The organism is Paraburkholderia sp. MM6662-R1 (genome assembly GCF_050436245.1).
Taxonomy (GTDB): domain Bacteria; phylum Pseudomonadota; class Gammaproteobacteria; order Burkholderiales; family Burkholderiaceae; genus Paraburkholderia; species Paraburkholderia tuberum.
Map to the genome: position 1 here is coordinate 1,373,741 of NZ_JBNDLV010000003.1, position 57,671 is coordinate 1,431,411.

The following is a 57,671-nucleotide window of genomic DNA, read 5'->3' on the forward strand; positions in this document are numbered from 1 at the left end:
CCCTTGCCCGAGCCGAAGTTATGAAACGACATCCTGTAGGTGCCGCCGACGCGCGCATCCATCTGATGCACGTCGCAGGTGAAGCCATACGGCGGTAGCCATCTCGCCATCGCGGCGGGTTCGAGGAACGCGCGATAGATACGCTCGGGCGTCGTGCGCAAAACACGGTGGAATTTGACGGTTCCGGTAGCCATGATGAGTGTGCCTTTCACTGGAGGGGTTGGACATACTGTCACGACGCGCCCGCGTTGCGGGAATCGACACGCATGAGACCAGGCAAAACCCGTAAACGGTTGACACTCGTTTAACAGGTATATCGCCCCATACGGACTGCGTTGCGGTCGAAGCGTCCCCGGTCGCCATAGCGTCCCCGTCCTTTTTTAGATGATCGATGATTGCAACGCATCAGGGACCGCCGGCCTACGCCGGCCATTGAAGTCCGGATGCGTGGCTGCAATCGTTACCTCAATCCGTTGCAAACGAGAACTTGGCAAGCCGGGGGCGTCCATGCATGGTGTATAGGCAACTTGATGAGCAGGGACTTCAGGCGGCGAGTTTCTGCTGAACCGGTTGATCGTCTTTCACCGGTTCGCCATCCCTGAAGGCAATGCCTTCCAGCAACAGCTTGATCTTTTCGGGCCCTTGACGCGGCGCCAGGCTTTCTCGGCTTCCTCGATCAGCTTGAATGCCAGACCAAGGAAGGTGGGTCGCGACACACAGTTGCGCGTGCGCGTCGTACGGTGTCGCACCGTCGCGAACGTCGACTCAATCGCATTCGTGGTCCGCAAATGCTGCCAGTGCTCAGCCGGGAAGTCGTAAAACGCCAGCAGGCTTTCCCGGTCCTTCTTCAACGTTTCCGTTGCCTTCGATATTTCGACGCGTAGACCGTCACGAAACGATCAAACGCGCCTTCCATTCGCCATTCGAGGTCTTTGCCCCAACACTTGCTTCAGCAGCTCAACCTCAAGGCTCTAAACATTAAACCCGCCGTTGCGCTTCGACCTTGAAACCGCCGTTTACGTACGGCCATAAAACATAATTCGTATTACATATAGGCGATACCCGCTGAATGATGGCCGAAACTGACGGTGTGATGCGCCCCCGAGAGCACCCGTGTCCCACTATCCTCATAGCAGCGTTGTGCAGCACAGCATTCGAAGACCTCCACATCTCGAATCGGGGAAAAAGATGCAAACGTTCGATGTGTTGACTTATGTTGCTCATACCTTGCGTGCGGGAGAGCGCGTAGCTGTTGCCTCTATTCTCTGCGTCGCCGTCGAGATAATGCTGCCGTATGGCAAGGTGTCGTTTGCATCACGCGCACGCGGCATTCTGTTTCACATTTGTTATTTGTTTATAGGTGGGCTTTTCTTCGAAATTTATCATTCTGTGATCGTCGCACTGCATATCCGACCGCTTTTCTCGATAGCGCTTGACGGCGTATTGGATTCGCCGCGGCCAGTCTGGCGCGCCACCGGCATCGCACTTGCTATCGCTGGGGCGTTACTGATTGGTGATTTGCTGTACTACTGGTTCCATCGCGCGCAGCATACGTTCGGTTTCTTGTGGCGGTTCCACCAGGTCCACCATTCGATTCGCGAGATGAATGTGTGGAACTGCAATATGCATGTATCGGAGGAGTTGCTCCGTCCCCTGGTTGTCACGCTTCCAATGGCACTACTGATCGACTTCCATCCTCCTTTCCTATGGTCGTTGATTGGCATGGTGATACTCATTCAGGGCACCTTCGAGCACGCCGATACACGCATCAGCTTTGGCCCGATTTCCTATCTGTTCCCAGACAATCGATTTCATCGAATTCATCATTCAGTCGAGTTGCGCCATTACAACCGAAATTTCGCTGCAGTCGTGACCGTATGGGACGTATTGTTTGGGACCGCACACTTCCCGAAGAAAGGCGAATGGCCCGATGTCGGTCTTGACTACACTGATGAACCTGACGGTCTGGTTGATTATCTGCTGATGCCATTCACCGTCAGGCTACCCGCCACCGCTGTACAAGACCCATCCCCACGGAGTACGGAGTGATGTCCCCACTCGCAACGACACTCGGATCGCGGCTTGCCGATGCGAAAAACAGGCCATCGGGTTTCGACTACATGCGTCTCGTGCTCGCCGTCCTCGTGGTCGCGAGCCACACCATTAACGTCTGTTATGGTCACAAGTTCACTCAAGCAGTATGGTCCGGGCCTGCACGAGCACCGCTCGCGCTAATTTTGCCAATGTTCTTCGCTCTGAGCGGTTTCCTGGTTGCTGGCAGCTTCGAACGTTGCCGCACGATCGTTTCCTTCTGCGGGCTGCGGGTACTGCGGCTGCTACCCGCATTGGCGGTCGACACGCTGATCGCCGCATTGCTGATCGGGCCGTTCTTTACCACGCTTCCACTTCATCAATATTTCACTGATCCCGAGTTCCGGGCGTACTTCCTGAACATTCTCGGAGACGTCCATTTCGCGCTGCCAGGTATGTTCGCCAACAATCCTTGGCCGGATGCAATCAATCAGCAATTGTGGACGTTACCGTTCGAACTAGCCTGTTACGTCGCATTGACTATTGCGTCGTATGCCGGCATGGCACAACGACCGCATCTTTTACTCGCCGCATCGATTGGTGCGAACGTCTTACTCGTTGCGCTTGCGCACCGTTCCGGTTCGGCTGGTATAACCGTACACGGACCGATGCTCGTTCTCTGTTTCTTCTATGGCGTTTGCGCGTACCAGTTCCGCAACCGGATCGTCTGGAGTTCATGGCTCTGTGTGCTATCTGGCCTCGTCGCAGTGATTTGCCTATCCGTTCGCGGCGCGGATTACTTCGCGGCGCTGCCCGCCACCTATCTGACCGTCTTTCTCGGACTCACGCAACCAAGACGCCACCGCTTTGTCGCAAGCGGTGACTACTCATACGGCATCTTTCTTTACGGTTTCCCGATACAGCAAACTGTGGCCGCGATGCTTGCCCCGGCCGCCCTCACCTGGTACGTTCATTTTCCGATTTCCCTCGCCCTCACACTTCTCTTTGCAATGATGTCTTGGCATGGCGTCGAAAAGCGTGCCCTGAAACTGCGCGGCTTGCTGGACCGTATCGAAACCGGTGCGTTGCATATCGCCGCCGCCGTGCCGGGGGGGCGATATCTCGTACCGGCGCCCGCGGTCCGAATCACGAAGTCGCCGACCCTCGAATGATCGTCAGAAGGCGGGGAGAGGCAGCCGCAGAGATTCAATCTCGCGCAATTCGTAGCGGCGCTGCGGGGCGTCTTTGCTCATCAAGGTCAGATACGGAGCAGCGAAATACCACTCTTCATCCAATACATCCGTTGGGTAGGGCCTGCGTTTTTTCATGCCGCCAGGATACCAGGTCTGGCGCGAAGTTCCTAACACGCATCTAAGATGGGTGGTTCCCGTCAGAGCCACAAAGGAAGGTCATGGGCATCGACTCGACACATCAAACCGCCATCAAAGCTTTCGTGTTCGATGTCTTCGGAACCGTGGTTGACTGGCGAAGCGGCGTCGCGCGCGAAGCGCAACCGTTTCTGCAGTGGCACGCGCCGAATCTCGACGCATCCGACTTCGCGGACGCATGGCGACGCGAGTATTCGCCCGCGATGGAAGAAGTGCGTAGCGGACGCAGAGCGTATGTGCGTCTCGACGTGCTGCACCGGGAAAACCTCGTCAAAGTGCTGGCGCGTTTCGGCATCGCCAACGTTCCCGAACCGGAGATCGATGAGTTGAACCTGGCCTGGCATCGGCTGGACCCCTGGCCCGATGCCGTCGACGCATTGCGGCGCCTGAAGGCGCGCTTCATCATCGCACCGCTATCCAACGGCAACATTCGCCTGATGGTGGACATCGCAAAGCGTGCCGGTCTGCCTTGGGATGCCATTCTCGGTGCCGAAGTCGTCCGCGCTTATAAACCCTCGCCGCTGGTCTATAGCGAAACGGCGGAAATTCTCGGCATTGCGCCACGCGAATTATGCCTCGTGGCCGCACATAACAACGATCTCGCCGCTGCCCGGCGCGTCGGCTTGCGCACCGCGTTCGTCGTGCGGCCCACCGAGCATGGCCCTCAACAGACTAGCGATCTGAAGGCGGACGAGGCGTGGGACTTCATCGTCGACGATCTGCACGAACTCGCGACGCAACTAGGCTGCGCGCGCTGACGCAAACCCACGCAAGGCGACGTACTGCAACAGCATGATTGTCTTGCCGTCGACGATTTCCCCTGCGTCGACCGCTCGCAACGCGGCGTGCAACGGCATTTCGATCACCTCGAGATCTTCCCCTTCATCCTCGACGCCACCGCCGTCGTTGACCCGCATCGACGCGTCGTACTCGCCGACATAAAAGTAGAGCTTTTCGGTTACGGATCCCGGGCTCATGTAGGCCTCGAAAATCTTGTGGACCTGACCCACGCGATACCCCGTTTCCTCCTCGACTTCGAGCCGGATGCGTTCTTCCGGCGAAGCGTTGTCGAGCAACCCGCCCGGCGCTTCGATCATCATGCCGTCGTGACCGTTCACGAACGCGGGCATGCGGAATTGTCGCGTGAGTATCACGTTGCCGGTGCGCGGACTGTGCAGCAGGATCGTCGCGCCGTTGCCGCGATCGTAGGTCTCGCGGTTCTGCCGCTGCCATGTGCCATCGCGACGCAGAAAGTCGAACGTCACCTTCTTCAGCGTGTACCAGTCGTCGGATAGCAAGGTCGTTCCGACGATGCGAACCCGGTCTTTCGTTGCGGTCATGGCGCCTCCTGTCGACCATGGACAATGATTCATGGTATCGTGCAACTTCGTGCACTTTCAAGATATTTCGTGCAATGCAATGTTGACGACCCAACGCAAGAAAGCGATCCTCGACGAACTCGCGCGCAACGGGCAGGTCCTGGCAGGCGAGCTGAGCGCGGCGTTTGGCGTGTCGGAAGACACGATCCGCCGCGATCTACGCGAACTGGCCGCGCAGGGGCGCTTGCAGCGGGTCCACGGCGGCGCGTTGCCCGCGTCGGCGGCGCTCGCGTCATTCGAGCAGCGTCAGGACATCGAGACGCTCGCCAAGCGGCGCATCGCTCGGCGAGCGGTCGAACTGATCGCGCCGGGGCAAACCGTGATCGTCGACGGCGGCACCACGTCGGCGCTATTGGTCCAGGCGCTGCCGTCCGATTTGCACGCGACCATCGTCACGCATAGTCCGAGCGTCGCCACGGCGCTTGCCGCGCATCCTTGTGTCGAGGTGATCCTGATTGGCGGCCGGCTTTACAAACATTCGATCGTGGCCGTCGGCGCCGCGGCGATGGAAGGCATTTCGCGCATCCATGCCGACCTGTACTTCATGGGGGTGACCGGCGTGCATCCCAGCGCTGGGCTGAGCACCGGTGACTTCGAGGAAGCCGCGATCAAGCGCGCGCTCGCCGCGCGGGCGGCGGAAACGGTCGTGCTCGCGTCATCGTCGAAACTGAACGCCGCATCGCGGTTCGTGATCGGCGAGATCAAACTCGCGCAGACCATCGTGGTCGAGAAGAAGACCCGCGCGGAATTGACGAAGCCGATCGAAGCGGCTGGGGTGACTGTGGTGAGAGCGTAGGGGTGGCGCGCCCTGGATCACGCCGACGTCCTGGCTTTCGAGCAGGTACATGACGAAATCGCTGTCGTTGGCGATCACGCGTCCGTCGGGCGTACGCCGCCCGATCACTCCCGCGCCTGACGGATAGACATAGAAGGCGCCGGTCGGACGAGGACAATAGAGCCCATCGATCGCATTCAGTCTATCCACCACGAGATCGCGCCGCTGCGATTTTTCGAAGCCGGAGTTTCATCCGCGCGCGCCCGCTTCCGAACAAAGATAAAACAGGCGACTTCTGGAGTGCTAGGATGACGCGCGCAACCCGGCTTGTTCCACGAAGCGACACTGCCGGGTTGCCGACGCGATGGTGAAATCGTTGCGTTGCGCAGCCTGATACTCAAGTACAGAGGAGACACTCAATGAAACTTTCGAAGCTGCTTATAAACGCGTTGGCGCTCTCGGCTCTCAGCTTTACCGCGGTCGCGGCTCATGCCGAAGATCTGCTCGACTCGGTAAAACAGGCCGGAGTCCTGAAGATCGGTCTCGAAGGCACCTATCCGCCCTTCGACTCGCGCAACAAGGACGGCGAGCTCGAAGGCTTCGACGTCGATGTCGCGAAAGCCGTGGCGGCGAAACTCGGCGTAAAGCCGGTATTCATTCCGACCGAGTGGAGCGGCATTATCGCGGCGCTGCAGAGCGGCAAATTCGACGTGATCATCAATCAGGTCACCATTACCCCGCAACGCAAACAGGTTCTTGATTTCAGCCAGCCGTACACGTACTCGGCCGCGCAGCTGATCCAACGGGCGGACGACAAGCGTGAGTTCAAATCGCTCGACGAATTCAAGGGCGACAAGAAGATCGGCGTGACGCTCGGCACCAACTACGACCAGATGGCCCGCGCGGTACCTGGCATCAACGTGCAAACTTATCCGGGTGCACCCGAGAAACTGCGCGATCTCGCCGCCAGGCGTATCGATGCGACGATCGACGACCGGCTGATGCTGCCGTACATCATCAAGAACTCGCAGTTGCCGTTGCGTACGGGCGCGGTGCTAAAAGGCGCCGAGCAGGAAATGGGCATCCCGTTCCGCAAGGACAATCCGAAGTTCGCGAAAGCACTCGACGACGCGCTGACCCAAATGAAGCAGGACGGCACGCTCAAGAAGATCTCGATGCACTGGTTCGGCACGGACGTGACTCAGCCTATCGCGCAGTAATTTTCTCGTTGTTCTCGCGTACCCGCGCCGAGCTGCCGAATGGTCGACGCGGGTACGCCGCTTGCTCGCTGAGCGGTTTCTGCCGCGCAATCGCTCGCGATCAACGCTTCCATTGCTTCGAATCACGAAGCAAGCGCGGATACGCCATTACGCGCACCTTCTCCCTCGTTCATCACGTTTCATTCTTCGTGCTGAATGCATGCACGCTCTGCTGCGCCGCAGTTGCCTGATGCTTCGAAAGCGTGCGATGCTTTCGGAGCCATTGATCCGGCCACCTCGTGTCGGACTCGCATGTCGCCGGGAGACGACCTCGAATGGCACGCGATGAGACCAGTGAAATGCCCACAACCTTGGAGGCATCATGAGCATTCAATCACTGTCTCGCAGCCGCAACGCATCAACCGCCCATCTCTTCCCCAGCTCAAGTAAGTACTTCGTGCCGCGGCGTTCGCCGATCACGCTCGGCGTCGCCTGCATCGCCTCGCTCGTCTTCGCATCCGCGAGCTGTCTGGCCGATATCCAGGTGGGCGCTACGCTGCCGCCGGCGCCCGACATTCTGTACGGCGATCTGTTCGTCGCCGTGCAAACCGCGCAGATCTTCGCCGACCAGAAGACGTTCGTCGACGCGACGCCGAATGGCAATCCCGCCGCGATCGTCCAGCTATACGAAACGCAGAAGAACCAGCCCGGCTTTTCGCTGCAGAAATTCGTCAGCCAGTACTTCACGCCGCCGCCCGATCAGAGCATCACGCCGCCGCCGAACCAGAGTCTGCGCGAGCACATCGACTGGCTCTGGGACGGCCTCACGCGCACGACGACGAGCGCGCCCGACTACAGCTCGCTGATCCCGCTGCCCAAACCATACGTCGTGCCGGGCGGCCGCTTTCGCGAAGGCTACTACTGGGATACCTATTTCACGATGCTGGGGCTGCAGGAGTCCGGACGTGAAGATCTCGTCGACGATATGCTCGACAACTTCGCGTACATGATCGACACGTTCGGCCACATACCGAACGGCAATCGCACGTACTATCTGAGCCGCTCGCAGCCGCCGTTCTACTCGTATATGGTGGAGCTCGCGGCGCAAAAGGAAGGCAACAAGGTTTATCAGAAGTACCTGCCTGTGCTGCGCAAGGAGTACGCGTACTGGATGCAAGGCTCGTCCAGCACGCCGCCCGGCGGCGCTACGCACAATGTGGTCGTGCTCAACGATGGCACCGTGCTGAACCGCTACTGGGACGATCTGGACACGCCGCGCGACGAGTCGTACCTCGAGGACGTGCAGACCGCGCAGGCGAGCGGCCGGCCGGCCAACCAGGTCTACCGCGATCTGCGCGCGACCGCCGAAAGCGGCTGGGATTTCAGCTCACGCTGGTTCGGCGACAACCAGACGCTCGCAACGGTGCGCACGACATCGATCATCCCGGTCGATCTGAACAGCCTGTTGTTCCATCTGGAGACGACGATCGCGCGCGGCTGCTCGGAGACACGCGACTTCCGTTGCGTCGCGCAGTTCATCGGCTACGCGGCGCGGCGCGCGCAAGGCATCAACCGCTATCTGTGGAATAGCAACGGCTACTACGGCGACTATGACTGGCAACTCGGCAAGTCGCGCGACAACCAGACACCGGCGATGCTGTATCCGCTGATGGCCGGCGTGGCGTGGCCCGATCGCGCGTGGAAGACCGCCCAGACCCTGCAGAATGTGCTGCTCAAGCAGGGCGGCCTCACGACGTCGACCTATAACACCACGCAGCAATGGGACGCGCCGAACGGCTGGGCGCCGTTGCACTGGATCGCGATTCAGGGCCTCAAGCGCTACGGACGCGCCGACCTCGCGCAGCCGATCGGCACGCGCTTTCTCGCGGACGTCGAGAACGTCTACAACACGCAGCACAAGCTCGTCGAGAAATACGTCGTGGAAGGCGCGGGCGAAGGCGGCGGCGGGGGTGGCGAGTATCCGCTGCAGGACGGCTTCGGGTGGACCAATGGCGTAACCTTGATGCTGCTCGATCTGTATGGCAATGGGCAGTGAGTCCCCGCGGCATCGTCAAGCGAGTGTCGTGCGGCTAGTCCCAATGGAAGCAGAATGATCTGGCTCGCCAATATTGTTCTCGTGCTGCACGCGCTGATCGTGGTGTTTATCGTCGGCGGACTATTCGCCATCTGGATCGCCCACGGTTTGGGACTCCCGTGGGCGCGCAATCGCACATTCCGGACGGTACATGTTCTCGCCATCGGTATCGTGGCGACCCTTGCGGTGCTCAATGTGCCGTGCCCGTTAACCGTTCTGGAGGATCGTCTGCGCACGGGAACGGTCGGTCCGCAAGGCTTCATACAGCGCTGGGTCAGCGCCTGGCTGTATTACGACTTTCCGGGCTGGGTGTTCGTAGTCGCCTATGTCGCGTTCTTGCTGGCAGTGATTGTTACGTGGTTCCGAATTCGGCCACGAGCGTGACGGGCGTACCGCCGCCCCGCTCGCCGAAGCGATCGACGCCGCCCGGACGGAAATTCCCCAGCCTGCTATTTTTTTTAATTCTATTGAGGACGCGTTTTCACCGGTTAAATTTACCATTCAGTTATATTTATCAAATGCAATTAATTCCGACGACATAGCCACGAAAATCCGCAGTTCGTCGTCGCCATTCAATGCAATTCGGATAAATCCGCCAGCGTTTTTCTGCCCCCATGCGGCGGCGACCGCGCCAGCGCTCGATCTCAAAGCGCTACTCCTCCACAAAATCCGACTTTATTCTGAATCGCATAATTGCCGCTTGATCCTTGACAAGACCGCATTTCGCATCCTATTTTCACTCTTGCTGTAAGCAACGGAAAGATTCAATTTTAAATTTCTCTTGAAATGTCGAGATAAATCGACAGGGAATCCATTTATCCATTCAATTAGTAATTTCAGAAAGCGAATGGAAATATTGATGCAAGTATTTTGAATTAATGCATTGCGAAAAGCGGCCTTTGTGTAGCGGTATCACTCACCAGGGAACGAGATGAATCCAGACAGAAGGAGTACCGACGATGGTCGCGTCCGTCGTCATGGCCGGCTCGCCGCGCTAAGCGCGCTGACACTCGGAATCGTTATGCTCGCCGGATGCGGCGGCAGCGACGGAGGTTCGTCGGCGTCGGCGGTACCGAGCGGCATGGCGCAGGTCGCCAATCAGGCGCAAGCGGCGTCGGCGCCGCAGACGCCATCCGCCAATCAGCCCTACACCGATCTCACCACCTATTCGACGAGTGCGACGTCCGGGATAGCCGCGTCGCTGGTCGCGGAGAAAGCGGCGATCATGCATTACCAATGGACGTCCGGCAGCACCACCGTCAATTACACGACGACCACCGGCCACCTGAGCGCAATGGATCTGACGAGCGGCGCACCCGAAGCGACGATGTCCTACGTGGCCTACACGGCGCCGAGCACGAATGGCAAACCGCGCCCCGTTACGTTCGTCTATAACGGCGGGCCGGGTTCTTCGTCGATCTGGCTGCGTCTCGGATCGTTCGCGCCGACGCGCGTCGCGACCACCGATCCGCTGCTGAACGGCACCAGCTGGCCGAACTATCCGCTTGTGAACAACACCGAGAGCCTGATCGACACGACCGATCTCGTGTTCATCGATCCGCCGGGCACGGGCCTCTCCGAAGCGATCCTGCCGAACACGAACCAGACCTACTGGAGCACCGATGCCGACGCGAACATCATGCGCGACTTCATCATCCGCTACCTGACGGTCAATTCACGCAGCAGCTCGCCGATCTATCTGTACGGCGAATCGTACGGCACGCCTCGCACCGACATCCTCGCGCTCGCGCTCGAATCGGCCGGCGTGCAACTGACGGGGATCACGCTGCAGTCTTCGATCCTGAACTACTTCGCGGATGCGATCGAGGCGGTGGCAATCACGGGTTCGCCCGACCAGCTCGCGCTCGAAACCGATACATTGAGCGGCTACATGCCTGGCTACGCCGAGGTCGCGGCGTACTACAACCAGGTATCGCCAGCGCCAGTGAGTCAGGCGACCTACGCGCTTCGCAGCGAGGCGTTCGTGACCGCCAACTACAACCTGTTCAAGAATTATTCGCTGTACTGGACCTTGAGCCAGCTCGGCGCGCCCACCTACGCGGGACCGCCGAACTTCCCGCCCACGTGGCTGGAGAAGTTCTGGGACGCCGAATCCGGTCTCACGTTGCAGGCGATGCAGGGCTACTTCAACGTCAATCCGTTCAACCTCACGCTGGTGCCAGGCTCGACGATAGGCCGCTACGATGGTCGGGTGTCGTTGCCCAACTCGGACTCGCGTCTGCAGAGCGACGGCGACCCGTCGGACATCCTGATCTCGCTGCCATTCACCAATGCGTTGGCGACACAGATGCCGGATTACCTCGGCTACACGGCGCCGAACGCGGCGTACATGCCGCTGAACGACGCGATCATCGAGGTGTGGGATTTCTCGCACGGCGGCCAGCCGCTGCCCGACACGATCCCCGATCTGCTCGGCGCGCTAAAGCTGAATCCGCAACTGAAGGTGCTGGCGGAAAACGGCTTCCACGATCTCGCCACGCCGTTCTTCAATACCGAGAAGCAGCTCGCGCGGCTCAAGACGGTCCAGGGTCTCAACCCGAATCTGCAGGTCAACTTCTTCCAGGGCGGACATATGATTTATCTGGATGACGAGGCGCGCCCGCAGATGAAGGCGGATCTCGCGGCCTTCTATGGCGGCACGCCGATAGCGGGCGCGCTGACGCTCGCGACGCTGCCTCAGCCGTGGGCCGACGAAGCGTCAGCCGCTACGCCGACGAGCGAGGCACTCGCCGCGGCCGCGCCCTGATCGGTGGTGGTTTCGCTTCGCGCGAAACCCTCTGACTACTTTTTATGGCGAAAGATCATGTCTTCACTCGATATCTTGCGACGTACTCTGGCATTGATTGTCCTCGGTGTGATCGTCGGCAGTGCGCATGCGTTGCCGCCCCAGCCGGTGGCGCCCGTGACGCTACCCAACGGCGAACACGGCGTGGACGGTCCGTTCTTTCCTCATAACCGTGCCAACGCGGTCGCGCCGACCACCGGCTCGACGCTGCAGCAGCAGGCTCAGCAGCGCGTGGAGAGCAGACTGGGCGCGAAATCGGTGCTCAGCAACGGCTCGTCGATCACCAAGGCCCAGGCGCAAAGCAATGGGCTTGGCTATATCGCCAGGCATTTTGACGAGATCGATACCGCGCATTCGGGCCGCGTGACGTTGAACGACGTTCGGCAGTATCTGCAGCAGCATCAGCAGTGAGAGTCCGGTAGTCCAGTGATCCGGGATGACGGCGGGCGGTGCGTCGCGATCGTGCGACGCACCGCCCGCCGTATGCGGCTGCGCGCCGCGCCCGCGCGCGGCGGATCGCTCACGCTCACTTGCCCGTTGCCGCCTGGATCATCTTCCATCCATTGCCCGCCGGATCGCGAAAGCCCGCATCGACGCTGCCGAAACGATCCACCGGCTCCTGCGTGAATTCCACGCCGCGCGCCTTCAACTGCTCGTAGCTCGCGCGACAGTCGGCAACGGACAGCACCAATGGCGGCATCGCCCCCTTCGCGACCATCGCGCGCAGCGTTTGCGCGGTCGCTTCATCGTGGACCGGCGGCCCCGGCGCGAACAGTCCCAACTGGAAAGTCGGCTGTTCCGGGTGCTGGACCGTGAGCCAGCGGTAAGCACCGTTGCGCACGTCGGTGTGGACGCGAAAGCCGAGTTTGTCGACGTAGAACGAAAGCGCCGCATCCTGATCGTCGACGTACAAACCGACCACATTGATACCCTGATTCATCACTCCTCCCTCGCTGGTTGAGGGTTCGACTGTATCGCTGGCCACGCGGCGGCGCTTCTCCAAAACTGCGATCGGCAGATTCGGGCGTTAGCCCGGCCTTCGGCACGCCGGCGCGCCGGCTTCGGCGACGACCGCGCGAATCTCGTCCTCCGGTAACCGAGCGCGCCGATCGGATCGGTCGGCGACGCGACGCCGCCGGAGGCCATGATCTTGATCTGGTCGGCGCCCATCTGCAGTTCTTCGCGCACGGCGCGGCGCAACGCGTCGACGCCATCGACGACCCGGCTCAATGCACCGATACCCTCATTCACGACGTCTCGCTGGTAGGAGGCTCGGCAGTGTCGCCGACCACGCGGCGGCGCTTTTCCAGAACTGCGGTCGTCAGATCGGGGCGTTGCGCGGCCTTCAGCACGCAGGCGGGCACGCGATCGAGTTCAGCGGGATTGGCGCGTGCCTGCACGCGCATCTCGCTCGGGCTCAGGCCGGTAATGTCGCGAAAGACGCGGCCGAACGTGCCGAGGCTTTCCCAGCCGGTCGCGAACGCGATGTCGGTGATGCCGAGGTCGGTATCGCGCAGCAGTGTGGTGGCCTGCTCGATACGCCGCGTCAGCAGATAGCGGTGTGGCGGCACGCCGAAGGCCCGCTTGAACGAACGCGCGAAGTGCGCCTCCGACACGCCGCTGACTTCAGCCAGGCGCCGCACGGGCCAGGCTTCGTGCGAGGCCACATCGATGCGGTCTTTCGCACGCAGCAGGCGACGCAGCAGAGCCGGGTCTTCGAGTGCTTCGGCGCCGCCCGAGACGGGGGTCGGCTGGACTGCAGGGTCGTGTGAGCCGGGCATATGTTCGCGTTAGAACCGATAGCCGATGCCCGGCCGCCGCCGCGCCGAGAACGATCGCGGCCATGAGGAGCGTCGAGGCAGGCTTTGTCATCGAGCGGCGGGCCTCGTGTTGATGGAAAGACGCACAAGCTGCGGCCCCTGGCCCTGACCGTAACCCGAGGCCATTGTTGCACGGCTTTGCGTGAACCTCGCGTCAAAGGCCGATCGAAAATTTTTCGATTTATTTAAAGAGATGGCAATGGTGCTGTGGACGATACCGCAAAGAACACCGACGCGTTCGACCCGGGTTCGGCGTCGAAGGCGGTCACGCAGGCGCTGGCGACCGGCAGTACCACGACTTCGTCGGCCGGCAAGATCGCGTTCGACGGCTACCTGAAGAACGTCGTGTTCGCCTACAACTACATCAGCACCGGCGACGACCGGCCAGACGTGGTCGGGTTCTTCGCAGTAAGCAGCAAGCGTTAAACGCTGATGGCAACAGCGTGCGGCGGCGGCAAGCCGCACGCGTCGAGATAGACGTGTTTCACGCGCCGGGTCGATCATATGTCCGCCATGGTGGGCGCTTCACGCGGTCTGTTCGGTCTTGCCGTAAGTGAGCCGGCCGTTTTTCGACAGCAGCACCGCAACCGGCCGCGTCATTTCGAACTCGGAGAAAATGATCGTCATGCTGGCGGTGATCGGCACCGCGAGAAAGGCGCCCGGCACGCCCCACAAAGCCGACCACACGGCCATGCTCGCGAGAATCGCGAACGGGCTCAGGTTCAGGGAGTTGCCCGTCAGATACGGATCGAGAATATTGCCGATCACGAAGTGAATCGCGGTCAGCGACACCAGCACGACCAGGACCGAATTCAGGTCGCCGAACTGCAGCACCGACATCAGCACCGGGAACACGATCGCGAGCACCGAGCCGATATAGGGCACGTAGTTCAGCAGCGCGGTCAGTATCGCCCACAGCCCGGCGAACTCGAGGCCGACGCTGCGCATCGCGAGCCAGCAGATCCCGCCTAGCAGCACGCCGAGGAACGTCTTCAGCGCGAGATAGGCGCCGATGCGCCGGTTGATGTCGGTGACCACGCCCCGGATACGCGCCGCGTTGGTCGAATTGGCGGTCATGTTCGTCAGCTTGTCGCCGAACGTCCGGCGCTCGACCAGCAGAAAACTCGCATACAGCACGATCACGAACAGGTCGATGATCACCGACGACAGCGACGCCAGCATGCCGGTCACCATCGCCTGAATATTCAACTGTGTGAGCATGTTCCGCCGCAGCGATTCCCACGTCGGCTCGCTTTCGAGGTGCAGCAGCGTCGAAATCTTGTGGATCATCAGCAGGACCGAGTCCTGGTAGCGCGGCGCGAGCGCGACGAGCGCGTCGTAGTTCTCGACGAGCATGTCGACCGCGAAGAAGATCGCGGCACCGATCAGGAACATCGAGAGTCCGTAGCGCAACTGGACCGGCAGCCGCGGGCCGAGCACCGGAATGCGTTGCAGCAGCCGCGTGAAGTCGACCACCACGTATACCGCGATCGCGCCGAACACGATCGGCACGAAAACCGCGCGCCCGATATACAGCACCCAGCCCACAATCAGCAGCAGCACCACTACATATACGGACGCTTGCAATCTGTCGGTCATTGGTCAGTGCTCCATGAATCCGCAAACAGGTGCGCCAGAGAGTCGCCCCAAGGTCACCCGAGGACGAAGGCGATGGCCGGGCACGCGCCCGCCGTGCGATCCCCTTACCAGCCGGTCGCGCGATGGACAGCACTGATCTTCGCACAGAACGATGACAGCTCACATAAAAAGCGCGCCAGATCGCTCCGCCGGCAAACTCCGGGCCGACACCTCGAAATGCGCCCGCAGAATGTCGCGAAACGTTGTGATGCGCCGGATTCGCTCGTGAAACCCATCTGCTACGCTGCCCTAATCGGTTTCAATCACCTGACGTGATCCGAAGCGAGCACCTGCGTCACGCGGTGGCAGCGCACGGCCGAATCCATGCAGTAAAGCCGCGCCGCGCGTGGGCGATTCGCGCCGCTATATGGGCGACTTGCGCAGTATCGAGCTGACGTCGTTGCGCGACATCACGCTGCAAATCGGTACGCCGCCGGTAAGCACGTTGGCGACGGATTCGTGGTACGAACCGCAGTGACGTCGGCCGGAGGCCGCGTCACTTCGCCATGGCGCGGCTTCAACGCGACGTACCCGAATGCCCGATACCGCCCGGCCCACGCGGCACGATGCCCGCGACGGAGCGCGGCGCCGCGTTCGCGACCAGAATCATCGCCGCGCCGGCGAGACCGCTCGCCACGTGCTTCAACGCATGGCCGGCGATCACGTGATGCGTCAGCTCCCAGATCTGCCAATCGAGGCTTTCGAAAATCTTCGCGACCCCGTAGAAGACGATCACGAGCGTCCACGCGATCACGCCGTCCACCTTGCGCGTGAGCGTCAGGCCGACGATCAGCATGAGCCCGCCGAACTGAAGAATCGCGTAAGGCCACAGGCTGTTGAACACGAGCCAGTAGCCGACGGTGGCGGGCGACACGACCACCATGATCAGCATCTGCGCCCAGCCGACGCGCTGTCCGCCCCACGACGTCCATAGCATGGCGAGGATGCCGGCGAACACGATGGTCATCGGCAGGCGGTCCCAGACGAGCGTCGCATCGTTCGGCGCCATGTGGTAGTAAGCCGAGCCGAACGCGGTGAAGAGCAGCCCGAGCGCGACGACGACCATGCCGGGAAATTGCGCCGGCTGGTCGGACGCATGGCGCCGGACCCAACGCAGACAGAGCACACCGGCGATCAGAATGACGACGTTCGACAGCACGTCCGCCGCATGGTGCAGCGGCCCCAGCGAGCGTTGATCGGCGAAGTGGTGATACGAGGCCGGCTGCGCGAGCGGCCATATCATCTGCAGCGCGGTGCCCACCACGAAAAGCAGCACGCTAGCAAGCAGCAAGCGGGAGATCTTCACGTTGCTCGACTCCATAGTGGGCGAAACGCTCGAAGGCGCCGTGAACCGGACCTTTTATGACCCTTTACGCTGACACGGAGCGGATCACGCTCGATTGCATGGAAACCATGCGGTCGATGCGCAGCCGGGTTGGCCCCCATTCGAATTCGCGCAGCCTGCTCGTATCATCGGACAAAGCGCTTTGCGCAACAAGAGCGTCGGGCGGCGCACCGATGGGCATGCGCTCACAGTATTCTTCTCAACCAATGCAAGTTGCGTGCAAGCATGCGCGCGACACCGTCAGGACAGCCGGTCGAGCGAAGCTTTGTCGAGCAACGCCACGCGATGTTCCGATTCTGGAACCGGCCGGCTCGCGCGACCCAAACGAAGACCTGGACTCCATGCAAGCGCAGATACACCACCCGTCGTTCCCGCACCGCCGATGGAGAGGCGCGCTGTGCGCGCTGCTGTGCGCAAGCCTGCTGGCCGGCTGCGCGCCGTTACCGTCGCTCGAGGGTCGCCAGGCGTCGCATGCGTTGTCGCCCGCGGTGGCGGCCACCACGGATCTCGGTCGCGCGGTCGCGCCCGAGCTGGCCGCGCACGCGGGGCTGGCGGGCATTTATCCGCTGGCGGATGCGCATGTCGCGTTTGCCGCGCGCATGGACCTGATCCGTTCCGCGCAACGCACGCTCGACATCCAGTACTACATCTGGCGCGACGATCTGACCGGCACGCTGCTGCTCGAACAGATCCACGAAGCGGCGGACCGGGGCGTGCGGGTGCGCCTGCTGCTCGACGATCTCGGCATCGCCTCCGCGCTCGACCCGACACTGGCGGCGCTCGACGCGCATCCGAACATCGAGGTGCGCCTGTTCAACCCGTTCGTCGTGCGCAGCCCGAAAATCCTCGGCTTCGTGACCGACTTTTCGCGCGCCAATCGACGCATGCACAACAAGTCCCTGACCGCCGACGCCACCGCGACGATCCTCGGCGGCCGCAACATCGGCGACGAGTACTTCGATGCCACCGACGGCGTCGTCTTCGCCGACCTCGACGTACTCGCGGTCGGACCGGCCGCGACCGACGTCTCGCGCGATTTCGACCGCTACTGGGCAAGCGCGTCGGCGTATCCGGTCGGGAAGATCCTGCCGCACGAGAGCGTCGATGAGCTGGCCACGCTGGAGCGTAATGCGCAGGCGATCGAGCAGGATCCTGCCGCCGCTGAGTACAAGCAAGCGCTGCGCGGCCCGCGCGTCGTGCAGAACCTGCTCGACGACAAGCTGCCGCTCGACTGGGCCAAAACGAAGATGATCAGCGACGACCCCGCGAAAGGCCTGAACAACGCGCCGCCGGAAGCGCTGATTTCCCACCAGCTCCGCGAAGTGATGGGCCAGCCGACGAAGTCGCTCGACCTCGTCTCCCCGTACTTCGTGCCGGCAAACACGGGCACGCGGTATCTGAGCGGGCTCGCCGCCCAGGGCGTCGACGTGCGGGTGTTGACGAACGCGCTCGAAGCGACCGATGTAGTCGCCGTGCACTCGGGCTATATGAGGCGGCGCGTCGAGTTGCTGCAAAACGGCGTGCACCTGTATGAATTGCGGCGCGTGGCGGGCGCCACCTACAAGAAAGAACAGTCGCCGGGGCCGTTCGGCAGTTCCGGGTCGAGCTTGCATGCGAAGACTTTCGTCGTGGACTCCCAGCGGGTCTTCGTCGGTTCGTTCAACTTCGATCCGCGCTCCGCGCACCTGAATACCGAGCTTGGACTCGTCATCGACAGCACCGAGCTCGCGACGCGGGTCGATCGCAAGTTTCTCGCGCTGCTGCCGAGCGTCGCGTACGCGGTGCATCTCGACAAAAACGGCAAGCTGTACTGGATCGAAACCAACGGCGACGTCGAAACCCGCCACGACACCGAACCGAATACGACGTGGTACGCACGGCTCGGTGTATGGATGCTGTCGATTATGCCAATTGAGTCGCTGCTATAGCTCACAGTTCAGAATCGTCGCAAATCGCGATCTCGCAGCGGATCGGGCGTGCGCTGCGTCTCGCGCAACACGCCGTTGGTGTCGAACGCGAAATTGAACAACATGTGGTGGATGTTGCTTTCGATATAACGGTATGACCAGACTTCGCGTTGCGAGAGCCGGAAGAACTGCGTTTGCACGGGGCGGCCGAAATTGACCAGCACATCGTCGCGCGTCCATTTGCCGATTTCCGCGCGATTGAATTCACTCAACTGCAAGACCTGACGCACGTTCACGATCTTGCCTGAAGCGTCGATATCGGCGGCGACGGTGGTCGAGCCCATCGGCTGGGTCGGCCACATCAGTCGGCGGCCGCCCCCCGGCAGGTCATAGACTTCGCGCGGCGGACCCATGCGGGCGACGATCGCCGCTTGATCCTGACCCGCCTGGAATTGCTGCCACGGTTGCGCGCAAGCCGCGAGCATCAACGCCGTCGCGCACGTGAGCGCGGCGCGGCGCAATGCCAGCGGCGCGCGCGCGGTTCGCGCGGCAGCGTTCCGAACGCGGGCGAGGCGGGTAAGCAAGGGTTCCCCCGTTACGTTCGATCGCACGATCCCTCACCGCGCAAAAGCCGAGGCGACACGGGCTGCGCGCCCGCTCGCCCATGGCTGCAGTCAGGTAACCGACGCTTACTGCACGAGCTTCGCGCGCAGACGCGAGTGCTCTTCCTCGGAAATTGAACCGGACGCTTTCAGCTTGTCGAGCTTCTCGATTTCGTCGGCGACACTGAAGCCCACCACATTGCGCAGATCTTCGCGCACCTGCTTGACCCGCGCCTGATCGCGTTCCGCCATGCCGCGATGCTGCGTGAGCAGATACGCGAAGATGCCGATATACGGCAGGATGATGAGAAAAATCACCCACAGAACCTTGCCCCATCCGGACACGTCATGGCGGCGGAACAGGTCGCTCGACACCGTGATCAACAGCCAGAACCACAGGATAAAGATGAAGATGGAGAAAACGTCGGCCAGAAAATTCGGGAATGTGAAACCATCATTAAAGAAAAGCATTGTTGTTCTCCAGTCATTCCGGTTGCAATTGAAAGGCTTAACGGATTTCGACCTATGGTTGCCCCGCTATGGATGACGCTTACGATCAGCACGGCAGCGCCGACAACCTACCATGACCGCATGTCGATTCGCACGCGCATTCATACAGTATGAAAGACATGCATGAGTTTCAATGGCTCGTTTAAAGCCGCAACCCCCCTGTTCGTCACGTCTTTCATTTGTGCTCCTCACTTCGGGCGCCGCAAATGCATGATGCGGATCTTTTTGTCTTTATAGCTTATCCCGATCGTGTAACGCGAGCAATTTTTAAGGATTCCGTTCGATTGACGATTTCTGGTGGTGTGGCGATCATGCCGCGTGGCATTGAACATGCATATGTGAAAATGATGTCAAAAAACCAGCGCTTTTGCCCGGCAAAAAAAATGCCAAAAGAGACGTTTGCGAAGCATCCATGCAGCCCCTGACCGGCCGGCTATGCGCCTCGTCACGCCGCGGCACGATCAACGCGACTCGTCATTCGCGATGCAGGTCACCGAGTGCGAAGCCGACTACACATGGCAGGACGACCGAACCACGAGCGCTTCAACAGGTGCCGCGGCCGGATCGGTCACCTCGATCGTCATATGCGTGAGCGCGCTTTTCGCTGCAAACGCATCGAGCCACTGCCGCGCGAGGCGCGGCAGCACGTGCTGTTCGATGAAGCCGATCAAAAGACGCGCACCGGTCTCCTGCACGAGGCAGCGCCCGACGATGTAGTCGACCACCTCCGCCGCATAACTCAGCGCGATGCGGTTGTTGTCCGCCATCCGCCGAACGACTCGATCGAGATGCAAACGCACGATCCGCGCGAGCGAATCCGAGCCCAGCGGACGATATGGCACCAGCGTCACGCGTCCGAGGAAGGCGGCCGGAAACGCCTTCAGCAATTCCGTCGAAAGCGCGGAACGCAGGCCGTCAAAGTCCGGCGCAAGCATTTCGTCCGCGCATAGGCTCGCGCTCAGATCGGAGCCGACATTGCTGGTCATCAGGATGGTCGTATTGCGGAAATCGATATAGCGACCATCGCCGTCTTCCATGTAGCCCTTGTCCAGCACCTGGTAGAACATTTCGTGCACGTCGCCGTGCGCCTTTTCAATCTCGTCGAGCAACACGACCGAGTACGGACGTCGGCGCACCGCTTCGGTCAGCACGCCGCCATCGCCGTACCCGACGTAGCCAGGCGGCGCGCCCTTGAGTCCCGAGACCGTATGCGCCTCCTGGTACTCGCTCATATTGATCGTGATGAGGTTCTGCTCGCCGCCATAGAGCGCCTCCGCCAATGCGAGCGCGGTTTCCGTCTTGCCGACGCCGGACGGCCCCGCGAGCAGGAAGACGCCGAGTGGCTTGCGCGGGTCCGCGAGCCCGGCGCGCGCCGTCTGCACGCGCTCGCCGATCTGCTGCAACGCGTCGGGCTGGCCGATCACGCGCGCTGCCAGCGTGGCGGGCAGCACCTGAACGGCGCTGACCTCATCGGTGATCATGCGTCCGACTGGAATACCGGTCCAGTCAGAGACGATGTCGGCGACGATCGCTTCGCCGACTTCCGGGAACACGAATGGCGTATCCGCCTGCAGGTTCGATAACGTCCGCTCCAGCTCGCGCAACGTCTCCAGCGCGGTCGCCGCGCGGTCGCGCACTTCGGCCTCAGGTCCGGCTGCGGCGGCGCGCTCGCTTTCGACCTCGCGCGCGTGCGCCAGCGCCTTCGCCACATCGGACTGGGCCTGCCAGGCGGCTTCGACAACACGTTCCTCGAGCTCGAGCGTCGCGATGGTCGCCTTGACGTCGGCCAGCGCAGCCTCGCTGCCGAGCCCGATGCGCACCTCGTTACCGAGCAGTTCGGCTTCGACGCGCGCGGCTTGCAAGCGCTCGCGTATCCGCTGCAATTCGCGCGGCGGCGCATGCTGCGATAGCGCGACGCGCGCGCAGGCGGTGTCGAGCAGGCTGATCGCCTTGTCCGGCAACTGACGCGACGGGATGTAGCGATGCGACAGTGTCACGGCTGCGCGAATCGCTTCGTCGAGAACCACGACGCCATGATGGCTCGCGAGCGTGCGCGCGAGTCCGCGGACCATATCGATCGCGGACGGCTGCTCGGGCTCGGCGATCTGCAGCACCTGAAAGCGCCGCGTGAGCGCCGGGTCTTTCTCGATGTGCCGCTTGTACTCGGCCCACGTCGTCGCGCCGATCGTGCGCAACGTGCCGCGGGCGAGCGCCGGTTTCAGCAGGTTCGCCGCGTCGCCGGTGCCGGCCTGGCCGCCGGCGCCGACCAGCGTGTGAATCTCATCGACGAACAGCACGACCGGCGCCGACGACTTCGCCGCCTCCTCGAGTACCGACTTCAGCCTGGCCTCGAACTCGCCCTTCATGCTCGCGCCGGCGAGCAGCGCACCGACGTCGAGGGTCAACAGCCGCACGTCGGCAAGTTTCGGCGGGACTTCGCCGGCCGCGATCGCGCGCGCGAGGCCTTCGACCACCGCCGTCTTGCCAACCCCGGCGTCGCCGGTCAGCAACGGATTGTTCTGACGCCGGCGCAACAGCACGTCGATCATCGTGCGAATCTCGACTTCGCGCCCAACCACCGGATCGATTTCACCGGCGCGCGCGCGTGCGGTCAGATCCGCGCAAAACTGCGCGAGTGCCGCGCCCTTCACCGATGCAGCGAGCGCACCGGACGCCTCGCCCGGCACCGCCGACGAAAAATCACTCTGGTCGTACGGGGTGTCCTCCGCTTCGGGGGAGCCGGCAATCCACGCCGGCAACGCATCGTGAAGGCCGTCGACGGCAATCTTGCCGAACTCCGGCGAAATGGCCAGCAGCAAGCGCCGCAACTCAGGCGTCTCGACAAGCGCCGCCATCAGCCATGCGCCGCGGATCCGACCGTCGCCGAATGCCAGCGTCGCGACCACCCACGCGCGCTCGATTGCCGTCTCGACGTGATGCGAAAAATCCGTGAGCGCGCTCGCGCCGGACGGCAGCGCGGCAAGCGCGGTCTGCAGGTCCCGCTCGAGCAGTTCGCGGCTGATGTCGCAGTGTCTGACGATGCGGTGCAGATCGCCATCGGACTGCGCGAGCAACTGGTGCAGCCAGTGCGCGAGCTCGATATACGGGTTGCCGCGCAGCTTGGAATACGCCGTTGCGGATTCGATGCTCCTGAAGAGCGTTGCGCCGAGCTTGCCGAACAACGCGTGGCGTGAAATGGACATGATGACGTTGCAGGTAAAGATGTTTGTAGCGGAAAGGCGTGGCCTCGCGTCGGCATCCCGCGCTCCGCGGGCAGGTATCCGAAAAAGCGCGCCGGCCAGACTGATCGAGCGACAAAGGATAGCCGGTCGATCGCTGCGTGTATTTGGGCCGTCGCCCATATTCCACTCGAGGAGCGCGAAGTAGCATTCATATCTTCCACGCGCCAACCCGCATTTTCAGTTGGTGATCCTTTTATTTCTGCGGCGAGAGAGTTTTTACAAATGCGCGCTTTCCAGGCAAATCTCATTCGCCGTTGCATACGGGTCAGGCCATGACTGGATATCACGCTCGCTGGGACCATTCGCCCTTCGAAGCAAGCGCGCTCAGGACCTTCGCACGAACGATCCAGTCTTTCCGGCTCGCTCCAACCGTTTCGCGAATCGATCGGTCGGAAATGAGTGAGGCAAGCCAGCGGGCCGTCGTAGGCGAGAACAGTCACGCCGGCGTGGAGGGTTCGCCTCGCGCTAGGCCGAGTGCGCATACCGACCTTCAGCCTATGCCCGATTTATTACGGAACCCGCCTCTCGAAATAGCGAATGCGTCCGGAGACTTTGTCCAGGCACCACCGTCGAGCGTGAATTCTTCGGCGGACCGGATCGAGCCCGTGCTCATGCAGCCGGATGACTTCAGCGACCTGATCGCACTAGCCGACGAGGACGATAACGATCCGCTGCAGTTGCGCCGCGAACCGAATCCAGCGGAACCCGGCGCACACGACGGCATGGCAAAGCTTCTGGCAGCCGACATCGACGCAGCGGACCCGCTCGCCGCGCTCACGCTGGAATATCGTCACGCGCTGTTGAGCCAGGAGAGCGGCAACGCGCACGAGCCCAAGGCGTCGGCCGAAGATCACGGCGGGTCGATCATCGGCTTACCTCACGATCCGTTCGCCGAGCTTGTCGATCCGTCGCGTGCTGAAGCGTCGGTGTTCGACCTGCTGACGAAGGGGAAGAACATCGACACCCTGCTCGATCGCCTTGACTCGTTCAGTGCCGAGCAGATTTTCGAGGCGGACGAAACGCACGAGATCCTCGCGCTGCTCGCGCCGCGCGGAATTCCCGCGCACCGTGCGAGCAAAACCGCGCAGCTTGCGCGCGAAGAACATCACATGATCAGTATGGACAGCCACATCGCCATGCCTGAATCGATCGAATATGAAGAGCCTGAATTTTCAGATGAAAATAACCGCTGACCTGCCCAAGTCGGACACGCCAACACTTCGCAGCCTGCTCGACGCGCAGACTTACTGCGAACTCAAGGAGCAAACCATCGACAACGTGCGCAAGCATCCGTCGAACGTGCGCGAACGCTGGCTGTTGTTCGAGCTGTTGTGCCTCGACGGCGAATGGAAACGCGCGTTACAGCAGCTGCGAACCTGGGCCACGCTAGAGCCAGAAGGCACATCGCGCGCCCAGATGTATCGCGGGCTGATTCGCAGCGAGATGTTCCGCGCCGAGGTGTTCGCGGGTCAGCGCGCGCCGGGCGAGATCAATCCGCTGCCCGAGTGGGTGAAATCGCTGCTGCAAGCCAACGTCAAGCTGGGCGAGGGCAACCTCGCCGCCGCCGACGAACTGCGCGGCGCCGCGTTGAACGCCGCGCCGGCCACGCGCGGCGACAGCACGCAGATCGGCGCATTCGAGTGGCTGACCGATAGCGATAGCCGGCTGGGCCCCGTGTGTGAGCTGACCGTAGCGGGCGGGTATCGATGGGTGCCGTTCGACTCGATGAAATCGCTGACACTCGGTCCGGTCACCGCGCTGACCGACCTCGTCTGGCGCTCGGCCGTCGTGGGCCTACGCGACGCGACTATCCTGCGCGGCTACCTGCCGGTGCGCTATCCAGGTTCGGAAAGTGGTCCCGCCGCCACCCGGCTCTCGCGCGAAACAACCTGGAAAGACGTAGGGGAAACCGGCGTGATCGCGCTCGGCCAGAAAACCTGGAGCACCGACAAGGGCGACGTCGGCCTGCTCGACATCGGCGAATGCCGGTTCAATCACGACGAGCACGTATGACCACCTCCGACGCGCGACACCGGCAAGCCTACATGCCGTCGCTGATCGACCGCCTGCTCGACGATGCGCCCGCGCGGCGCAGCGAGCGGCCCGAGGCCTATGCGCCCAACAGCGAAGGCATGCGCCGCATCATCCAGCGTGATCTCGGCCTGCTGCTCAACACGACGAACCTGGACGACGAAATGGACATCGCGCGCTACCCCATGCTAGCCGCGTCGGTCGTCAATTACGGCATTCCCGCGTTGTCCGGTAGCTACCTCACCAGTCGCAACTGGGAAACCGTCGAGAAGATGGTCCGCAACGCGATCGTTCGCTTCGAGCCGCGGCTGATTCCGGAGTCGCTGCGCATCCGGCCGCTCAATAGCAAGAACCCGGTACGCTACAACCAGCTCGAGTTCGAGATTCATGGCCTCATGCGCTGGTCGCCCTATCCACTGGAATTTCGCATCCAGAGTGCATTCGACATCGAAATGAATCACGTCACGTTCGAGCTGGGCTCCGGCAAGGGAAGTTGACATGGACCCACGATTTCTCGACTACTACAGCCGCGAACTGACCTACATGCGGGAAATGGCCGGCGAGTTCGCCGCCCAGCACCCAAAAATCGCGCGCCGCCTTGGCATGGAGGGCATCGACGTTGCCGACCCCTACGTGGAGCGGCTCATCGAGGCGTTTTGCTTCATGTCGGCGCGCACGCAGATCAAACTCGACGCCGAATTTCCGCGCTTTACGCAGCGCCTGCTCGAAGTGGTCTATCCGAACTATGTCGCGCCGACGCCGTCGATCGCCGTCGCGCAGTTGCGTCCGAGCCTGCGCGAAGGCGATTTCACGAGAGGGCTGAAGGTGCCCCGGCAAAGCATGCTGCGCTCGGCGATCCCGCCCGGCGAGCAAACCGCGTGCGAATTCCGCAGCAGCCAGGACGTCACGCTATGGCCAATCGAGATCGCTGAAGCCCGGCTCAGCGCCGTGCCGCCGGATATCCCCGACACCGATCGCCATCTGTTGCCGCACCTGCAATTGCGCGGCGCGTTACGGCTGCGCCTGCGCACAACAGGCGAAGTGAAGTTCAACCAGATGACAGACTTCGACCGGCTGCCCATTTACATCGGTGGCGACGAACGTATCGCTTCGCATCTGTTCGAGCTGATCCACGCCGGTAGCGTCGCCTCCGTCGTGCGCGCGTACGGCGCGTCGAGAGACGAAGGGCACGTGGTCGCGAAAACACCGGTCGAATTTGAAGGTCTGCAAGCGCAACAGGGTCTGCTGCCGCTCACGTGGAATACGTTTCACGGCCACAACCTGCTTCAGGAATACTTCGCATGCCGCCAGCGCTTCTATTTCTTTGCGCTGACGCAGCTCGCGGCGGGTCTCGCGCGCGTGGACAGCAAGGAGGCCGAGGTCGTGCTGCTGCTCGACCGCCTGCCGGAAGAGCTGGCCGCGCACGTCGACGCAGCGCGTTTCCTGCTGTTCTGTACGCCGGTCATCAACCTGTTTCGCAAGCGCACCGACCGCGTCGAAATCAATCGCGCGCAAACCGATTTTCATCTGCTCGCCGACCGCACCCGGCCGCTCGACTACGAGATTTTTTCGGTGTCGCGCGTATTCGGTCAGCGAGCGCAAACATCGCTCGAAGTCGAGTTCAATCCGCTTTATCAGACGCTGCATAGCGACGTGGGCAACCACGGCCGCTATTTTTCGGTGCGCCGTGAGCAGCGCGCGCTGTCGGCCAATGCACGCAAGTACGGCACCCGTACGCCGTATATCGGGACCGAGGTCTACGTGTCGCTCGTCGATCAGGCGGAGGCGCCGTACGCTGACGACATCCGCTACCTGTCGGTCGAAGCGTGGGTCACGAATCGTGACCTGCCGCGCCTGATCCCGCGTAACGGCAAAACCGACCTCACGATGTCGGACTCCGTGCCGATCGAGGGCGTGCGCCTCGTGCATGCACCGAGCGCGCCGCGCGCGCCGTACGCGAGCGGTGAAACGGCGTGGCGTCTGATCAGGCAGCTGAGCTTCAACTACATGCCGCTCGCCGAACTCGACCACGGCGACGGCGGCCAGGCGCTGCGCAACATGCTCGGCCTCTTCATCGCCCCAGGCGAGCGCGAACAGGCACGGCAGATCGAGGCACTCGTCGGCGCACGCACTGAACCGGTGGTCCGGCGTCTGCCGGGCGACGGACTACTCGTGTATGGGCGTGGCGTGCGCTGCGAACTGACGGTCGACGAAACCGGCTTCTCAGGCATCAGCCCGTATCTGCTCGGCCTCGTGCTCGAGCATTACCTCGCGCGCCACGTCTCGATCAACGTGTTCACCGAAACCGAACTTCGTTCGATGCAACGTGGCCTGATCACCCAATGGCGGCCACGCATGGGCGGACGCGGAGCGGTATGAGCATGGATGGGGCAATGGCGAGCGCCGTCGCGCCAACGCGATCATCGCTCGATCCGCGATCGCTCGACGCGTGGTTCGATCCGGACACGCCGTGGCAGTCCGGCTTCCTGAGCCTGCTGCGCGCTATCGCCGCGCGCGACCCGCTGATGCCGTTGCCGGGCACCGCGAGTCTGCCGCAAGAAGAGCCGTTCCGGATCGGTCAGCAACCCACTCTGGCGTTTGCGCCACGCGAAATCGCGTCGCTCGGCATGCGAGACGGTCGCCTCGACGTGCGGCTGTTCGGGCTCGGCCTGTGGGGGCCGCAGGGGCCGCTGCCGCTGCATATGACGGAGCTGGCTCACAGTCGTGTGGAAAGCCACCAGGATCATGCGCTCGTCGGGCTGGTCGATCTGTTCCATCACCGCGCGCTGTCGCAGTTTTATCGCGCGTGGGCATCGGGGCAAGCCACCGCGTCGCTCGACCGTGCCGGCGACGAAACGTTTTCGTTCTACGTCGCCAGTCTGATCGGCGTCGACCCGGCCGAGGCGGAGCAGTCCTGTCTGCCCACGCACTCGCGCTACAGCGCGGCGGCGCACCTCGTGCGCGAGGCGCGGACTCCGCACGGCATCGCGGCGACGCTCTCGCATTACTTCGGTGTTCCGATGACGATCGAAGAATTCGTGCCGCACTGGATCCATCTGTGCGCATCGGAACATACGAGGCTCGGGGTGCCGGGGCCCGCGGCGATCATCGGTGAATGCGCCCAACTCGGCGAGGCAATTCCCGACCGGCAACACAAGTTCCGGCTCGTCGTGGGTCCGCTCGACCTCGATCAGTATTTGCGCCTCACGCCGCACGGCGAGGACTTGCCGACGTTCGTCGAATGGGTGCGAGCCTTCGTCGGCCACGAATACGCGTGGGAGGTCAAGCTGCTCGTCAACCCCCGCGCGGCGCCACCCGCCTGCATCGGCACGTCGCAGAGACTCGGCTACTCGACGTGGCTCGGTGATTCCCTCGACGACCTGCCGGTCGTCGGCATGGTTTTCGAACCTGAACAGTACAACGACCGACCCCGGAGTTCCCTCGCATGAACGCCAACGCTCCCGCCGTCGTGCTGCGCTACGCCGATCTGCTCGAACCGGTCTCCGCACACGCGCCTTGCGGTCCCGATCTCGAATACGATCCGGCCTTCGTGATGCTGCAGGCGGCCACGGCCCCACGCGCCGAAGCGCAGTACGGCGACTTCGTCGACGTGCCGCCAACGGCCAATTGGGCCGACATTGAACGCGACTGCCGCGCGCTGCTGCTGCGGACAAAAGACATCCGCCTCGCGGTGATCCTGCTACGTTGCCGAACCCGGCTCGACGGCGCGGCTGGCCTGCGCGACGGACTGGCACTGCTGATGGCGATGCTCGAATGCTATGGCGAAGCGCTCCACCCGCTGCCCGTGTTCGAAGGCGAGCGAGACCCGGCGATGTTCGCCAACGCGATCGGCGGACTCGTCGAACCGGATGGCACGCTGGCCGATGCGCGCGACATCCCGATGCCGAGGGCGGCGGGGCTTCAACTGCATTTGCGCGATATCGAAAAATCATTCGCGACGCCGCGCCAGAAGGACGCGCTCGCCCCTGAATCCGTCGCCCGGTTGCTCAAGGAATTGTGGGGCCGACGCGACGCGGCAATGGCCGCACTGGTCGAAGCGCAGTGTCTGACGCAGCGCATTGCCGCATGGTGCGATGAGATGCTCGACGCCGACGCGCCCGATCTCGGCGCGTTGTCCCGAGCGCTGGAGCCATTCGCGCAGCATCGGGTGGGCGGCGGCGGGTCCGCGCCAGCGCCCGCCCGAGCCGTCAACGAGCAGGACAACAAGCAGGACAACGACAGCGTGCGTGGACCGGCGTCAGCGATCGTGGCTGCGGCGACGCTACCGCAGTCCGACGCGCCGACCGATCTGCCAATCACTGCGCCTTCTCCAATGGATCGCTGGAGCGCGCTCGCAGCCATTCAGGAAACACGCATGTGGTTCCAGCAAAACGAACCGAGCAGTCCTGTCATTGTTTTGCTGCGCCAATCGGAACGAATGGTGGGCAAACGGTTTTCAGAACTCGCCCATATCATTCCCGCCGATTTACTCGCTAAATGGGACGTAGCCGACAGTTGAGGCGACGTGCGCGCATGTGCGACTTTCCCCGCTGTCAGCCCATTCAGTCCGCCGGTCAACCAACAACTTCCAATGAAAAGACTCATTCATTTTCTTATCCTGGTTTGCTTCGCGATACCCCATTTCGCGTTCGCCACCTGCATCCAGTTGAAGCCTTCGCAAATTTCCGAACTGCTGTCTCAAGGCTACATCGCGGGACAACCATTAGCGGTCAACATACCGTTCCGGGAAAGCTCGGTATCGATCGATCCGGCGTTACCGGTCGGCTCGGTGATCGCCACGGGCTTGTCGCCGGCGTACGCGACCTATGCGAACTTCGCGGACTGCACCAACGGGGGCACGGTATCAATACAGTATTCCAACGCAACGCCGTCCGTTGTATTGGGGGCTACCGTCTATAACACGAACGTCCCAGGCATCGGCTTTCGTTTGACCTATCTTCGTGCAACCGGCGTGAACTCGCCACTTCCGTTTACGCCTTCCTTTCCCGCGGGCGAACCCGATCAGGTTATGTATGGGCGCTTCGGCATTGGCTCGCAATTCGAGATCGAACTGGTCAAAACGGGCGACATCGCAAGCAACGTCAACGTGATACTCAACACCGTGGGAGCCGGCGTCGCCGAGGGTGACGGCAGTCGGGTCGTGACCATCACGGGCGGCAGCATCAACGTCAAGGTTCTTCCAAGTTGCTCGGTCAATACCAGCACACTGAACATCGATTTCGGCACGTTCGGCCCAAGCGATGTGTCGACCACAAGCGGGCCAACCCAGCCAGTCGACTTTACGGTGCTCTGCACCGGGCCCACGCCACCGGCTTCGATTACTGCCGTACTTTCCGGAACCCCCGATACAGAAGATAGCAGCATGTTGAAGAACACCGGCGCGACGCATCTCGCGATTCGTTTGCGGGATGTTTCAACCAACACAATCTTCAGGCCCAACGATCCGACGAGCACCCTCGTCCACACACCGCAGGGCGCGATGCAATCGCCGTTTGCACTCGAGGCGACGGTGCTGCGCGTCGGAACAGCAACGCCGAGCGCAGGCAGGATCCAGGCAACCGCAACAGTCACGATGACCATTCTTTGAATCGACTATTCAATGACGAAGGTCCACCAGAATCAACGCGCATGACCCAGTTATCCGTCACACCGCCGCACTCGATCTTCGTGCAAATCGCGAGTTATCGCGACCCGCAATTGATCCCCACCCTGCTGGATTTGATCCAGAAAGCTAGAAAACCTGATCTACTACGGATCATCGTCTGCTGGCAGCATGCGCACGACGAGACGATGATCCAATTCTGGCAGCACGGCTTTGGCAATTGGCGAACCGAGCAGACCGACAGCTGGACCATCCAACATCTCAGTCATCGTGAAGCGAAAATCGAACTGATCGACGTGCCCCACATGATGACGCAGGGCGCATGCTGGGCTCGCAATCTGGTCCAACAGCGATACGGCGGCGAGCGCTACACGCTGCAACTCGATTCGCACCACCGCTTCGTCGACGCATGGGACACGCTCGCAATCGAGATGCAGGAGTCTTTACGCGATGCAAGTCCGAAACCCGTGCTGACCGCCTACCTTCCGATGTACGACCCCGAGAACGACGACGCTCGATCCAGCAACGAGCCGAGCATATTGGCCTATGCAAGGTTTTCCAGGGAAGGGGTGGTCCTGTTTCGCTCGAAGACACTCTCCGACTGGAGAACGCACATTCGCCCGGTCCGTTCGCGCTTCTTCAGCGCGCACTTCGCATTTGCCGACGGTCACTTTGCCCAGGCGGTCCAGCACGATCCTGACTATTTCTTTCACGGCGAGGAGATTTCGCTTGCCGTCCGTGCGTTCACCCACGGCTATGACCTGTACAGTCCGCACAGGCTGATCGGTTGGCACGAATATCTGCGCTCATACCGCGTCAAGATGTGGAACGACCACAATCACGAGGCCAAGGAACGGGGTGAAATCGACGAGCCCTGGCACGAGCGCAACGAGCGCTCGTTGCAGCGCAATCGTGCTCTGCTCGGTATCGACGGAGAAACGTTGGCTGACGTTGAGTTCGGCAAGTATGGACTCGGAGCGGAACGCACGCTCGCCGATTACGAGGCCTACGCGGGCATCGGCTTCAAGTGGCGCGGTGTCCAGCAGTCGGTATTGAATGATGTTCCACCAGTCGCGGGCACGCAACGTCCCGACGAAGCGACATGGAAAGCTTCTCTGCTACGCGCAAACGACGTCCGTGTGTGCGTACATCAGAATGGATTCGACAGGCATCTGGTCACGCCCGGCGTCGAGCACGCGCTGCGGGCCGCGACGTCAGTCACCGTCGTGATTTACGGCAACGACGAGACGGTACTGCGCCGCGAGACCGTCGACGGCAGCGGTCTTTCCCGACACCGGAAAAACGGCTGGCTCGACTTCCATGTGATTTTCGAATCAGAACTTGGCCAGCTCCCCGCCTGCTACGTCGTGGAGTTGTTCGACGACGCCGGCAAGGTATTGAGCCGGGTCCGGTGCGCCATCGATGCATGACGCATCCGCGACGACGACGCACGGAAACGCCTCCGACGTCGCGCGGCCGACAGGATTGCACCACGTCAGCGGATTCGGCGCGTAGCGATACGGACTGGCTCCGCCTTCGCCGTTGCGATCGGGGCTGATGTAGCGGCCCGCGTGAGGATCATAAAAACGCGCACCGTTGTAGTACAGCGTGGTTTCATCGTCCGCGTATTGGCCGGCATAACGAAGCGGCTGCGCAAACGCGTCGCTGCTTGGCCACTCCGGCGTCACGAGACTGCCCCACGCCCGGTAACGCCCGCGCCATGCCACCTGGCCGGTCTCATCCGTGAGCGCGACGGCCGTACCGGCGGCGTCAGTGTGATAGTGATAGACCTGCGTGTTCTTGATCGCGCCATCATCGGCGAGGGTCTGGTCCACGCAAGCGAGCGGCGCGAAGCCCGTTGAGCGGTCGGGCTCGGGTTGATACAGGTACGTGCGCAGTTCCATCGCGCGCTGCTGCTGGATCAGTCTGTGTCCTTGCCACAAATAGCGCGTGAGCTCGTCCTGTTCCGGCGTCGATGACTGCTGCGCGCGCCGTGACGAAGCGGGTTCGACACGCCTGCCGATACGCCGACCGATTGGGTCGTACTGATAGCGCACGGTATAGCCCTTGCGATGCGCGGCGATGACGTGCCCCTCCGCATCCCAATCGAGCGATAGCGTATGGTTGCGGCCACGCCTACGCACCACTTGCCCCCACACATCATAGTCATAACGATGTCCGCGGCACTCCCCTAACCGGTGGTCGGGATACACGGCCGGGAACCAGCTGCCGCCAGGCGTATCGAGCAGATTGCCAGCGGCGTCCCACGTGAAATACTCGATGTCCCCCTTCTCCGACACCGAGCGCAACAGACAGCCACGCCGGTCGTAGTCGTACCACGTCTGACCGTCGGCCTCGGCGCCCGTCCTGACGATCACGTCAGCGAGACTGTAATCGGCTTCGCGCCACAATCCGGCGACAGGTTCTGTCGCGCAGCCCGGCGTATCCACGTCGCGCCCCGTCACCGAGCGCCACCACACCGGCAAGCCGAGCGGCGAATAGCCCGTATGCGTGCGCAAACGGCCTTGCGTGCGCGCAACCGGACGCCTCATCGCGTCATACCAGAAGCGCGCAATCTGTCGATCGTCCAGTTCGACGAACGCGACAGCGCCAGTTTCGAAGCGACGCATACGCAACTCCTGCCCCTGTGGCAGCTGGATCGCGACAAGGCGGCCAACGACGTCGTATGTGTAGCGCAGTGTGCCGTTTGCGCCGTGCTCGGCGATCAGACGGTCACCGGCGTCGTGTTCGAAGCGGATCTCATCCGCTCCGATTCCGAGTAGCTCGCCTTCTCGTGTTGGCTCGCGGCTCACGCAGTCGAGCAATCCGCGCGGCCCGTAGCGATACATATAGCGGTTGTGCGCGGTCTCACGCCGGATCAGACGGCCCGCGCGGTCGTAGTCGAACGTTTCGCGACGCTGTTGCGCGCCCGCCTTCCACGTGAGACAACGGACCTGCCCGGTATCCGCATAGTCGAAGTTGCGTTCCACGCCATCGGCATCCGTGATCGACAGGCAACTGCTCGCATTCCACCGCAGCAACTGCACCGCGCCGTTCGCGCTTTCGATTCGAACCGGGCGCCCATGCGCATCGTATCGACGCACGATCACGTGCCCCTCTTCGTCGACCGCGCGTACGACATTGCCGCGCCGGTCTCGATACCAGTGCCGGCTTCGGCCACTCGGGCCGACGAACGACGTCCGCTGGCCAGCCGCGTTCCACACATGACGCTCGGCCTGTCCGTCCGGACGCGTGATGGTCAACGGTCGGCCGAGCCCATCGCGCTCGATTCGCGTGACCGCGCCGAGCGCGTCGGTCACACTGACGACGTAACCATTGACGTCATACTCGTAGTCCGTCGTGCTTCCGCCAACTCCGGTGCGACGTGTCACCTGCCCCCACGCGTTATGCGCGAAGGTCGTGGCGACCCCCTGCGCATCCGTCGAGCACACGACATCGCCATCGTCACCATATTCGAAACGCGTGAATTCTCCAGACGGGGTTTGATAGTGCAACGGCTGCAAGCGATCGTTGCGTGCCCACATCCACACACGGCCATCGCTCAACGCAACTGACACGGGCTCGCGTGACGCAAACGCATACTGCGTCGAGCGGGTTGCGCCCTCGCGATCCGTCTCACACGCGACGCGTCCGAGCCCGTCGTATTCGACGTGAACCACCCGCTCGCCGGGCAGTTGCATGGTGAGCGGCGCGACGGCGTCGCCGTAGTCGAACCGGTAGTGCCGGTCGTCGAAGTCTGTGTGCGACAGCACGCGGCCCTGCTCGTCGTATTGCCAATGCGCCGTGTTGCCGAAGACGTCGCTGACCTCACTGGTCCGGCTATCGAAGTCGTAGGCGAAGCGCTCACGCGCGCCTTCTGACGTGACTCGTCGAATCACGCGCGCGGCGCCGCCGATCGTCTGCCACACATAGCGTGTCGCCATTCCGAGCGCGTCTGCTTCTTCGACGATCCGCCCATCGCGGTATGCAAAGCGACGCACGATTTCGCCGACCCGGTTGCGTACCTCGGTGAGTTCGCCGCGCTGGCTGTAGCCGTACTGGACCAGCGCGCCGGTGGGACCGCCGTCGACACACTCGACAACGCTCAGACGCGCGCCCATCCGCGCTTCGTAGTGCATGCGCAGCTCGTGGCCGCAGGTTCCACGCATGCGCAGCAAGCGCCCGCCGGGATCCCAGATCAGGCCGATCCGCTGCTGACGAAGATCCTCGACGTATTTGAGCCGTGCGATTCCGTTCGCGTCGAAGTCGCCGAACACGCGGTAATGCGGCGTCAGATCCGCGACGACGAGGCGTCCGTCGCTCAGATGCGCGATGTGCAACTGTGCAGCCGACGCAATTACCTGCGACCCGCGCCCGGGAAACGGCACGCTGAGCGTGCTGCCGTATTCGTCGGTGTAGAGCAGTTGATCGTCCCGCTTGTGCAGCGTGACTTCCCAACTCGTGCGCCAACCGACGCCGAGCAGCCCGAGCGCGTGCTGCGCGCTCGAATAACAACGCGACCATACGAGCGGAAGACGGCCTCGCAGCCTGAAGTCGGTTTCGTCGGTAGGTAGGCAGACTTTGCTGCCGCTGATTACCTCGACCGAGCCGCACAGAATGCCCGACAGCGCGCGACGCATCCGAAAGCGGTCGACGACGTCGCCGAGCCGCTCACAGCGATCGAGCAACGGTCCGACACTGGCGAGGGGCAATACGACGCCGGGCAAGCCGAGCAGCTCGCCGCCGATTCCCGCGACTCCCGTCGTCACATGGCCCCCATCGTCATCATGAACCGATGCGCACGTCTGGCGAGCCAGCGGAACACGGCGCGCCACACGAAACCTTGCCGCCAACCAATGCCGCCGGCACGTTGTTGATCAACACCGTACCCGAACCCGCGACCACAGCTTGCGAGCACGGGTGCAGCGCGCAAACGGCAGAGCTCATACCGACGAGCGCCGCAGGCAATCGATTGATGAAGACCGTCGGGGAACCCGAGACGATCGAACCGCCGTGTCCGATCGCATCGCCTTTGCGAGCCGCTGGAAACATGATCGATTTTCTCCTCATGGAAACTGAACGTCCGTGCAGGGCGATGCGCGAAGGCATTCGCCGTCTGCACGGTATTCCGAAATATGCTGTTACGCGTCCGAGCCGGTTGCCGGCGGTGGTTCGATCGGCGGCGGCGGTTCCTCCGAGGGCGGCGGCTCTTCCGACGGTGGCGGCTCCTCCGACGGTGGCGGCTCCTCCGATGGCGGCGGTTCCTCCGATGGCGGCGGTTCTTCCGATGGTGCCGGCTCTTCCGAGGGCGGCGGCTCCTCCGACGGCGGCGGCTCCTCCGACGGCGGCGGCTCCTCCGACGGTGCCGGCTCTTCCGATGGCGGCGGCTCTTCCGATGGTGCCGGCTCTTCCGAGGGCGGCGGCTCCTCCGACGGCGGCGGCTCCTCCGACGGCGGCGGCTCCTCCGACGGTGCCGGCTCTTCCGATGGCGGCGGCTCTTCCGATGGTGCCGGCTCTTCGGACGGCGGCGGTTCTTCCGACGGTGCCGGCTCTTCCGATGGCAGCGGTTCTTCCGATGGTGCCGGCTCTTCCGATGGTGCCGGCTCTTCCGATGGTGCCGGCTCTTCCGATGGCGGCGGTTCTTCCGATGGCGGCGGTTCTTCCGATGGTGCTGGCTCCTCCGACGGTGCCGGCTCTTCCGATGGCGCCGGCTCTTCCGGCGGCGGCTCTTCCGACGGCAGTGGTTCTTCCGTCGGAAGCGGACATATCGTCGGAAGCGGCTCGTCCGATGGAGGTGGCGGAATAACTGGAACGTCCAGCGCATCGAGCACCACTACAGGAACTGGCACCGTCACTGAGCTGCCGCATTCCTTGTCACCGGGGTTAAGGTCCAGCGGCGTGCCTTGCACCACGACACGGGTGTCACCCTGGATGCGGATCGACTTACCGATGAGCTTGATCTCGCCATCCTTGTTCATGGTCAGCGAGGACTTGCCGCACACGATAGACAGCGCCTTCCCGGCCGACAGCGAATAGGCTCCGCCTACCGCGTGCGTCGACGCGCCACCAACCGTGACCGTACGTGCACCGCCCACCGTCAGAAGGGAGGCACCCCCAACCGCGGTCTCCTCCGCCCCGCCAATCGAGACAAAGTGTGCAAGACCCACGGAATAGAAGGCGACACCCTTCACCCTTACCGAGTACTTGCCGCCGACGATCGTGCTGGACGTCGCGCCGACGGTCATGCTGTGCGCCGCGGCCACGCCGATCGTGTAGTCGGCACCGACGACGTGTGACTCATTCAGCTTCGTCAGGCGGTTCATGTCCCGTTCCGCCTGCAAAGTGAATTCCTCGGCACCCGCCTTGTCCTCGAAGCGGATGCTGTTGTAGTTCTGCAGGCCCCCTTCCATCGACCGGCTCATGAAACCGCTCTGCGTCGCGTTGCCTGGCAAGTCATAAGGCGGACGCGTCGCCGCGTTGTACAGGCTCCCGGTGATCAGCGGACGATCCGGGTCGCCGTTCCAGAAGTCGACGATGACTTCCTGGCCGATGCGCGGAATGTAGATGCCACCGAAACCCTGACCGGCCCACGCCTGGCTCACACGGACCCAGCAGGAGTCGGTTTCGACGTTTTGGCCGTAACGGTCCCAGACGAAGCGGACCTTCACGCGGCCGAATTCGTCGGTCCACAGTTCCTTGCCCTCGGGACCCACGACGACAGCCGACTGCGGCCCGTTGACGACCGGCTTCGAGGTCTCCCGCGGCAGTCTGAACACTTCGCTTGTCGGTTGCACGTCGAACTTGTTGCTGCAGGTGTATTCGTAGCCGCTACCCGATTCGTCCGGCGTACCGGTCAGGTCGAGCTTCGTACCGATGACGAGGTATTCGCAGTTCGCGGCCGTATAGTCGTAGTTGGTCAACACGAACGTCTGCCCGCACGCGAGTCCCCGTACGTTACCTTCGCCTTGCGCCCGCGTACCCGGCGCGCGCAGTGCTTCCATGCGCGTACGCGCCAGCAGTTCACCGTGGCTGCTGTCGGTGTAGTCTCCCGGCCAGTCGTAGCGCTCGAGCAGGTTCCAACTGGTGTCGCGCGGTTGCTGATTGATCGCCCGCATGTCGGCGCGCGAACGCGTGAAGTCGAAGTCGCTCGTCACGTAGTGACCGGTGCACAAGACTTCGGCCGTCGAAAACGCGCTGATGTATTCGGTGTCGGTCTTGCCGCCCTGCGGTTGGAACGCCAGCGTCCGGTATGACGGGTTCGGCGAGTGGCGGTGCGCGCCAATGTGGTCGCACAGCACGAGCCGGTGCTTGCCGTCGGCATGCTCGAAAAACCAGTAGATGCCCCACTCTTCCATCAGGCGATGAATGAAGTCGTAATCGGTCTCGCCGTACTGGACCTGGAACGTGCGCGGTTCGTTGGTCGGACTCTCACCCTCGAGCGCATAGCGGCTCACGTCGAGGCGCTTTTCGACCGGGTACGGATAGTCCTTCAGCACCTCGTCGATGATCTCGATGACCGTCCTGTTCTGGAAAATCTTGTAGTCGGTCGTCAGGGTCGCCAGCCACAGCCACGGCTTCAGCACGACACGATAGACGTTGTAGCGGCCGTCCCGACGCAGGTATTGCGCGGCGACGACGAGTCCGGTGATTTCGCGCTGACATGCCTCGGTGTCGGCGCTCGGCTGGAGGTCGATCGCGACGGTCATTTCCTTGCCTAGCAGCGCCTTCAGGTCGAGGTTGGCACTGACGGCAAGCGGTACCGTGTAATCGTCAGGCGTGCGCAATAGCAGTTCGTACTCAAACAGCTTGCCGAGATGCTCGTCGCCGTTCAGTGACATGAACTCCAGCGCCGGCTGCGTCTGTCCGTCCGCGGTCTGACCCGGCCACCGCGGTATCGCCGCGCTGGATACGGTCACTGCGCGGCTTTGCACACTTATCGCGTTCAAGGGATTACTTGACATGCACTCCTCTAAATTCTCTATATCGAAAAGACGCTACAGCTCGTCGGCGAATGCGGAGCCTGACGACGCGTCCGCTCGCCTTCCCATCGCGTTTCCGCTACCGGGACAACGAAAATCGCGCAGCAACGCCGTGAGTTGCGGTCCTGACTGTCCGCCCGATGTCAGTTCGATGACCGCGTGCCGGTCGTCGAAATTGAAGTCCACCGCCGAGCGGCTCGACGACAACGTCGACGTCACGCGGCCCCGGTCGATCAGACGGAACAGCGCCCACGGACCTTCGGTCATGACGGTCGACGTGTCCGGACGCACGCGCGGATTCGCGGTGAGGCCGGCCATCGAACCGCCGCGCGGCCCCGGCCAGGTGATCGGGGACGTCGTGACCGGACCATGCGCATAGCGCAGGTTTTGCCCGTCGACGTCGATGAGCAGATCGGTAATCTCGGGGTCCAGCGACACGACCTTGAGGCCCGCGTTCCACGACATCCGGGTCGCGCCGGGATCGCGGAAAAATGTCTGACGGATCGCCGCGGCGCGCTCGAACGGTTCGAGGCCCGGTCCCTGCATGGGCGGCATGCCGGGGCTGACCGGCTTATAGCGCCATGGCCGCATGCTCGTATCGACGCGGCTGGCGAGCGTCTTGTGGAAAAAGTCGTCGAGCAGGCCGCCGGCCGCGAACACGCGATTGAAATCGTCGATGTCGACTTCCTGGGCGGTCGCGGCAAACGGATATTTGCCTTCGACAGCACGTCGGCATTGCGCGCCAACGCTCGATTCGACCTGCATCATGAGCAGGGAGCCGACATTGCGGTCCACCTTACGCATCGACTGCGACGCGAGGCCCGCGAGCACGGCCCGAAACGGCGGCGGAAGCTTCTGCGCCTCGAGCTGCATCGTGGAGCCGAGGTCGTCCGTGGGCGGCATGCTGTTGGTGGCGAGCACGTCGCCGGCCGTCATCAATCGCGTGTACTGCTCGTTGATCAGCCCGATGACGCCGCCCAGCTGCAGCACGCCGCTGCCGCCAGGCAGCGCGCTCCCGCTATCGGCCTGGCCGGTCACGACTTCGCGCAGCGCGGCAAAGCGTCTGTCGACCAGTTCACGTTCCATCTTCTGTTGCGCGAGCTGACCGATCGTGGCGGTTGCGGCCACGGCGCTCGCTGCGCGCGCCGCCTGCGAGCGACGCATGATCACGTTGATGGCACTACCGGCGGCTGACGGCTCGTCCGCGCCATCAACGATCGACAGCGACGTCTCGCGCGCGGCCGTTCGCGCGAGTCTCGCCAGCGGCGAATCCGGCGCAGCCAGCGTACGCAGCGTCTGCAAATCGGGCGCCAGGGTGCCTTCGCTGCCGGACACCGGTCTCACGTCGTCGAGAAACTGGCTCCAGTAATTGCCATAGTCGGTCAGGTATTGGCGACGGATATCGTCGGCGAGCCTGTCCTTGCGCGGTGCGTTGCCGTTTGCCATCCGCCGCCGCCGCGCCGATGCATCGGCCTCGCCCATCACCCAGGCGTCCTGTTTTCGCGCCTGCTCGAGAAAATCAGGGAGGCGCTTGTTAAAAACGGCGTGATAGCCGTCGTAGGTATAGAGACCGGGGATACCTCGCGCGAGCGTCGAACCGCCGGCCAGCATGAACACGGTAGTGGCCTGCGGACCTGCGGCGCTCAGCAGCGTGACGTTCTCGGGCGCCTCGGGAGCCATGGCGTTCATCGCACGTTCGTAGAGCCGTCCGGACGCCGGATTGCGGCCAAGGAACTCGCGCGCGCGGCGCACGAGCCGTGCATTCACCGGTCTTGCCGGCACCGCGGGCACCCCTTCCACGATCAGCGCATCGAGGTGACGCGCCATCACGTTGCGCTCGCCGAGCGATGCGACGCTGTTGGCGTGTTCCCAGTCGCCGAGCACCCATGCCTTGACCGCTTTCGCGTCGTAGTGCGAGCCATCGAACAGCATCAGGTAGACCATCAGCGTGCGATAAACGCCGTCCGCGTCCTGTACGCCGATTTGCGTATCGAGCACCGTTTCGAGCCGGCCGACGACTTGCGGCAGCAGCATCTGTTTCAGCAGATTGTTGTAAGTCTCGCCGGCGGCGGCGCGGATGGCGGGCGCCGTGTAGAGCCCGTAGTGCCATGCGACACCGGGATTGTCGAGGTCCATGCCGTCGAACTGAGGCAGGTCACGCGACGCCGACAGAAGCGTCCCCATCGTCCCGGGCTGCGGCGCCTTCCGTTGCGACAAGACCCGCGCGGCGAGCGCATTGGCCTTGCCATCGATCGCGGCGAGATACTCGCGGTTGTTGCCGAAGCTCACGACGAGCGCACCAATCAGCCACACCGCCACGACGATCGCGAGCAGATGTCCGATAAGACGCAACGCGCGGAAGCGGACTTCCCAGTACAGGTTCGGCCGCACCAGATGCGCTTCGGCCAGGATCACGCGCTGAAACAGATTGCGCAAGAAATAGCCGCGATAGCCGGTAGGCGTCGCGTCGCCGGACGACGGCGAGACCGTATTCGGCGCGGCACCAAATAAACCCGCGAGCCCGCGACGCAGCCGCTGCAAGAGCGTGGAGCTGTCGGCGGACACGGCCTCGTGAGTTTGCGCCGCGCTCGTGAAATAGACGCCGCGCAGCGTGCTGTTCAACTGCGTGTCGTCGTATTTCGAATCGAGAAACACCAGCGCGAGCAATTCATTGAGTTCCGCGCACAGGCTACGAAATTCTGACGGCAGCGCATAAAGTTTCTTGCGCAGATCGACCTCGTACACCTCTTGCAGCCTCGTGTTGACGCCGTCTTCGAGTCCCTGCTCCAGCTCACGCATTTCGGCCGCGCAGTTCAGGCGCAGTGTGTCGCGGCCGTGTTCTTCCGCCGCTTCCTGATAAGGCAGTGTGAAGCCGAAAATCTGCGCGCGGCTTTCCGCCGTCAACGACTGGAAATACTCCCCGAAGCCGGGCAGCAGATCGAGCTTCGTGACGAGCACGTAGACGGGGAATCGAATCCCCAACTGCTGGCGCAACTCGCCGAGCCGAGCGCGCATCGACGCGGCGAGCGCCTTTCGTTCGGGCGCTGGGCGCGTCAACAACTCTTCGATTGAAACGACCAGCAACGCACCGTTGATCGGCGCGCGCGGGCGCCGCTTGCGAAGCAGCCCCAGAAGGCCGCGCCACTCGGCCTCGTTCACGCTCTGCAGGTCTTCCGGATCGACGTCAACCTTCGCGGCGTCTTGCGACGCTGCGTCCTGAACCGTATAGCGGCCAGCGGTGTCGATCAGCACCGCTTCGTTCGCGAACCACCAGTCGCAGTTCGCCGTTTCGACGCGGCTTCTCAGCGACGCCGCGACCATCTGATCCGCCTCCGGAAAATCCAGACCCGAGTTCAGGATCAACGTCGTCTTGCCGGCGCCTGGCGAGCCCACCACCATGTACCACGGGAGTTCGTACAGATAGCGCTGGCTTTCGAGCAGACGACGCAGCCCTGCCGGTCCGCCGCGCATGCGTTTGAGCTTGTCGATGGCCTTCGCGACGACCGCGTGAAGCGCGCGGATTTCGTCTCGTGCGACAGGGGTCGCGGCCGACTTCTTCGTGAACGGGTTCAGAACGCGCTGCAGCAGCACGTCATCGCTGCGCACTGCCCGCCACAGACGATACAGCCCATAGATCGCGTAGCAGGCAAGCAGCACCGAGATCAGCAGCACGCGGGACCATGTGGTGCCGAGTGGATGCGTTTCGCCGAACGCGAGTATCGGTCCGAAATACCAGAGCGCGAGACACAGCAACGCGACGCCGATGACGCCAGGCGACCAGCCGAGCAGCCAGAACAGCAGCAGCAATAACAGCACGACGATCGACAGCGTGCGCGAGAGCACGCTCTCGAGTGGGCGGTAGTCGCCAAATGCAATCAGAGGTCCCACGAACCAGACGGCCACAGCCGTCACGAGGATCGCGGCGAGCACCAGCGTCTGGCGCGTGAGCACAAGTTTCGATAAGCGGTTCAAATAAGACATCAAGGCTTTCCCGTTAATGCGTGACGAAGACTTCCACGCGTCGATTGCGGGAACGACCTTCCGCTGTACTGTTGTCCGCGACAGGTTGTGTATCGCCCTTGCCGACAGCCTCGATGCGATTGCCGGGCATGCCGTGCGCCTTCAATACGTCGGCGACGAACGCGGCGCGCCTTTCCGATAGCACCAGGTTGTCAGGAAACTCCGCCGTATGAATCGGCTGGTTGTCGGTGTGCCCGGTCACCGTGACATTGCCGCCGACCCGGACGACCTCCTGCGCGACCTTGGTCAACACCGGATCCAGTTCCGGTCGAATGCGGCTTTGCCCCGGCAGGAACACGTAGTCGCCACGGAACACGACCCGGCTGCTGCTCGCGTTCTCTTCGACGGAGACCTGGCCGCGAGCGATCTCGTCTTTCAGCAAAATCGACAGGCGCAAGCGCTCGTGAACGACCGGAGCCGCGGCCTTGATCGGCTCTCCGATCGCGAGAATCTTCGCTTCCAGCGCATTGCTTTGCGCCAGAAGCCGATACTTGTACCAGGCGAACAGCGAGAACACACATAGCGCAGCGACGCCCGCCGTCGCCCAGACCGGCACGCTTTTCAGCAGCCGCATCCTGCCCGGCTCCTCGCCGCGCCAGTGCGGCGACAGTTCGAGCCGCATCGTGTCCCGCGTGCCGCTGATAAGCGTCAGCATCCGCTGCCGGATCTGCTCCAGATGACGTGGACCGTCCGCGGCAACGCTGTAGCGTCCTTCGAATCCAAGGCTGAGAATGCGATACAACACCTCGAGGACGTCGATGTACTCCTGGGGATCCGTTGCCATGCGGCCGATCAGCAGGAAGAACTTCTCGCCGCCGTCCACTTCTCCTTCGAACTTGAGCAGCAGCCCCCCCGCGGCCCAAATTCCACCGTTCCCCCAACGCGTGCGGTTGGCGGCTTCGTCGAGCGCGGTGCACAGCGCGTAACGGACAGCCGCCACGTGCTTCCACGGCAAACTCGCTTTGTCGCAGACCTTCTGGAATGCGGCGACCTCACGCACCAGCAGCGAGCGCAAGCTCGCGACCGCAGCCAACGAATCGAGCGAAGCCGGCATGTCCGCCAGCATGCGCAACAGAGGCTGCGCGGCTTCACACAACGGATTGCGCGCAGCCTTCATGCGCTCCAGACGCGTCTGCACTTGTTCCGGCGGATCGAACGCGGCCGCATCGACCACCGGTTCCTGATTGGCGACACCCGCGGTTGTGGGACGCCCAGCGGGACTGGCAGACGGCTGGCTCTGGCCAGAAGCAGAGTTGTCGGGGTTCAACAGAAACTCGAACGCGTCGTCCCCGTATGCACCGGTACTCATTTTTGACGCACGCCCCACAGCTCAAGCTTGAGTTCCGGGAAGTGCCCGGCGACATGCATGGCAAGCCCTCCGTGCCGCGCAATCTGTTCCCAGAACGGTCCGGTACGCGACAGTTCGAAATAGATAAAGCCCGAGTTGAACGGAATCTGGCGCGGAGGAACCGGCAGCGCCGCTACTGCCAGACCCGGCAGGTGCGAACGGATCAACTCCGGCAAGCGCTGCGGATGACTGATCTTCGTTTGGGCAAGAAACTGCTGCTGCAGCAATTCGGAAGGCATCTGCGCGCCCACGGCGAGCACGAGGCTCGAATAGCCGGCCAATTCGTTCGGCAGCATGGCGGCCGTACGGATGCCATGCGCCTGCTCCGTAAGCGGAATGGGCTGCGCACCACGAATCAACACCTGGTTCAACAGATAGTGAACCTCCTCGACGAGGGGCCTGATACTGCGGTAGAGCTGCGCATGGTCATAGCCCGGCGCCGCCCGCGGACGCCGCGTTTGCGGACGCACGAAGGTCGAAAGCTCGCCCGCGAAAAGCGCGAGCTCGCGATACAGGGTCACCGGCGCGGTCTCCTCGAGTTGGCAAATATGCTCCAGCAGCGGCTCATAGCGATTGAGCACCTGGAGCAGCAGATAGTCGGCCACTTCGGCCGCCGCGCCCGTACGGCCATCAGCACCTGACAGACGGGCGGCGAGCGCGTCGGCGCGTAGTCGCGCGAGACCGTGCAGCTGCATCGCCCATTCGCGCAGCAGTGGATTCGCGCCGTAACCGGTCACGGGCGGAATGTGGTCGGCGCTGTGCAGCGACACGGCGCCGTCGGCGTGCAGCGCCTTCACGCGCGTCAGCGCAAGCCCGATCCACGACTGCGTCAGCTCTTTCTCGGGCAACAGCCGCAAGCGCAGATTCGAGAGTTGGACGGGCTTCGGACCCTGGCCGATCGCGTTGCTGTCGCGCAGTTCCGCGTCGTACGCATGGTAACGGGCCAGCGATCCGCTCTGCTCGGTGAAGGCGGTTTCCTCGGTGTTAGGCAAGCGAAGCGGGACCGCCAGGTAAATCACCTGCTCCTGATGTTCCGGTCCGATCGTCAGTGGGGGCGGGGGCAGCGTCAGGCCAGGCACCTCGAACGGTGTGCCGTCTGGAAATACGCCGAGCCCGCTCTTGAACACCAGCTTGCCGAACGCGAGCGATTCCTGATCGATTTCATAACGGCTGAAGCCCCAGAAAAACGGGCTCAGCGGCGCGCTCCGGCGATGCGCGAACGACTCGAAATACCGCTCCTGCTGCTGAAACAATTGCGGGCGCAGGAAGAGTCCTTCGCTCCAAACAACTTTGCTATACCAACTCATCGAAATTAGTCTGACTTTGAAATCGAAACAGTGCGCTGATCGAGCTGGATCGTCAGCTTCTGTTCCTTGTCTGGAAGAGCCATCCTGTACCATGCGGCGTCGGGCGCGATTGGCAACCGGTAAACCGCGCGCCAGACCGATTTCCCGAGATCCCGGTAGCCGGCCAGCACGCCAATTGCGGTAGTGGCGGGGTTCGACTTCCGGACGATCTGGCGTGTATCGCCGGGACGCAGAATAAATTCGTCAACGACCAGCACGTCGTCGCCAAGGATTTTTTTGTCGTCGCTTTGCAGCGTGAAAAAGTCGGCGGTTTGAAACGCCGTCGGCGACTTCAGTTCGTAGACCCGCACGAGGATCGGCGCCGCCGTTCCCCACTCGTTCGGATTGACGTTCTCGTTTGCCGCGATCTGAAGCCGGAGGGTCGTTCGCTCCTTGACAACGGGAGCCGACGCGGTAGCGCACCCGGACAGCCATGCGCTCCCTCCGCTTAGGGCTAGCCAGCCCCCGATACGCAGCCATATCGCGAAGCGGGAAAAAAAGATCGAAACCATCTGACGGTATCAAGGTGATCTCGCACATCGCCCTGAATGAACCAGGATGCCTGCATCCAGCCGGGCATCCCGGTTAACAACCTTGACACGGCTTCCCGGACAAAAGGGTCGTCGTGCCAAGACTCAGGAAAATGTGCGATTTAGGCTGTGTTCTTCTTGATATCGAAGGTCGCCGTGATCGCACCGCCGCTACCGCCTTGCGCGTTCTGCACCACATATTCCTGCTTCAGGCGAGCAAAGGACAGACGCACCGTTTCGCACGGACGCGATTCACTGTCGCTGACGCCGGACGGCTGCACCGAGGTAACCAGCACGTCGTTCATCGTGAATTTGATGTATTCGAGCGGATTACCGCCAGCCTTGCGCACGACGAGTTTGGCTTCGTCGATGTGCTTACCGGTCAGGCAGTATTGCGTCAGGTTGGGCGTTGCACGATCGATGAAATGCTCAAACGTGAAGTCGTCGACCGTGGCTCGGCCAGCGCCACCACCGGAACCAACGTGCATATTCGATTGCTGCGTAACGCCCCACGCCCAGCTCAGAACATCGATTTCGTCCTTGTGGTTAGCGTCTGCCGACTCACCATCAATCCCGTTAATCTTGAGAAAGATGTCTTGCGCCATAAAAATACTCCTTGATACCGATTAGTTTTAAAGATGCTCAATGAAAGTCAGGCATATTTAGTGAGCGCCTGTCCGTCGCTCAATCACCGAATGAACGGTAGACGTCAGGTCAGGCTGCATCCTTCACGAGCGGCAGCTTCGCGACGAGACGCAAAGAAACCGTCAGACCTTCAAGTTGGAAATGCGGACGCAGGAAGAACTTCGCCTGGTAATATCCCGGATTTCCCTCGACGTCCTCGACGACCACTTCGGCCGCGGCCAGCGGTCGACGTGCCTTGGTTTCCTGCGACGAATTCGCGGGATCGGCGTCAACGTAGTTCATGACCCATTCGTTGAGCCATTGCTGCATTTCGTCCCGCTCCTTGAATGCGCCGATCTTGTCGCGCACGATGCACTTCAGGTAATGCGCAAAGCGCGAGCACGCGAACAGATACGGAAGACGTGCCGATAGATTCGCGTTCGCAGTTGCGTCGGGATCGTGGTACTCGATCGGCTTCTGCAACGATTGCGCGCCGATGAACGCCGCGTAGTCAGTGTTCTTGCGGTGAATGAGCGGTATGAAACCACTCTTCGACAATTCCGCTTCGCGGCGGTCGGAGATCGCAATTTCCGTCGGGCACTTCATGTCGATGCCACCGTCATCCGTCGGGAACGTGTGACACGGCAGGTTTTCAACTACCCCACCGCTTTCCACGCCGCGAATCAGCGTGCACCAACCGTAGTTCTTGAACGAACGGTTGATGTTCACCGCCATTGCGTAGGCCGCGTTCGACCATACATAGCGTTGATGATCCGCGCCGGCGGTCGCCTCTTCGAAATTGAATTCGTCGACCGGATTCGTCTTGACGCCATACGGCAGACGTGCAAGGAAACGCGGCATTGCAAGGCCGATGTAGCGCGCGTCTTCCGAACTACGCAGCGAGTTCCAAGGTGCGTACTCGAGGTTTTGCGTAAAAATCTTCGTCAGGTCGCGCGGGTTGGCGAGTTCCTGCCACGAGTCCATCTGCAGCACGGACGGTGCCGCGCCCGTAATGAACGGCGCATGCGACGCTGCCGCCACCTTTGCAATCGAGCCCAGTAGGTCGACATCGGCCGGCGTGTGATCGAAGTAGTAGTCAGCGACGAGACAGCCGTACGGCTCGCCACCCAACTGCCCGTACTCTTCCTCGTAAATTTGCTTGAAGAACGGACTCTGGTCCCACGCAATCCCTTTATAGCGCTTCATCGTGCGACGCAGGTCGTCCTTCGACACATCCATAAAGCGGATCTTCAGCTTCTCATCCGTTTCCGTGTTCGCGACGAGGTGATGAAGCCCCCGCCATGCGCTCTCAAGACTCTGAAAATCTTCATGGTGGAGAATCAGGTTGATCTGTTCGGATAATTTGCGATCGATCTCCCCAATAATGCCTCTTTCAAAATCCGAGTGGCTGGTTTGGCGGGTCAAGTACGGGCGTCAGCCCGGCGAAGCGAATACTTGACGCGCGTTGAAGAAGTAAGCTGGGACAGGGCTGGTTGCGGCAGAATGCGGCAACCAGCCCTGCAAGACAACGTGAACCGATGAACCAGACCCAACTGTTTGAAGCCGCCTTGGGGATCAAGGCGCCGTGGTACGTGCAAGGCGTCGATTTCGATGCCGCGCGGCGTGAGCTGACCATTGCCGTGGACTTTGTCGCGGGTACGCGCTTTCCATATCCCGGTGTGGCGGGCGAACACCCGGCTCACGACACCCAGATCAAGCGGCTGCGGCACCTCAACTTCTTTCAACATGAGTGCTATCTGGAGGTCCGGGTGCCGCGGGTACGTCTGCCGGACGGCTCGGTGCGCCTGATCGAACCCGACTGGATGGGCAAGCTGGACGGCTTTACGCTGCTGTTTGAAGCACTCGTGCTGGCGCTGTGCCGGGAGATGACATTTGCCGCGGTGGCACGCGTGGTGAACCTGTCGTGGCATCGGGTGAAAGCCATCTGTGACCGTTACGTGGACCTGGCCGTGGCCGCGACTGACCTGTCCGAAGTCACTGCGGTGGCTATTGACGAGACTTCGTGCCGGCGTGGCCACGACTATGTTTCGCTGGTCGCCGACATGGACGGGCGGCGTGTGGTCTTCGTCACGCCAGGCAAAGATGCCGGCGTTGTCGAACGCTTTGCCCGGCACCTGGAGGAACACAACGCAACGCCTGCGCAGATCGAGTCGGTCAGCATCGACATGTCGCCCGCCTTCATCAAGGGCGTCGAGGAGCATCTGCCCGATGCGCGGGTGACCTTCGACAAGTTTCACGTCGTCGCGCACGCGTCCAAAGCGCTTGATGGCGTGCGCCGCGCGCAGCAGAAAACCGATCCGTCGCTGAAGGGTATGCGCTGGTCGCTGCTCAAGGATGCCGGGAAGCTCGATCTCGCACAACTGACCGATCTCGAGGCCCTGATCAGCCAGTACACCACCAACCGCACCGCGCGTGCGTGGATGTACCGCGAGCAGCTGCGCGAGATTCTCGATCGCAAACAGATCCACGTCGTCTCCAAAATGCTTCGCCGGTGGTGCGGCAACGTCATGCGCTCGAAAGTCGAACCCATGAAGGACGTCGCGCGCATGATCCGTCGTCATTTCGACGGCATCATCGCGTGGGCGCAGACGCGTCAGACCAACGGATTCATCGAAGCGATCAACGGCCTGTTTCAGGCCGCCAAACGCAAGGCACGGGGATACGCCAGCTTCAAGACCATGCGCACCGTGCTGTTTCTCATCGCGGGCAAGCTCGACTTCTCAGCACTCAATCCGCATGCCTCGTGAGCCGCATTACCCACTGAGTTTTTAAAAGAGCCCCAATAATTGACTCTATGTTTTTGTACGCGTCGTCGGACACCGTTGCCGATGTAAGCAGTGCTTGTTGAGCGAGCGTCCGGACAGCCCCCTCGACAGCCTCGCGCGCGCGCTCCGTTTTGGGCTTGAATTCGCGCGATAGGAGTGCATTGAAATCGGACTGACTTGTCACGCTCGCCGTTGCCTTGGCGCGCATGTTCGCTTGAAGTTCGGCCATCATTTCCCCATTGTTTCAGGCTGTGCTTTCGTGCGGAAAGCAAAAATCATTCGTTGGTCACCGGTTCGCCGGCGGATGCCGCTTCCGGCTTTGGCGCCTTTGCGAGCGCTTCGAGTAACGCTGGGTCTCTCAACACCTTGCTGACCAGGTTTTCCGCGCCACTTTTGCCATCCATATACGTTTGCAGATTGGCCAGTTGCGTACGCGCCTCGAGTAGCTGCGCAAGCGCGTCAACCTTCTTCGCGACGGCTGCGGGCGAGAAGTCGTCCATGCTTTCGAACGTGATATCGACCATCAGATGACCTTCGTTCGTCAGCGTGTTGGGCACCGCGAACGCGACACGCGGTTTCATGGCCTTCATTCGCTCATCGAAGTTCTCGATGTCGATATCGAAGAACTTACGATCGCCGACGGCGGGCAACGGTTCGAGCGGCTTGCCCGACAAGTCGGCGAGGACGCCCATCACGAACGGGAGTTCGACTCTCTTTTCGGAACCGTAAATTTCGACGTCGTATTCAATCTGGACGCGGGGGGCACGATTACGTGCGATGAATTTTTGAGAACTGGTAGAAGCCGACATAGTGCTCTGAGGTTGTTCGCTCAAATAAAAGAAGGAGCGGCGACACCGCTCGCTTTCGTATGAAATCCGCAAGCTGATGATGTTATGTCTCGGAGCAGCGCGGCGATATGGGCGGTTGCCCAAAAGTCTGTCCCGTTCGCAAAAGAGAGGCCGGGTTGGCGTGCGCGAACGCAGGTTCCCAGAGGGCTACCCGCGACGAGTACTTTCAGTGCGTGCCTGAATCGGGAACAACGGTGATTTCGACACGACGATTCATTTCGCGCCCCTGACTAGTTTCGTTGCCGGCGATCGGCCGGGTATCGCCATACCCCTGAATTGCGAAACGTGTGACGGGCAACGTAGCCGTGTTGACGAACCAATCGCGGATGGCCCGCGCGCGTGCCTCGGAGAGCTTTTGATTCGCGACGCTGGCACCCACGTTGTCAGTATGACCCGCGATGAGAATTCGCTTGTCGGGATTCGCGCGAATCAGATCGAGAACCGTGTGGAGCCTTGGCTCTGCACCTGACTTGAGCGTCGTCTTGCCGCTGTCGAATAACAAGAGGCTGTCGATCGTCACAGCAAGGGGCGGGGAATGCGCGGCGATCGTCGGGGAATGCGATGTCGCGGTCACGCGTTCAAGCGCGACTTGCAACTGCTTGCCCCGATACAGTCCCCAGCCGAGCCCGGTCGGCACACCGTTGCTCGCATAGCGAGCCAGCTCGGCGGATTGTCTGCGCAACGATTCGAATCGCTCACGCTTCGTATCCGCGCGGGCTGTGGGTATATGTGTGTAAGCCTCGAGGTCGTCGGCGACTCGCGTGACCAACCTGCTGTTCGACCATGCGGAGACACCAATCGACACCATCAGGACGACCGCCGACGCAGCCAACGCGTGCAAGCTTCCGGAATACGACCGGGCCCACTCGCTCTTCGAAACCCGGAATCTGTCGTTCCGCGCGATGGTCGTAAGTAAAGGCAGAGACAGCGGCTTCGGTTGAGCCCTCGGCCTCGTCAGCAGCGGCCGCAGCGCGGTCTTGCCGGTGAGCCATCGCGTCCATGCGCCTGGACGCATCGGCGGGTGTCCGATGTCGGCCAACAGCAAGCCGCGCAGCGAGAACGGCGCGGTGTTCGCGAGCGATGAAAGTATCGATAGCAGCGCCTCATCTTCTAGCCAGTCGAACACTGCATGCCCCAGACCGGCACGCGACGCACGTTCCGGGTGGGCGACAGCGAGCCAAGCCTGATCCAGCTGTTGCCTGAGCGCTTGCACATGTTGCCGCGCGGTTGCGGTCGCGGGTTGCATCGTCGAGATATTCATGGCATCGCCGAACCAGACCGGTTCCACTGCGTGGTCGCTATTCGAGCCGAGGTACGCGTAGATCGCGATATAGCAGGGTAATACGAACGCCCGGGGACCGATGCAAGCGTCGATTTGATGCTTCCAGCGGGAAAATTCGCGGCGAATCACAGCATCGTCGCACTCACCGTCGGGAACAACGGGCATCAACACGGCATCCGGCGGACGTTGATGCGACTCCATCACCGTGGCCAACACGCTGGACAACTGCTGCGGGGACCGGACACGCAACCACAGCGCATCACCGTTACGTCGCACTGTGGATGTCTGGCCATCGCGTGCAAACAACGCGCCGGCATGCGGCCCGACGACGAGAACAATCGATAACTGACGCACGTTCCCGAGCTGAAAATCCTGATCATCGTGGGTCGGATGCGATCGCCCGTAAGCTGGCAAAACGGCGGTGCCCACCCCCGTCAACAGAACAAGACTGAGCACAACGGGCCACGATGGTTGGAGAGCAAGCGGCAAACATAGCCATATCAGTCCACCTACGGAGACAGCGATCCAGATCAGCGCCGCCCGGTAGCTGTTTCCGGAAATCATTGCGAACGCTCCGTCTGCATAGGACTACTCTGCGGCGACGACGTTTGAGGTAGACCGCGTGTCGCAACGTCCAGACTAAGGTCCATCGCCGTCCATAGTGACGCGATGGCAACCGCACCAGCAATCACCCCGCCGGCGATTCTGCGTGAATGTGAGATGCGTGACACGTCCGACGGCCGAAGCGAATTGGTCGGTGGCATGGCGTTATCCGGTGCGTCGGGTATGGAGAACGCCGCCTTATTACGCGGATGCCCGTTCAACGCCGATTTCGCACGCTCCAGATATGCGTTGGTGTTTTCGCGTCCGCCGTCGAAGCCCAGCCCCAGCAACATGGTGTAGAACTCAAGTCTGGCGGGGTCCGGATCGCCGCCGTCCACCACCGCCGCGATCTGGTGCCATACCCATGCGGCGCCATCACGCACGCCATGAAAACGCATCTGCAGCGGGTCACGCAACCATTCCTCGCGCTGCCTGGACGGCAATGCATGCAACGTCAGTTCATCTAGCAGAACGCATTGTGCGAGGCTGACTTCCCGGATGTCCGTTGCCGGAAAAGTTCGATCCAGCATTTGCTGCTGTAGCGTCTCGACCAACGTACTGCAACGCGCGCGCCAAAAAGGAATAGCCGGCAGCTCCGCGCCGTCGGACAGCAGTGCTGCATGCAACGCAGTCGCTCGCATGAGCGCGACTGTTGAGTCAAACATAATAAGAAACGTATTCGCGCCGGCACCCTCAGGGCATTTCGACGACATAGGTGACGAATGTATTGACGGTGCCAGCCGTGGCCCGACCGGTTGCGTAGTAGCTGGCAATGAACTTCACCGGCGTTGGATCCGTGGACGTGATCGGAACGACTCTCATCGTAGACCGGTCGCCGACCTTGATCCGCGATCCGTCCTCATTGGCCAGCATGACCTGTACATTCGTTGCCGACGCCGCCCCGCTCGCATTCTGCAGGTCCAGATTCCCGGTGTTGGGATCGGTCGACGAACCGCTCTCGAAATACACGCGCGCCCCCGTTACACCGCTTGGACATTGGATCGTGATGGTAAAGAACTTTGAGCCGCGATCGATAACTCCGGCCGTCGGCAGCGATTGCGTCGAAAGCGTCGGCAACGTGACCGTCATGTCGGGCGAACTCACCAGCGCACACGTCGTCGCGTTATAGGTGCCACTAAAATTGAGCGTGACCGAAGGCGAGCTTTGCGCATGTACGCAAACCGATCCCAACAGCGCACCTGCGATCAATCCGGAGATTAGTCCGGCAATCCGAAAGTATCTACAAATATTTTTCATTTTCTGACCTCTACTGTCGGCGGAATCATCTAAGCCGCAGCGCTGGAGCTGACCGGGTATCGACCTTCGCACTTCAGCGAAGCGAACTGACAAGCGCCGCGCCCGCTGAACGTCGCGCTACGGACTTTGCCGGCGGAGACCAGACTAGCGCTGGATCACAGCTCAGCTTGATGCGCGCAACGATCCCCGCGCGCTGACCGCTGTCCGCCTTGTCGTCGTCCGGCACCGTGTAGGGCATCACGCACTGCTCCGCTGCGCGATTGCCCCAGCGCACCAGCAGCTTGCCTTCGTGCTCGAGGCCGCGCAGGTACGCGAGGCCCCCCTGACCGACGATGCCCACCGATTTCTCGGACTCGTCGAATAGCTCGGTGCCCATCGGCATGGCTTTGCCTTCCCGATCCAAAACCTCGGCGAAAATCGGCGTGCCCTGCGTGGTCGCAATCTTCACCTTGACGAGCGAACTCGCGCGCGGCACGACTTCCTCACTCGTGTTGCCCAGTTCAACGTCGAGCGACACGTCGCTCGGATCCAGCGCGACCGTGTTGACCCGGTATGGCATCAGCGAAGACACCACCGCATAGCCGTTAGCGTCAATCCTTGCACCCTGGCCATTGATGATCCGGCCGCCTTCCGCGCCTTTCGCTTCGACGAGCGCGAACGCCTGCCCAAGCGGCGGGCTCAGCGTCATGCCGCCACTGTGAACGATGACCGCGCCGTCGGCGTTGAACGCGGCTTGACGGGTCTGATTGCTGATCGATGCATTGACGTTGTAAGTACCGAACGGCGCGCGATACATCGCGTAACCACCCGCGGAAACGGTCCGATTGTCGCCGGCGACGATCCGTGACGCGTTGACACCGTAGGTGACCGGCGTGGCTCCGCTCGTGTTGCCCGACGCGGTGGCCTGAATTGTGCTGTCCCCGTTCGAGCCGCGCGAAACGTTGGTGGTCAGATAGTCGAACATATGATGCTCGTTCGAGTCGACCTTGCCGAGCGGAATCGTCAGGTTCAAACCTACCTGCGTGCTGATCTTCGAGTTTTGCAGGCGCGTGCGTTGCGCATATAGCGAGTAGGACACCCGCTTGTACGCGCTGTTGAAACCAACCTGATATTGCAGGTCGTAGCCCTTCGACGCGCCCCAGTAGTTCTGAGAACTGCCGGCGATATAAAAAGAACTCGACTCGCCGATTGGCTGGTTGATATTCAGCTGCAGACGGCTGCGCGTGCGGTAGTCATACTGACCCGTGGTGTCTCGGGAGCCATATCGCGCGTACATCGCGTCATGCAGGCTATAGAAGCGTGAGGTCGAGTATCGGTAAGCCGCAACCGAAAAATTCGTGTTGGGCCCTGGAAGGAGCTTGCTGTAGCTGATCCGGGTACTGTAACCGGGACGACCACCAGACACGCCGGGAATATTCGTTCCCGCCGCCGTTACGTCAAACGCGAATGCGCCGAGCGGCGTATTGAGCGCGACACCCATCAGGCCAGCCCAGTAACCTTCCGCAAACTGTGCACCGGTGTAGGCGGTCAACAGGTTTGTCAGGCCGCGCTGATAAACCGCCTGCGCCACCCACGGATGGTTATTCAGCACGGTATCGCGATAGACACCGGTCGTCAGATTGAAACGTGCAACACCAGGCCGCAGCAACTGCGGGACGGACGCGAACGGCACCAGAAAAGTCCGCTGACGGCCGTCGGATTCTGTAATAGTGACCTGAAGGTCGCCGCCATAACCCGTAGCCGGCAGGTCGTTCAGTTCAAACGGCCCCGGCGGCACGCTGGTCTCGGCCACGATGATGTTGTTCTGACGCACGATGATGCGTGCATTGGTATCAGCCACGCCACGCACAACCGGCGCGTAGGAGCGCATGGAATCCGGCAACATGCGGTCGTCGCTCGAAAGCTGGACGCCACGCACGTTGAATGAGTCGAAGACGTCACCGCTCGTCGAGCTGTCGCCGATCGTCAGTTGGCTCTTAAGCGCCGTGACATCGTGTTGCGCAAACAGCGCGACACTTTGCCAATGCGTGCCGGAACCCCGGTTCTGCGAGCTTACCGTGGACCACTGGCGGAAACGCCAGCCGTTCACGTTGAATCCGCTTTGCAGACCGAGGTAGACACTGCTGAAGTCTCCGCTACCATTGTTCTGGTGGGTCGTATAGCCGGCGAGACTGTATTGCACGAAGCCTGCGTTGATCCCGTTGTCCCAACGGGACGGATCAACGTAACCGGCAGCCTCCTTGCGCAATTCGATCTGTGGAATCGACAGATCGAGTTGCAGATCGGCGGTGTTGAACGATGCAACCGATCCCGGTACGGCTTCAACCAGCGGGACGCATTGCACTGACGCATCCGTATCGTCGAAGTCGCCCTTTCCTGCTTCCTTCAACCGCTGGGCCACGCGCTCGGTATCTACGCCAGCGCGGTCGAGGCCAGGCATCGTGAAACAGGGCGTTGCGATATCCGAGCCCGGCACTGCCTGAAACAGGACATCGAAGCGTCCACGCTTCTTACCATTGACGAGCAGTTCGAGCGGATAAACACCGGGAGCAACAGGATTGCCTCGCGTATAGCGTGACAAATCGGCGACGTTGCCCGTAAAGAATGCTGGATTGAACTCGACTTCTTGCGGAACTTCCGCAGCGGGCGCATTTGATGTCGCCGTGGTAGATGACGCATCCGTACGCGCAGCTTCTCCGTCGACACCGGCTTCCTGTTGCGGCAACTCGGACGCCGAGCAGTCGCTGGATGGCGTCGCCGCTGAGTCCGGCGCGCACGCGGCGACCGCGGAATTTGAGCAAAAGACCCAGCCCGACGCTATGATTGCCGCCCAAGCCAGTGGATGAAACCGGAAAGGGACATTACTGAATACTCTTTCAACCGCCGTCTTACTATTCCGCACGCCCGACATCCCGTATTTCAATTATTGATTCTTTTGCGCTTCCGCGCTTTGAGCACCTGTCACTTCCGCCGAGTCCTTGATCGCTGTACCGAAGTCGTTCAGAACCGTATAGGAAACGGTGGCAGGAGCTTTGATATCCAGCTTTCCATCTTGTGGACGGAGATCGACGTGCCCGAACGGCGGTGCCATATCGGGCAAAAGAGCGACTTTCCTGCCTGCCGTTTCTACCTCTGCCGTGCCGAGGGAAATGTAGTAGGGCGATGGGTTGTCCAGACGAACGATGCTCTGACCTTTGTCATTTGCCTCGACATGCCACTTCAGCTGTGCCCGCCCCGCCGTTGGGTCATCGAGCAACGATACCGGCCGGTAGAACATCTTGATACGCGTTCGGAACGCGAGCTGAATCATGTTCCGGTCATCAGCGTCCTTAGGCTTCGGCGGAATTTCGAGAACGTTCAGCCAATAGACAGCCTCACGGTCCTTCGGCATGTCGCCGCCTGTGAACAGGATGCGCAAAGCCTGCCCTCTGTGAGGCTCGACCCGAAATACCGCCGGCAGTAACGTGAACGGCACCTTGATTTCATTCGGGGCAGCGGCCGCATCGCCGTCGTCCAGCCATGCCTGGACCAGGACCGGACGGCTGTCAACATTGTTCAAACGAACATTGACTTCGCGGTTTTGCGCCGGATAAATAACTCGGGTACCGGTAATGGTGATAGCAGCTTGTGCAGCAAACGAGGTCACACTTAAGGCGACAGCTGCGGCGAACAACATTGGAAACTTCATTGAAGACACTCGCTCCTCCACGCGACAGATAAGCGGAATGCCACTTCGGGTTGCCTTCGAACTAGAAGAGCAACCCGATGCCATTCGGCTTAGATTCGCTTACTGGTATGCCAATGTGTAGCGAACAACAGCCGTCACGTTACCGGCCGTGGCTCTGTCTGTTGCATAGTACTGGCCGGCGTAGTACATCGTTGCCGTACCGTCGTTCCCAACAGCAACGAACTCGCCCGTGCTGCCCAGCGGAAGCACCTGCGCCGCGCCATTCGTGAAATTGTGGTCAAGCAATTGCACTTCGACGTTCGCGGCCGGCGAGGTAGTTGCCTGGTTAATGGCATTACGCGTAACCGGGTCCATGTTCGTGGTCTCGAAATGCGCCGCGACATGGGTCAGCGTTGCCGGGCACTGCGACACCGAAATGTTGAACGGCGTGGACCCGCCGACTACGCCAGCCGCAGGCAACGTCTGCGAAGACACCCGAGGCAGCGTGACCGTTTGGTCCTCGTCACCCGAGTTGATCACACAGGTGTCGTCATACAGTTCTCCATTGAACGTTACCTGACCTGTGCCCGGTACAGCTTGAGCGAAAACCATCGGCGCGACGGACAGGCCCATCAGCGCGATCATGAGTTGCGTTACTTGTTTTTTCATGAGATTCCTCTTTGTTGCCATTTCAGAACTACAAACCCTTGTGAAGCCGGGACGTCCAGCGATCGTCAAGGCAGAGGAATGATCTCATTGAAGAAGATCGGTGTTAATGGGCCAATACCCAAAATGAAATACCAAATAGGTCAGTCGAGAAACGGCGTGTCGATTCCTCGAACTGAACAGGTCACAGGACCACCCTACGATAGGGAGAAGGCGCCACGAGAACGACAGAATCCGCCTGAGAATCGCGGCAATTGCTACGAGCAGGACCACTCGCGCACGATTGTGACGAGTTCTACGTCGTTTCTGGCACCGAGCTTCTTC

The 57,671-nt window shown here is 61.8% G+C and carries 47 protein-coding genes and 6 pseudogenes (2 of these 53 running past the window's edge); 23 read left to right on the forward strand and 30 right to left on the reverse strand.

Annotated elements, in window-relative coordinates; genetic code table 11:
* Both OKW39_RS29330 and OKW39_RS29335 read right to left on the reverse strand, forming a co-directional pair.
* Positions 1 to 194, reverse strand: the 5' portion of a protein-coding gene (locus OKW39_RS29330; RefSeq protein ID WP_429564222.1) for an SRPBCC family protein. It extends 253 nt beyond the left edge of the window; 194 of the gene's 447 nt are visible here — the first part of the coding sequence; it begins with the start codon at positions 192 to 194; its stop codon lies beyond the left edge, outside the window.
* A gap of 349 nt (positions 195 to 543) precedes the next feature.
* Positions 544 to 907, reverse strand: a pseudogene (locus OKW39_RS29335) (transposase); the annotation flags it as partial.
* 281 nt (positions 908 to 1,188) lie between these two features.
* Here OKW39_RS29335 and OKW39_RS29340 point away from each other — a divergent pair.
* Together OKW39_RS29340 and OKW39_RS29345 are read left to right on the forward strand one after the other, a co-directional pair.
* Positions 1,189 to 2,049 carry a sterol desaturase family protein gene (locus OKW39_RS29340; protein WP_429360202.1) on the forward strand — a complete coding sequence of 287 codons (861 nt, stop codon included), beginning with the start codon at positions 1,189 to 1,191 and terminating at the stop codon, positions 2,047 to 2,049.
* Entirely contained in the window at positions 2,049 to 3,203 is a 1,155-nt protein-coding gene (locus tag OKW39_RS29345) for an acyltransferase family protein (protein ID WP_429564223.1), read from the forward strand. The genes OKW39_RS29340 and OKW39_RS29345 overlap by 1 nt, the downstream gene beginning before the upstream one ends.
* Positions 3,204 to 3,239: 36 nt before the next feature.
* Here OKW39_RS29345 and OKW39_RS29350 read toward each other — a convergent pair.
* A pseudogene (locus OKW39_RS29350) lies at positions 3,240 to 3,359 on the reverse strand (IS5/IS1182 family transposase); the annotation flags it as partial.
* An 83-nt stretch (positions 3,360 to 3,442) separates the two neighbouring features.
* Here OKW39_RS29350 and OKW39_RS29355 point away from each other — a divergent pair.
* Positions 3,443 to 4,177, forward strand: coding sequence for a haloacid dehalogenase type II (locus tag OKW39_RS29355; RefSeq protein ID WP_429564224.1), 735 nt, complete (start codon positions 3,443 to 3,445; stop codon positions 4,175 to 4,177).
* Here the strand turns inward: OKW39_RS29355 and OKW39_RS29360 are convergent.
* Positions 4,160 to 4,759: an NUDIX domain-containing protein gene (locus OKW39_RS29360; RefSeq protein WP_429360207.1), complete on the reverse strand. Its 600-nt coding sequence runs from the start codon at positions 4,757 to 4,759 to the stop codon at positions 4,160 to 4,162. The genes OKW39_RS29355 and OKW39_RS29360 overlap by 18 nt on opposite strands.
* Before the next feature lie 79 nt (positions 4,760 to 4,838).
* Between OKW39_RS29360 and OKW39_RS29365 the strand changes: the two genes are divergently transcribed.
* The 7 genes from OKW39_RS29365 to OKW39_RS29395 all read left to right on the forward strand — a co-directional run bounded on the left by OKW39_RS29365 (position 4,839) and on the right by OKW39_RS29395 (position 12,084).
* Positions 4,839 to 5,594, forward strand: coding sequence for a DeoR/GlpR family DNA-binding transcription regulator (locus OKW39_RS29365; protein ID WP_184045063.1), 756 nt, complete (start codon positions 4,839 to 4,841; stop codon positions 5,592 to 5,594).
* Positions 5,595 to 5,992: 398 nt separating this feature from the next.
* Positions 5,993 to 6,793, forward strand: a complete 801-nt coding sequence (locus OKW39_RS29370) for a transporter substrate-binding domain-containing protein (protein WP_018422645.1) — start codon at positions 5,993 to 5,995, stop codon at positions 6,791 to 6,793.
* Between the two features lie 361 nt (positions 6,794 to 7,154).
* Entirely contained in the window at positions 7,155 to 8,828 is a 1,674-nt protein-coding gene (gene treA, locus OKW39_RS29375) for an alpha,alpha-trehalase TreA (RefSeq protein ID WP_429564225.1), read from the forward strand.
* A gap of 54 nt (positions 8,829 to 8,882) precedes the next feature.
* Complete coding sequence (locus OKW39_RS29380) at positions 8,883 to 9,251, forward strand: DUF2784 domain-containing protein (RefSeq protein WP_090810742.1); 369 nt, start codon at positions 8,883 to 8,885, stop codon at positions 9,249 to 9,251.
* Positions 9,217 to 9,618 (forward strand): hypothetical protein, encoded by a 402-nt coding sequence (locus OKW39_RS29385; protein ID WP_429564226.1) that lies wholly within the window; start codon positions 9,217 to 9,219, stop codon positions 9,616 to 9,618. Before OKW39_RS29380 ends, OKW39_RS29385 begins: the two co-directional genes overlap by 35 nt.
* A gap of 180 nt (positions 9,619 to 9,798) precedes the next feature.
* Entirely contained in the window at positions 9,799 to 11,634 is a 1,836-nt protein-coding gene (locus OKW39_RS29390; RefSeq protein ID WP_429360210.1) for a S10 family serine carboxypeptidase-like protein, read from the forward strand.
* Positions 11,635 to 11,691: 57 nt separating this feature from the next.
* Positions 11,692 to 12,084, forward strand: coding sequence for a 2-oxoglutarate dehydrogenase (locus OKW39_RS29395; protein WP_429332628.1), 393 nt, complete (start codon positions 11,692 to 11,694; stop codon positions 12,082 to 12,084).
* 115 nt (positions 12,085 to 12,199) lie between these two features.
* Here the strand turns inward: OKW39_RS29395 and OKW39_RS29400 are convergent, their stop codons facing one another.
* The 3 genes and pseudogenes from OKW39_RS29400 to OKW39_RS29410 all read right to left on the reverse strand — a co-directional run bounded on the left by OKW39_RS29400 (position 12,200) and on the right by OKW39_RS29410 (position 13,454).
* A complete protein-coding gene (locus tag OKW39_RS29400) occupies positions 12,200 to 12,613 on the reverse strand; it encodes a VOC family protein (protein ID WP_090810736.1) in 414 nt (137 codons plus the stop codon).
* Positions 12,614 to 12,724: 111 nt separating this feature from the next.
* Positions 12,725 to 12,912: pseudogene (locus OKW39_RS29405) on the reverse strand (amidohydrolase family protein); the annotation flags it as partial.
* A gap of 8 nt (positions 12,913 to 12,920) precedes the next feature.
* On the reverse strand, positions 12,921 to 13,454 hold the full coding sequence (locus tag OKW39_RS29410) for a helix-turn-helix transcriptional regulator (RefSeq protein ID WP_429564227.1): 534 nt from the start codon (positions 13,452 to 13,454) through the stop codon (positions 12,921 to 12,923).
* A gap of 246 nt (positions 13,455 to 13,700) precedes the next feature.
* Here OKW39_RS29410 and OKW39_RS29415 point away from each other — a divergent pair, with 246 nt between their 5' ends.
* Positions 13,701 to 13,919, forward strand: coding sequence for a hypothetical protein (locus tag OKW39_RS29415; protein WP_429564293.1), 219 nt, complete (start codon positions 13,701 to 13,703; stop codon positions 13,917 to 13,919).
* Positions 13,920 to 14,018: 99 nt separating this feature from the next.
* On the opposite strand, the gene OKW39_RS29420 is transcribed toward OKW39_RS29415, so the two are convergent.
* Positions 14,019 to 15,092, reverse strand: coding sequence for an AI-2E family transporter (locus tag OKW39_RS29420; RefSeq protein WP_429564228.1), 1,074 nt, complete (start codon positions 15,090 to 15,092; stop codon positions 14,019 to 14,021).
* Positions 15,093 to 15,477: 385 nt separating this feature from the next.
* Between OKW39_RS29420 and OKW39_RS29425 the strand changes: the two genes are divergently transcribed.
* Positions 15,478 to 15,609, forward strand: coding sequence for a hypothetical protein (locus OKW39_RS29425; protein WP_279613266.1), 132 nt, complete (start codon positions 15,478 to 15,480; stop codon positions 15,607 to 15,609).
* A 39-nt stretch (positions 15,610 to 15,648) separates the two neighbouring features.
* Here OKW39_RS29425 and OKW39_RS29430 read toward each other — a convergent pair whose 3' ends face one another.
* Positions 15,649 to 16,437, reverse strand: coding sequence for a hypothetical protein (locus OKW39_RS29430; RefSeq protein ID WP_090811839.1), 789 nt, complete (start codon positions 16,435 to 16,437; stop codon positions 15,649 to 15,651).
* A 380-nt stretch (positions 16,438 to 16,817) separates the two neighbouring features.
* Here OKW39_RS29430 and OKW39_RS29435 point away from each other — a divergent pair, with 380 nt between their 5' ends.
* The gene (locus OKW39_RS29435; protein ID WP_429564229.1) at positions 16,818 to 18,404 is read left to right on the forward strand and encodes a phospholipase D family protein; all 1,587 of its coding nucleotides are present in this window, start codon (positions 16,818 to 16,820) and stop codon (positions 18,402 to 18,404) included.
* 8 nt (positions 18,405 to 18,412) lie between these two features.
* Here OKW39_RS29435 and OKW39_RS29440 read toward each other — a convergent pair whose 3' ends face one another.
* Positions 18,413 to 18,967: a hypothetical protein gene (locus OKW39_RS29440; RefSeq protein ID WP_090810730.1), complete on the reverse strand. Its 555-nt coding sequence runs from the start codon at positions 18,965 to 18,967 to the stop codon at positions 18,413 to 18,415.
* Between the two features lie 105 nt (positions 18,968 to 19,072).
* A complete protein-coding gene (locus OKW39_RS29445; RefSeq protein ID WP_090810728.1) occupies positions 19,073 to 19,456 on the reverse strand; it encodes an SHOCT domain-containing protein in 384 nt (127 codons plus the stop codon).
* A gap of 245 nt (positions 19,457 to 19,701) precedes the next feature.
* Between OKW39_RS29445 and OKW39_RS29450 the strand changes: the two genes are divergently transcribed.
* Entirely contained in the window at positions 19,702 to 19,920 is a 219-nt protein-coding gene (locus tag OKW39_RS29450) for a hypothetical protein (protein WP_143037291.1), read from the forward strand.
* 84 nt (positions 19,921 to 20,004) lie between these two features.
* Here the strand turns inward: OKW39_RS29450 and tssH are convergent, their stop codons facing one another.
* Positions 20,005 to 22,698 carry a type VI secretion system ATPase TssH gene (gene tssH / locus OKW39_RS29455; protein ID WP_429564230.1) on the reverse strand — a complete coding sequence of 898 codons (2,694 nt, stop codon included), beginning with the start codon at positions 22,696 to 22,698 and terminating at the stop codon, positions 20,005 to 20,007.
* Positions 22,699 to 23,348: 650 nt separating this feature from the next.
* Here tssH and OKW39_RS29460 point away from each other — a divergent pair.
* From OKW39_RS29460 to OKW39_RS29495, 8 genes are all read left to right on the forward strand, one after another.
* Positions 23,349 to 23,930 carry a TagK domain-containing protein gene (locus OKW39_RS29460; RefSeq protein ID WP_429332622.1) on the forward strand — a complete coding sequence of 194 codons (582 nt, stop codon included), beginning with the start codon at positions 23,349 to 23,351 and terminating at the stop codon, positions 23,928 to 23,930.
* Positions 23,914 to 24,750 (forward strand): type VI secretion system accessory protein TagJ, encoded by an 837-nt coding sequence (locus OKW39_RS29465; RefSeq protein WP_187612304.1) that lies wholly within the window; start codon positions 23,914 to 23,916, stop codon positions 24,748 to 24,750. Before OKW39_RS29460 ends, OKW39_RS29465 begins: the two co-directional genes overlap by 17 nt.
* Positions 24,747 to 25,265, forward strand: coding sequence for a type VI secretion system baseplate subunit TssE (tssE, locus tag OKW39_RS29470; protein ID WP_090810720.1), 519 nt, complete (start codon positions 24,747 to 24,749; stop codon positions 25,263 to 25,265). The genes OKW39_RS29465 and tssE overlap by 4 nt, the downstream gene beginning before the upstream one ends.
* Before the next feature lies 1 nt (position 25,266).
* Complete coding sequence (gene tssF, locus OKW39_RS29475) at positions 25,267 to 27,147, forward strand: type VI secretion system baseplate subunit TssF (RefSeq protein WP_090810718.1); 1,881 nt, start codon at positions 25,267 to 25,269, stop codon at positions 27,145 to 27,147.
* A 2-nt stretch (positions 27,148 to 27,149) separates the two neighbouring features.
* Entirely contained in the window at positions 27,150 to 28,217 is a 1,068-nt protein-coding gene (gene tssG, locus OKW39_RS29480; RefSeq protein WP_429564231.1) for a type VI secretion system baseplate subunit TssG, read from the forward strand.
* Positions 28,214 to 29,287: an ImpA family type VI secretion system protein gene (locus tag OKW39_RS29485; RefSeq protein WP_429564232.1), complete on the forward strand. Its 1,074-nt coding sequence runs from the start codon at positions 28,214 to 28,216 to the stop codon at positions 29,285 to 29,287. The genes tssG and OKW39_RS29485 overlap by 4 nt, the downstream gene beginning before the upstream one ends.
* Before the next feature lie 72 nt (positions 29,288 to 29,359).
* The gene (locus OKW39_RS29490) at positions 29,360 to 30,376 is read left to right on the forward strand and encodes a fimbrial protein (protein WP_429564233.1); all 1,017 of its coding nucleotides are present in this window, start codon (positions 29,360 to 29,362) and stop codon (positions 30,374 to 30,376) included.
* Positions 30,377 to 30,417: 41 nt separating this feature from the next.
* Positions 30,418 to 31,821 (forward strand): GlcNAc-transferase family protein, encoded by a 1,404-nt coding sequence (locus OKW39_RS29495; protein WP_429564234.1) that lies wholly within the window; start codon positions 30,418 to 30,420, stop codon positions 31,819 to 31,821.
* Here the strand turns inward: OKW39_RS29495 and OKW39_RS29500 are convergent.
* The 9 genes and pseudogenes from OKW39_RS29500 to tssC all read right to left on the reverse strand — a co-directional run.
* On the reverse strand, positions 31,726 to 35,160 hold the full coding sequence (locus tag OKW39_RS29500) for an RHS repeat-associated core domain-containing protein (RefSeq protein WP_429564235.1): 3,435 nt from the start codon (positions 35,158 to 35,160) through the stop codon (positions 31,726 to 31,728). The two genes, OKW39_RS29495 and OKW39_RS29500, sit on opposite strands and share 96 nt — an antisense overlap.
* A gap of 16 nt (positions 35,161 to 35,176) precedes the next feature.
* Entirely contained in the window at positions 35,177 to 35,443 is a 267-nt protein-coding gene (locus OKW39_RS29505; RefSeq protein ID WP_090810707.1) for a PAAR domain-containing protein, read from the reverse strand.
* 89 nt (positions 35,444 to 35,532) lie between these two features.
* Positions 35,533 to 38,352, reverse strand: a complete 2,820-nt coding sequence (locus OKW39_RS29510; protein ID WP_429564236.1) for a type VI secretion system Vgr family protein — start codon at positions 38,350 to 38,352, stop codon at positions 35,533 to 35,535.
* 33 nt (positions 38,353 to 38,385) lie between these two features.
* Positions 38,386 to 42,351 carry a type VI secretion system membrane subunit TssM gene (gene tssM / locus OKW39_RS29515; RefSeq protein WP_429564237.1) on the reverse strand — a complete coding sequence of 1,322 codons (3,966 nt, stop codon included), beginning with the start codon at positions 42,349 to 42,351 and terminating at the stop codon, positions 38,386 to 38,388.
* Positions 42,352 to 42,364: 13 nt separating this feature from the next.
* Positions 42,365 to 43,699, reverse strand: coding sequence for a type VI secretion system protein TssL, long form (gene tssL / locus OKW39_RS29520; protein ID WP_429564238.1), 1,335 nt, complete (start codon positions 43,697 to 43,699; stop codon positions 42,365 to 42,367).
* The gene (tssK, locus tag OKW39_RS29525) at positions 43,696 to 45,045 is read right to left on the reverse strand and encodes a type VI secretion system baseplate subunit TssK (protein WP_184023673.1); all 1,350 of its coding nucleotides are present in this window, start codon (positions 45,043 to 45,045) and stop codon (positions 43,696 to 43,698) included. Before tssK ends, tssL begins: the two co-directional genes overlap by 4 nt.
* Before the next feature lie 5 nt (positions 45,046 to 45,050).
* Positions 45,051 to 45,596: a type VI secretion system lipoprotein TssJ gene (tssJ, locus tag OKW39_RS29530; protein WP_429564239.1), complete on the reverse strand. Its 546-nt coding sequence runs from the start codon at positions 45,594 to 45,596 to the stop codon at positions 45,051 to 45,053.
* Positions 45,597 to 45,736: 140 nt separating this feature from the next.
* On the reverse strand, positions 45,737 to 46,219 hold the full coding sequence (locus OKW39_RS29535; RefSeq protein WP_090810696.1) for an Hcp family type VI secretion system effector: 483 nt from the start codon (positions 46,217 to 46,219) through the stop codon (positions 45,737 to 45,739).
* Between the two features lie 109 nt (positions 46,220 to 46,328).
* Positions 46,329 to 47,624: pseudogene (gene tssC / locus OKW39_RS29540) on the reverse strand (type VI secretion system contractile sheath large subunit); the annotation flags it as partial.
* Between the two features lie 152 nt (positions 47,625 to 47,776).
* Here tssC and OKW39_RS29545 point away from each other — a divergent pair.
* Positions 47,777 to 49,006 (forward strand): ISL3 family transposase, encoded by a 1,230-nt coding sequence (locus OKW39_RS29545; protein ID WP_429562555.1) that lies wholly within the window; start codon positions 47,777 to 47,779, stop codon positions 49,004 to 49,006.
* A gap of 25 nt (positions 49,007 to 49,031) precedes the next feature.
* Here OKW39_RS29545 and OKW39_RS29550 read toward each other — a convergent pair.
* The 9 genes and pseudogenes from OKW39_RS29550 to OKW39_RS29590 all read right to left on the reverse strand — a co-directional run.
* Positions 49,032 to 49,303, reverse strand: a pseudogene (locus tag OKW39_RS29550) (type VI secretion system contractile sheath large subunit); the annotation flags it as partial.
* Complete coding sequence (tssB, locus tag OKW39_RS29555) at positions 49,300 to 49,833, reverse strand: type VI secretion system contractile sheath small subunit (RefSeq protein ID WP_184068521.1); 534 nt, start codon at positions 49,831 to 49,833, stop codon at positions 49,300 to 49,302. The gene tssB and the pseudogene OKW39_RS29550, both read right to left, overlap by 4 nt.
* A 205-nt stretch (positions 49,834 to 50,038) precedes the next feature.
* On the reverse strand, positions 50,039 to 51,718 hold the full coding sequence (locus OKW39_RS29560) for an OmpA family protein (protein ID WP_429564240.1): 1,680 nt from the start codon (positions 51,716 to 51,718) through the stop codon (positions 50,039 to 50,041).
* Positions 51,715 to 52,470, reverse strand: a complete 756-nt coding sequence (locus OKW39_RS29565; protein WP_429564241.1) for a DotU family type IV/VI secretion system protein — start codon at positions 52,468 to 52,470, stop codon at positions 51,715 to 51,717. The genes OKW39_RS29560 and OKW39_RS29565 overlap by 4 nt, the downstream gene beginning before the upstream one ends.
* The gene (locus OKW39_RS29570; RefSeq protein WP_429564242.1) at positions 52,451 to 53,014 is read right to left on the reverse strand and encodes a fimbrial protein; all 564 of its coding nucleotides are present in this window, start codon (positions 53,012 to 53,014) and stop codon (positions 52,451 to 52,453) included. Before OKW39_RS29570 ends, OKW39_RS29565 begins: the two co-directional genes overlap by 20 nt.
* Before the next feature lie 73 nt (positions 53,015 to 53,087).
* Complete coding sequence (locus tag OKW39_RS29575) at positions 53,088 to 55,739, reverse strand: fimbria/pilus outer membrane usher protein (protein WP_429564243.1); 2,652 nt, start codon at positions 55,737 to 55,739, stop codon at positions 53,088 to 53,090.
* Between the two features lie 198 nt (positions 55,740 to 55,937).
* A complete protein-coding gene (locus OKW39_RS29580; protein WP_429332609.1) occupies positions 55,938 to 56,702 on the reverse strand; it encodes a fimbria/pilus periplasmic chaperone in 765 nt (254 codons plus the stop codon).
* Between the two features lie 99 nt (positions 56,703 to 56,801).
* On the reverse strand, positions 56,802 to 57,350 hold the full coding sequence (locus tag OKW39_RS29585; RefSeq protein WP_090811826.1) for a fimbrial protein: 549 nt from the start codon (positions 57,348 to 57,350) through the stop codon (positions 56,802 to 56,804).
* 254 nt (positions 57,351 to 57,604) lie between these two features.
* Positions 57,605 to 57,671 (reverse strand): annotated as a pseudogene (locus OKW39_RS29590) (response regulator) (it continues 585 nt past the right edge of the window).

Excerpts from the sequence above, each read along its gene's own strand:
- OKW39_RS29585 (WP_090811826.1), bottom strand. The coding sequence starts at position 57,350 with ATGAAAAAACAAGTAACGCAACTCATGATCGCGCTGATGGGCCTGTCC.
- OKW39_RS29485 (WP_429564232.1), top strand. The coding sequence starts at position 28,214 with ATGAACGCCAACGCTCCCGCCGTCGTGCTGCGCTACGCCGATCTGCTC.
- tssM (WP_429564237.1), bottom strand. The coding sequence starts at position 42,351 with ATGTCTTATTTGAACCGCTTATCGAAACTTGTGCTCACGCGCCAGACG.
- OKW39_RS29445 (WP_090810728.1), bottom strand. The coding sequence starts at position 19,456 with ATGCTTTTCTTTAATGATGGTTTCACATTCCCGAATTTTCTGGCCGAC.
- OKW39_RS29560 (WP_429564240.1), bottom strand. The coding sequence starts at position 51,718 with ATGATTTCCGGAAACAGCTACCGGGCGGCGCTGATCTGGATCGCTGTC.
- OKW39_RS29345 (WP_429564223.1), top strand. The coding sequence starts at position 2,049 with ATGTCCCCACTCGCAACGACACTCGGATCGCGGCTTGCCGATGCGAAA.
- tssG (WP_429564231.1), top strand. The coding sequence starts at position 27,150 with ATGGATGGGGCAATGGCGAGCGCCGTCGCGCCAACGCGATCATCGCTC.
- OKW39_RS29535 (WP_090810696.1), bottom strand. The coding sequence starts at position 46,219 with ATGGCGCAAGACATCTTTCTCAAGATTAACGGGATTGATGGTGAGTCG.
- OKW39_RS29510 (WP_429564236.1), bottom strand. The coding sequence starts at position 38,352 with ATGTCAAGTAATCCCTTGAACGCGATAAGTGTGCAAAGCCGCGCAGTG.
- tssL (WP_429564238.1), bottom strand. The coding sequence starts at position 43,699 with ATGAGTACCGGTGCATACGGGGACGACGCGTTCGAGTTTCTGTTGAAC.
- tssK (WP_184023673.1), bottom strand. The coding sequence starts at position 45,045 with ATGAGTTGGTATAGCAAAGTTGTTTGGAGCGAAGGACTCTTCCTGCGC.
- OKW39_RS29360 (WP_429360207.1), bottom strand. The coding sequence starts at position 4,759 with ATGACCGCAACGAAAGACCGGGTTCGCATCGTCGGAACGACCTTGCTA.
- OKW39_RS29380 (WP_090810742.1), top strand. The coding sequence starts at position 8,883 with ATGATCTGGCTCGCCAATATTGTTCTCGTGCTGCACGCGCTGATCGTG.
- tssE (WP_090810720.1), top strand. The coding sequence starts at position 24,747 with ATGACCACCTCCGACGCGCGACACCGGCAAGCCTACATGCCGTCGCTG.
- OKW39_RS29410 (WP_429564227.1), bottom strand. The coding sequence starts at position 13,454 with ATGCCCGGCTCACACGACCCTGCAGTCCAGCCGACCCCCGTCTCGGGC.
- OKW39_RS29435 (WP_429564229.1), top strand. The coding sequence starts at position 16,818 with ATGCAAGCGCAGATACACCACCCGTCGTTCCCGCACCGCCGATGGAGA.
- tssF (WP_090810718.1), top strand. The coding sequence starts at position 25,267 with ATGGACCCACGATTTCTCGACTACTACAGCCGCGAACTGACCTACATG.
- OKW39_RS29340 (WP_429360202.1), top strand. The coding sequence starts at position 1,189 with ATGCAAACGTTCGATGTGTTGACTTATGTTGCTCATACCTTGCGTGCG.
- OKW39_RS29390 (WP_429360210.1), top strand. The coding sequence starts at position 9,799 with ATGAATCCAGACAGAAGGAGTACCGACGATGGTCGCGTCCGTCGTCAT.
- OKW39_RS29365 (WP_184045063.1), top strand. The coding sequence starts at position 4,839 with ATGTTGACGACCCAACGCAAGAAAGCGATCCTCGACGAACTCGCGCGC.
- OKW39_RS29490 (WP_429564233.1), top strand. The coding sequence starts at position 29,360 with ATGAAAAGACTCATTCATTTTCTTATCCTGGTTTGCTTCGCGATACCC.
- OKW39_RS29400 (WP_090810736.1), bottom strand. The coding sequence starts at position 12,613 with ATGAATCAGGGTATCAATGTGGTCGGTTTGTACGTCGACGATCAGGAT.
- OKW39_RS29420 (WP_429564228.1), bottom strand. The coding sequence starts at position 15,092 with ATGACCGACAGATTGCAAGCGTCCGTATATGTAGTGGTGCTGCTGCTG.
- OKW39_RS29565 (WP_429564241.1), bottom strand. The coding sequence starts at position 52,470 with ATGTCGTCGAAATGCCCTGAGGGTGCCGGCGCGAATACGTTTCTTATT.
- tssH (WP_429564230.1), bottom strand. The coding sequence starts at position 22,698 with ATGTCCATTTCACGCCACGCGTTGTTCGGCAAGCTCGGCGCAACGCTC.
- OKW39_RS29495 (WP_429564234.1), top strand. The coding sequence starts at position 30,418 with ATGACCCAGTTATCCGTCACACCGCCGCACTCGATCTTCGTGCAAATC.
- treA (WP_429564225.1), top strand. The coding sequence starts at position 7,155 with ATGAGCATTCAATCACTGTCTCGCAGCCGCAACGCATCAACCGCCCAT.
- OKW39_RS29355 (WP_429564224.1), top strand. The coding sequence starts at position 3,443 with ATGGGCATCGACTCGACACATCAAACCGCCATCAAAGCTTTCGTGTTC.
- tssJ (WP_429564239.1), bottom strand. The coding sequence starts at position 45,596 with ATGGTTTCGATCTTTTTTTCCCGCTTCGCGATATGGCTGCGTATCGGG.
- OKW39_RS29370 (WP_018422645.1), top strand. The coding sequence starts at position 5,993 with ATGAAACTTTCGAAGCTGCTTATAAACGCGTTGGCGCTCTCGGCTCTC.
- OKW39_RS29580 (WP_429332609.1), bottom strand. The coding sequence starts at position 56,702 with ATGAAGTTTCCAATGTTGTTCGCCGCAGCTGTCGCCTTAAGTGTGACC.
- OKW39_RS29570 (WP_429564242.1), bottom strand. The coding sequence starts at position 53,014 with ATGAAAAATATTTGTAGATACTTTCGGATTGCCGGACTAATCTCCGGA.
- OKW39_RS29450 (WP_143037291.1), top strand. The coding sequence starts at position 19,702 with ATGCATGATGCGGATCTTTTTGTCTTTATAGCTTATCCCGATCGTGTA.
- tssB (WP_184068521.1), bottom strand. The coding sequence starts at position 49,833 with ATGTCGGCTTCTACCAGTTCTCAAAAATTCATCGCACGTAATCGTGCC.
- OKW39_RS29545 (WP_429562555.1), top strand. The coding sequence starts at position 47,777 with ATGAACCAGACCCAACTGTTTGAAGCCGCCTTGGGGATCAAGGCGCCG.
- OKW39_RS29460 (WP_429332622.1), top strand. The coding sequence starts at position 23,349 with ATGCAGCCGGATGACTTCAGCGACCTGATCGCACTAGCCGACGAGGAC.
- OKW39_RS29395 (WP_429332628.1), top strand. The coding sequence starts at position 11,692 with ATGTCTTCACTCGATATCTTGCGACGTACTCTGGCATTGATTGTCCTC.
- OKW39_RS29465 (WP_187612304.1), top strand. The coding sequence starts at position 23,914 with ATGAAAATAACCGCTGACCTGCCCAAGTCGGACACGCCAACACTTCGC.
- OKW39_RS29505 (WP_090810707.1), bottom strand. The coding sequence starts at position 35,443 with ATGTTTCCAGCGGCTCGCAAAGGCGATGCGATCGGACACGGCGGTTCG.